Source organism: Sphingomonas sp. CFBP 8760, assembly GCF_014841615.1.
Lineage (GTDB): Bacteria > Pseudomonadota > Alphaproteobacteria > Sphingomonadales > Sphingomonadaceae > Sphingomonas.
Map to the genome: position 1 here is coordinate 1 of NZ_JACYUG010000015.1, position 57,671 is coordinate 57,671.

At 67.7% G+C, this 57,671-nt stretch carries 43 protein-coding genes and 1 pseudogene; 26 read left to right on the plus strand and 18 right to left on the minus strand.

Annotation, left to right across the window (positions count from 1 at the left end; all coding sequences use genetic code 11):
- Positions 1 to 204: 204 nt before the first annotated feature.
- Positions 205 to 896: pseudogene (locus IFT82_RS15820) on the plus strand (IS3 family transposase); the annotation flags it as partial.
- A 115-nt stretch (positions 897 to 1,011) separates the two neighbouring features.
- Positions 1,012 to 1,329 (plus strand): hypothetical protein, encoded by a 318-nt coding sequence (locus tag IFT82_RS15825; protein ID WP_199860541.1) that lies wholly within the window; start codon positions 1,012 to 1,014, stop codon positions 1,327 to 1,329.
- 114 nt (positions 1,330 to 1,443) lie between these two features.
- On the opposite strand, the gene IFT82_RS15830 is transcribed toward IFT82_RS15825, so the two are convergent.
- Positions 1,444 to 1,698, minus strand: coding sequence for a hypothetical protein (locus IFT82_RS15830; protein WP_192128574.1), 255 nt, complete (start codon positions 1,696 to 1,698; stop codon positions 1,444 to 1,446).
- A 127-nt stretch (positions 1,699 to 1,825) separates the two neighbouring features.
- On the opposite strand from IFT82_RS15830, the gene IFT82_RS15835 reads away from it, so the two are divergent.
- The 5 genes from IFT82_RS15835 (at position 1,826) to IFT82_RS15855 (ending at position 9,531) form a co-directional block, all read left to right on the plus strand.
- Positions 1,826 to 4,159 (plus strand): FdhF/YdeP family oxidoreductase, encoded by a 2,334-nt coding sequence (locus tag IFT82_RS15835; RefSeq protein WP_192128576.1) that lies wholly within the window; start codon positions 1,826 to 1,828, stop codon positions 4,157 to 4,159.
- A 120-nt stretch (positions 4,160 to 4,279) separates the two neighbouring features.
- Positions 4,280 to 4,537 carry a hypothetical protein gene (locus tag IFT82_RS15840; protein WP_199860542.1) on the plus strand — a complete coding sequence of 86 codons (258 nt, stop codon included), beginning with the start codon at positions 4,280 to 4,282 and terminating at the stop codon, positions 4,535 to 4,537.
- A 104-nt stretch (positions 4,538 to 4,641) separates the two neighbouring features.
- A complete protein-coding gene (glf, locus tag IFT82_RS15845; RefSeq protein ID WP_244646843.1) occupies positions 4,642 to 6,915 on the plus strand; it encodes a UDP-galactopyranose mutase in 2,274 nt (757 codons plus the stop codon).
- A gap of 43 nt (positions 6,916 to 6,958) precedes the next feature.
- Complete coding sequence (locus IFT82_RS15850; RefSeq protein WP_192128578.1) at positions 6,959 to 7,348, plus strand: hypothetical protein; 390 nt, start codon at positions 6,959 to 6,961, stop codon at positions 7,346 to 7,348.
- A 5-nt stretch (positions 7,349 to 7,353) separates the two neighbouring features.
- A complete protein-coding gene (locus IFT82_RS15855) occupies positions 7,354 to 9,531 on the plus strand; it encodes a family 1 glycosylhydrolase (RefSeq protein WP_342355134.1) in 2,178 nt (725 codons plus the stop codon).
- 68 nt (positions 9,532 to 9,599) lie between these two features.
- Here the strand turns inward: IFT82_RS15855 and IFT82_RS15860 are convergent, their stop codons facing one another.
- The 5 genes from IFT82_RS15860 to IFT82_RS15880 form a co-directional block, all read right to left on the minus strand.
- Positions 9,600 to 10,112, minus strand: a complete 513-nt coding sequence (locus IFT82_RS15860) for a ferritin-like domain-containing protein (protein ID WP_192128582.1) — start codon at positions 10,110 to 10,112, stop codon at positions 9,600 to 9,602.
- Positions 10,113 to 10,221: 109 nt separating this feature from the next.
- On the minus strand, positions 10,222 to 10,680 hold the full coding sequence (locus IFT82_RS15865; protein ID WP_192128584.1) for a DUF4383 domain-containing protein: 459 nt from the start codon (positions 10,678 to 10,680) through the stop codon (positions 10,222 to 10,224).
- Positions 10,681 to 10,717: 37 nt separating this feature from the next.
- A complete protein-coding gene (locus IFT82_RS15870) occupies positions 10,718 to 10,897 on the minus strand; it encodes a hypothetical protein (RefSeq protein ID WP_192128586.1) in 180 nt (59 codons plus the stop codon).
- A gap of 104 nt (positions 10,898 to 11,001) precedes the next feature.
- Positions 11,002 to 11,283 carry an NADH dehydrogenase ubiquinone Fe-S protein 4 gene (locus IFT82_RS15875; RefSeq protein WP_192128588.1) on the minus strand — a complete coding sequence of 94 codons (282 nt, stop codon included), beginning with the start codon at positions 11,281 to 11,283 and terminating at the stop codon, positions 11,002 to 11,004.
- Between the two features lies 1 nt (position 11,284).
- On the minus strand, positions 11,285 to 12,556 hold the full coding sequence (locus IFT82_RS15880) for an NADH-quinone oxidoreductase subunit D (protein WP_192128590.1): 1,272 nt from the start codon (positions 12,554 to 12,556) through the stop codon (positions 11,285 to 11,287).
- Between the two features lie 248 nt (positions 12,557 to 12,804).
- On the opposite strand from IFT82_RS15880, the gene IFT82_RS15885 reads away from it, so the two are divergent.
- Positions 12,805 to 13,743, plus strand: coding sequence for an ATP-grasp fold amidoligase family protein (locus IFT82_RS15885; RefSeq protein ID WP_192128592.1), 939 nt, complete (start codon positions 12,805 to 12,807; stop codon positions 13,741 to 13,743).
- A 24-nt stretch (positions 13,744 to 13,767) separates the two neighbouring features.
- Here the strand turns inward: IFT82_RS15885 and IFT82_RS15890 are convergent, their stop codons facing one another.
- The 3 genes from IFT82_RS15890 to IFT82_RS15900 all read right to left on the minus strand — a co-directional run bounded on the left by IFT82_RS15890 (position 13,768) and on the right by IFT82_RS15900 (position 16,321).
- Positions 13,768 to 14,751: a methyltransferase gene (locus IFT82_RS15890; RefSeq protein ID WP_192128594.1), complete on the minus strand. Its 984-nt coding sequence runs from the start codon at positions 14,749 to 14,751 to the stop codon at positions 13,768 to 13,770.
- Positions 14,752 to 14,770: 19 nt separating this feature from the next.
- On the minus strand, positions 14,771 to 15,637 hold the full coding sequence (locus IFT82_RS15895; protein ID WP_192128596.1) for a glucose 1-dehydrogenase: 867 nt from the start codon (positions 15,635 to 15,637) through the stop codon (positions 14,771 to 14,773).
- 108 nt (positions 15,638 to 15,745) lie between these two features.
- Complete coding sequence (locus IFT82_RS15900; protein ID WP_192128707.1) at positions 15,746 to 16,321, minus strand: hypothetical protein; 576 nt, start codon at positions 16,319 to 16,321, stop codon at positions 15,746 to 15,748.
- Between the two features lie 65 nt (positions 16,322 to 16,386).
- On the opposite strand from IFT82_RS15900, the gene IFT82_RS15905 reads away from it, so the two are divergent.
- Positions 16,387 to 17,709, plus strand: a complete 1,323-nt coding sequence (locus IFT82_RS15905; protein ID WP_342355135.1) for an MFS transporter — start codon at positions 16,387 to 16,389, stop codon at positions 17,707 to 17,709.
- Here IFT82_RS15905 and IFT82_RS15910 read toward each other — a convergent pair.
- Positions 17,696 to 19,984: a glycoside hydrolase family 3 N-terminal domain-containing protein gene (locus IFT82_RS15910; RefSeq protein WP_192128600.1), complete on the minus strand. Its 2,289-nt coding sequence runs from the start codon at positions 19,982 to 19,984 to the stop codon at positions 17,696 to 17,698. The two genes, IFT82_RS15905 and IFT82_RS15910, sit on opposite strands and share 14 nt — an antisense overlap.
- 165 nt (positions 19,985 to 20,149) lie before the next feature.
- Between IFT82_RS15910 and IFT82_RS15915 the strand changes: the two genes are divergently transcribed.
- The 4 genes from IFT82_RS15915 to IFT82_RS15930 all read left to right on the plus strand — a co-directional run bounded on the left by IFT82_RS15915 (position 20,150) and on the right by IFT82_RS15930 (position 28,772).
- Positions 20,150 to 21,172, plus strand: a complete 1,023-nt coding sequence (locus tag IFT82_RS15915) for a LacI family DNA-binding transcriptional regulator (RefSeq protein ID WP_192128602.1) — start codon at positions 20,150 to 20,152, stop codon at positions 21,170 to 21,172.
- Complete coding sequence (locus IFT82_RS15920; protein WP_244646845.1) at positions 21,172 to 24,237, plus strand: TonB-dependent receptor; 3,066 nt, start codon at positions 21,172 to 21,174, stop codon at positions 24,235 to 24,237. The genes IFT82_RS15915 and IFT82_RS15920 overlap by 1 nt, the downstream gene beginning before the upstream one ends.
- A 66-nt stretch (positions 24,238 to 24,303) precedes the next feature.
- The gene (locus tag IFT82_RS15925; protein ID WP_192128604.1) at positions 24,304 to 25,716 is read left to right on the plus strand and encodes a glucoamylase family protein; all 1,413 of its coding nucleotides are present in this window, start codon (positions 24,304 to 24,306) and stop codon (positions 25,714 to 25,716) included.
- Positions 25,704 to 28,772 carry a discoidin domain-containing protein gene (locus IFT82_RS15930; RefSeq protein WP_192128606.1) on the plus strand — a complete coding sequence of 1,023 codons (3,069 nt, stop codon included), beginning with the start codon at positions 25,704 to 25,706 and terminating at the stop codon, positions 28,770 to 28,772. Before IFT82_RS15925 ends, IFT82_RS15930 begins: the two co-directional genes overlap by 13 nt.
- 250 nt (positions 28,773 to 29,022) lie before the next feature.
- On the opposite strand, the gene IFT82_RS15935 is transcribed toward IFT82_RS15930, so the two are convergent.
- Positions 29,023 to 29,709 (minus strand): phosphatase PAP2 family protein, encoded by a 687-nt coding sequence (locus tag IFT82_RS15935; protein ID WP_244646847.1) that lies wholly within the window; start codon positions 29,707 to 29,709, stop codon positions 29,023 to 29,025.
- A gap of 119 nt (positions 29,710 to 29,828) precedes the next feature.
- Here IFT82_RS15935 and IFT82_RS15940 point away from each other — a divergent pair, with 119 nt between their 5' ends.
- The 6 genes from IFT82_RS15940 (at position 29,829) to IFT82_RS15965 (ending at position 36,818) form a co-directional block, all read left to right on the plus strand.
- A complete protein-coding gene (locus IFT82_RS15940; RefSeq protein ID WP_192128608.1) occupies positions 29,829 to 31,361 on the plus strand; it encodes a CoA-acylating methylmalonate-semialdehyde dehydrogenase in 1,533 nt (510 codons plus the stop codon).
- Between the two features lie 5 nt (positions 31,362 to 31,366).
- Positions 31,367 to 32,509, plus strand: a complete 1,143-nt coding sequence (locus tag IFT82_RS15945) for an acyl-CoA dehydrogenase family protein (protein WP_192128610.1) — start codon at positions 31,367 to 31,369, stop codon at positions 32,507 to 32,509.
- A 127-nt stretch (positions 32,510 to 32,636) separates the two neighbouring features.
- Positions 32,637 to 33,683 carry an enoyl-CoA hydratase/isomerase family protein gene (locus IFT82_RS15950; RefSeq protein ID WP_192128612.1) on the plus strand — a complete coding sequence of 349 codons (1,047 nt, stop codon included), beginning with the start codon at positions 32,637 to 32,639 and terminating at the stop codon, positions 33,681 to 33,683.
- Positions 33,684 to 33,695: 12 nt separating this feature from the next.
- Positions 33,696 to 34,472, plus strand: a complete 777-nt coding sequence (locus IFT82_RS15955) for an enoyl-CoA hydratase (protein WP_192128614.1) — start codon at positions 33,696 to 33,698, stop codon at positions 34,470 to 34,472.
- A 69-nt stretch (positions 34,473 to 34,541) separates the two neighbouring features.
- Entirely contained in the window at positions 34,542 to 35,426 is an 885-nt protein-coding gene (mmsB, locus tag IFT82_RS15960; RefSeq protein ID WP_192128616.1) for a 3-hydroxyisobutyrate dehydrogenase, read from the plus strand.
- 144 nt (positions 35,427 to 35,570) lie between these two features.
- Positions 35,571 to 36,818: an NAD(P)/FAD-dependent oxidoreductase gene (locus IFT82_RS15965; RefSeq protein WP_192128618.1), complete on the plus strand. Its 1,248-nt coding sequence runs from the start codon at positions 35,571 to 35,573 to the stop codon at positions 36,816 to 36,818.
- Between the two features lie 110 nt (positions 36,819 to 36,928).
- On the opposite strand, the gene IFT82_RS15970 is transcribed toward IFT82_RS15965, so the two are convergent.
- The 4 genes from IFT82_RS15970 to IFT82_RS15985 form a co-directional block, all read right to left on the minus strand.
- Positions 36,929 to 37,684 carry an SDR family NAD(P)-dependent oxidoreductase gene (locus IFT82_RS15970; protein WP_192128620.1) on the minus strand — a complete coding sequence of 252 codons (756 nt, stop codon included), beginning with the start codon at positions 37,682 to 37,684 and terminating at the stop codon, positions 36,929 to 36,931.
- A gap of 105 nt (positions 37,685 to 37,789) precedes the next feature.
- Positions 37,790 to 38,710 carry a LysR family transcriptional regulator gene (locus IFT82_RS15975; protein WP_192128622.1) on the minus strand — a complete coding sequence of 307 codons (921 nt, stop codon included), beginning with the start codon at positions 38,708 to 38,710 and terminating at the stop codon, positions 37,790 to 37,792.
- A gap of 270 nt (positions 38,711 to 38,980) precedes the next feature.
- Positions 38,981 to 40,267 (minus strand): Hsp70 family protein, encoded by a 1,287-nt coding sequence (locus IFT82_RS15980; protein WP_192128624.1) that lies wholly within the window; start codon positions 40,265 to 40,267, stop codon positions 38,981 to 38,983.
- On the minus strand, positions 40,264 to 41,835 hold the full coding sequence (locus tag IFT82_RS15985) for a carboxylesterase/lipase family protein (RefSeq protein WP_192128626.1): 1,572 nt from the start codon (positions 41,833 to 41,835) through the stop codon (positions 40,264 to 40,266). Before IFT82_RS15985 ends, IFT82_RS15980 begins: the two co-directional genes overlap by 4 nt.
- Before the next feature lie 326 nt (positions 41,836 to 42,161).
- Between IFT82_RS15985 and IFT82_RS15990 the strand changes: the two genes are divergently transcribed.
- Complete coding sequence (locus IFT82_RS15990; protein ID WP_207105808.1) at positions 42,162 to 45,218, plus strand: TonB-dependent receptor; 3,057 nt, start codon at positions 42,162 to 42,164, stop codon at positions 45,216 to 45,218.
- A 58-nt stretch (positions 45,219 to 45,276) separates the two neighbouring features.
- On the opposite strand, the gene clpB is transcribed toward IFT82_RS15990, so the two are convergent.
- Positions 45,277 to 47,856, minus strand: a complete 2,580-nt coding sequence (gene clpB / locus IFT82_RS15995) for an ATP-dependent chaperone ClpB (protein WP_192128630.1) — start codon at positions 47,854 to 47,856, stop codon at positions 45,277 to 45,279.
- Between the two features lie 160 nt (positions 47,857 to 48,016).
- On the opposite strand from clpB, the gene IFT82_RS16000 reads away from it, so the two are divergent.
- The 6 genes from IFT82_RS16000 to IFT82_RS16020 all read left to right on the plus strand — a co-directional run bounded on the left by IFT82_RS16000 (position 48,017) and on the right by IFT82_RS16020 (position 54,207).
- Positions 48,017 to 50,860, plus strand: a complete 2,844-nt coding sequence (locus IFT82_RS16000; protein WP_192128632.1) for a M16 family metallopeptidase — start codon at positions 48,017 to 48,019, stop codon at positions 50,858 to 50,860.
- 11 nt (positions 50,861 to 50,871) lie between these two features.
- Positions 50,872 to 51,171: a hypothetical protein gene (locus IFT82_RS16005; RefSeq protein ID WP_192128634.1), complete on the plus strand. Its 300-nt coding sequence runs from the start codon at positions 50,872 to 50,874 to the stop codon at positions 51,169 to 51,171.
- A gap of 260 nt (positions 51,172 to 51,431) precedes the next feature.
- Positions 51,432 to 51,848: a MarR family winged helix-turn-helix transcriptional regulator gene (locus IFT82_RS16010; protein ID WP_192128636.1), complete on the plus strand. Its 417-nt coding sequence runs from the start codon at positions 51,432 to 51,434 to the stop codon at positions 51,846 to 51,848.
- 37 nt (positions 51,849 to 51,885) lie between these two features.
- The gene (locus IFT82_RS16015) at positions 51,886 to 52,635 is read left to right on the plus strand and encodes an NADPH-dependent F420 reductase (protein WP_192128638.1); all 750 of its coding nucleotides are present in this window, start codon (positions 51,886 to 51,888) and stop codon (positions 52,633 to 52,635) included.
- Positions 52,636 to 52,872: 237 nt separating this feature from the next.
- Positions 52,873 to 53,061, plus strand: a complete 189-nt coding sequence (locus IFT82_RS20580; RefSeq protein WP_207105809.1) for a hypothetical protein — start codon at positions 52,873 to 52,875, stop codon at positions 53,059 to 53,061.
- A gap of 711 nt (positions 53,062 to 53,772) precedes the next feature.
- Positions 53,773 to 54,207, plus strand: coding sequence for a nuclear transport factor 2 family protein (locus tag IFT82_RS16020; RefSeq protein WP_192128640.1), 435 nt, complete (start codon positions 53,773 to 53,775; stop codon positions 54,205 to 54,207).
- A 201-nt stretch (positions 54,208 to 54,408) separates the two neighbouring features.
- On the opposite strand, the gene IFT82_RS16025 is transcribed toward IFT82_RS16020, so the two are convergent.
- Both IFT82_RS16025 and thiL read right to left on the minus strand, forming a co-directional pair.
- Entirely contained in the window at positions 54,409 to 56,574 is a 2,166-nt protein-coding gene (locus IFT82_RS16025; RefSeq protein WP_192128642.1) for a sodium-translocating pyrophosphatase, read from the minus strand.
- A gap of 89 nt (positions 56,575 to 56,663) precedes the next feature.
- Positions 56,664 to 57,584 carry a thiamine-phosphate kinase gene (gene thiL, locus IFT82_RS16030; protein ID WP_192128644.1) on the minus strand — a complete coding sequence of 307 codons (921 nt, stop codon included), beginning with the start codon at positions 57,582 to 57,584 and terminating at the stop codon, positions 56,664 to 56,666.
- Positions 57,585 to 57,671: the final 87 nt, after the last annotated feature.

Consider the following 57,671-nt stretch of genomic DNA (forward strand, 5'->3'; position numbering starts at 1 on the left):
CTCGTCAGGCTCATAACCTGAAGGTCACAGGTTCAAATCCTGTCCCCGCAACCACCACCATAGAACTACATACGCCGCCCTTCGGGGCGGCGTTGTCGTTTGTGGCCCACGTGATGAGGAGAGGTGGATCGGGGAATTTGAACAGCGGGGATAAGTGGATTGCCGATCTGCCAGCGGCCATGGTGGCCGCGAGGAGGAGGCAAGATGAGCAAGCGACCGCGTCGGAACCACAGCCCGGCGTTCAAAGCGAAAGTGGCGCTGGCTGCCGTGAAGGGCGAGAAGACGCTGGCCGAGCTGGCACAGCAATATGACGTGCACCCGAACCTCATCAACCAGTGGCGGGCACGGCTGCTGGAAGGGGCGGCTGACGTGTTCGGGTCGGAGCCGGCCGCAGTAGAACCGGCAGTCGACGTGACGGTGCTGCACGCCAAGATCGGTGAACTGACGCTGGCGAATGATTTTTTGGCCGGTGCGCTCGGGAAGGCAGGTCTGTTGCCGAGCGCAAAGCGATGATCGACCGCGATCATGCGCTGCCGCTGACCGCCCAGGCGCGGCAGCTCGGCATCAGCCGCGGTAGTATCTACTATCAGCCGCGGGTAGTATCCGCAGCCGACCTGGCGATCATGCGGCGGATTGACGAGTTGCACCTGCTCTACCCGTTTGCCGGTAGCCGGATGCTGCGCGATCTGCTTCGGCAGGAGGGCACGGCGGTGGGTCGGCTGCATGTCGCGACGCTGATGAAGTGCATGGGGCTAGAGGCACTGTACTGCCGGCCGAACACGTCGAAGCCGGTACCGGGCCACAAGATCTATCCATACCTGCTGCGCAAGCTGGCGGTGACCCGGCCGAACCAGGTATGGGCGACGGACATCACGTATGTGCCCATGGCGCGCGGGCCGGGCTGCCTGTCGGCACGACAGCCCGCCTTCGACAGCAGCAACGACACGGTCCCGAAGATCACGCGATAAAGCTCGACCCATCCCATGCCAGCCTCCATCGCCAGCACGAATCGTGAATCAGAAAACCGTCACAGTGTGTATCCCTGATGATTCAGTACGGCTGAAAACCGCTCTAACGGAATCGTGGCGGCAGCAGCCCGGCAGCCCCGCCTATTGCACCGAACTGACCGCACCCGAGTTGCGAGCGGCGCTCGGCCGCACGGCCAAGGGCAGGTCGCCCGGATTGCGGGAACTCTCGCACAAGCGGCTCGATGCGTTCGGCGACGGCTTTCTCGCGTCGCTGGGCGTGGGCGAATACACGCTTGGCTATACGAGCAAGGATGTCGTGCGGGTGTACCGTGAACTGGAATCGACCCGGGTCGGGGAATGAGCGACGCGTGATGCCGCGCGACGGCGAAAATTCACGCGACCGGGGCAGTGTCGGGGTCAGTGTCGGCTGCAGGCATCCGGGGCGTGTCCGCGATCATCGTCCGTGGAGCAGTCGTCAATCCGCGCGATGTGTCGCGTCGCCACCGCGTCGCCGGCGCCACGCACCGATGATGAGCAGCCCTACCCCACCGGCGGCGCCCGCCAGGATCAGGCTGGGCCGCAGGCCGGTGCGCGTCGCGGCGCGATCGAGCAGGACCTCGGCACCCCCGGCGGTATTGACGAGGCGGGGGACGATCCGGGTATCCAGGAAAAGCTTGGGCGCGGAGGGGCCCGTGGTCTTCCTGACCATGTAATCACGACCGACCGACATCTGTTTTCTCCATGTTTCGCCGTGGCTTAACCAGGGTGAAGGACGGCATGGGAGCGATGGTGGTCAACGTGGCGATGAGGCGAAGGGTTCCTGGCGAACCGCACCGTGCCTCGGCTGGAGGTTTTCAATGGACCCGACGTTCAAGCCCTATCGCCTTCCCTCGGGCGGATGGGGGTCGGCCCGGTCGGTCGGCAATATCCTGCGCCGCGAAGGGGTCGTCGGCAGCGTCGGCATGGCGCTGTCGCGTCACAACAAGGTCGACGGATATCAGTGCAACAGCTGCGCCTGGGTGAAGCCCGCATCGCCGCTGCCGTTCGAATTCTGCGAAAACGGCGTGAAGGCGGTGGCATGGGAACTGACCGCGCATCGCTGCACCCCGGCCTTCTTCGCCGAACACAGCGTCACCGAATTGCGCGAATGGGACGATTACCATCTGGAGCAGCCCGGCCGGCTGACGCACCCGCTGCGCTACGACGCGGACAGCGACCGGTACGTACCGGTGTCGTGGGGACACGCGATCGAGGAGATCGCACGCGAGCTGCGCGCGGTGGACGACAAGCTGAAGGGCACGGTGTTCTACAGTTCGGGTCGCCTGTCGAACGAAGGCAGCTATCTCTACCAGCTGTTCGCGCGGCTGTACGGCAACAACAACCTGCCCGATTCGTCGAACATGTGCCACGAGACCACGTCGGTGGCGTTGCCCGCCAGCATCGGGCAGGGGGTCGGCACGGTCGATCTGGGCGATTTCGCCCATACCGACTGCATCATGTTCTTCGGGCAGAACCCCGGCAGCAATTCGCCGCGCATGTTGCATCCGCTGCAGGAGGCGAGCCAGCGCGGGGTGCCGATCATCACCTACAACCCCTTGCGGGAGCGCGGGCTGGAACGCTTCGTCAACCCGCAATCCCCGACCGAGATGCTGACCGGCAAGGAAACCCGGATCAGTTCGCAATATCATCAGGTGAAGAACGGCGGCGATCTCGCCGCGCTGGCCGGCATCTGCAAGGCGGTGCTGACCGCGCATGACGAGGCGGTGGCCGCCGGGAACGCCGCGATCCTCGACGAGGCGTTCATCGCCGACCACACCCATGGCTTCGACACGTTCGCGCGCTGGCTGCGCGACCAGGACTGGGACGAGCTGGAGCGCCGCTCCGGCCTGCACCGTGCCGATATGGAGGCGACCGCGCGCGTCTATGCCGGCGCGCGATCGGCGATCGGCATCTACGGCATGGGTCTGACCCAGCACCGTGCCGGGGTGGAGACGGTGCAGATGCTGGTCAACCTGCTGCTGATGCGGGGCAATATGGGGCGTGCCGGCGCGGGTATCTGCCCGGTCCGCGGCCATTCCAACGTGCAGGGCCAGCGCACCATGGGGGTGACCGAAAAGCCCGAACTGTTCCCGCTCGACCGGCTGGGCGAGCAGTTCGGGTTCGCGCCGCCGCGCACGCCGGGGTACAATACGGTGGAGGCGTGCGAGGCGATCCTGAAGGGGGATGTCCGCGCCTTCTTCATGCTGGGCGGCAATTTCGTCCGCGCGATCCCCGATCACGGACAGATGGAGCCGGCGTGGCGACGGCTGCGCCTGACCGTCAACGTCATCACCAAGCTGAACCGCAGCGCGCTGTTGCCGGGCGAGGTGAGCTATATCCTGCCGGTGATCGGCCGGCTGGAGATCGACGAGACCGCGGCGGGCCATCAGGTGCTGTCGATCGAGGATACCTCGGCCTGCGTCCATGGCAGCCGCGGCGTGCGGACGCCGGCCTCGCCGCATCTCATCAGCGAGATCAGGCTGCTGTGCGAGATCGCCAAGCAGGTGTTCGATCCCGATTCCACCCCCCGCGTCCGCTGGGACGATTACATGACCGACTATGCCGAAATCCGGAAGGAGATCGGACGGACGCTGCCCGACAGTTTCTGGGACTATGAACGGCGGATGTGGGAGCCGGGCGGGTTCCAGCGCGACCTGCCGGTGAAGCGGCGCGAATGGCATACCGATACCGGCCGCGCCAATTTCGTGACACCGTCGGGGCTGGACGAGGATCTCGACATGTCCGCCGTCGGCCATGACGTGCTGCGGCTGATGACGTTGCGCAGCAACGACCAGTTCAACACCACCGTCTACGGCTATGACGACCGGTTCCGCGGCATCAACAACACCCGCAAGGTGGTGCTGATGAACCGGTCCGACATCGATCGCATGGGGCTGAAGGTGGGGCAGGCGGTGACGCTGCGGACCGTGGCCGATGACGGCGTCGACCGTCATCTGTCGGGCATGATCGTGGTCGCCTACGACATCCCGATCGGCTGCATCGGCGGCTATTATCCCGAATGCAACGTGCTGATGCCGGTATGGCACCATGCGGTCGGCAGCAAGACGCCCGCCGCCAAATCGATCCCGGTCAGCGTCCACAGCGATGGCGACGCGGTGCTGGCGCCGCAGATGGAATATGCCACCGGTTGACGGGCGCGGACGTGCGCTATCGGTGATCGCGTGTCGGATGCCCCCCGGTATTGGCCCATAGGCAAGGTCGGCGGGTCGGGTCCTTCCGGAATCATGGTTTTCGACAGTTGGGGAACACACATGATCGATCAGCCGGGCCTGGGTGGCCGCCACCGCAACCGGGATGGCGAGATCAGCCGCAAGCATGGTAACACCCGGGTCGCGACGTTGCGTCTGGTCTACGGCCGCCATTTCGCGCCGGGCTTCGCCGCCGACGCCGAACTCGCCGACGTACTCGAAGCACTCGACAAGTCCTCGCTTAGTCAACTCGTCCACGATCATGACTTCGGGCATCTCGGCGGCAAGATCGCCCGAGCTGTAGACACGGCCGGACATTAACCTGGCTCAGTCAGTTTTTTCCTTTTCTTCACGTGGGTTAGAGAGAGGTAGTCGGATCAGCCGCTAGCGACTGGAACAGGAGGGGGCCTGGTCTGGAGATATCGATGAACACCGCAGCCCCGCGCCACCCCGTATCGACGTCATCGCGGTCGGGACTGCTCCTGTGCTTCTCGCATCTGCGCTGGGACTTCGTGTTCCAGCGACCGCAGCATCTGATGACCCGCTTCGCCGGACGGATGGACGTCGTGTTCTGGGAAGAACCGGAACCGGGCGCCGCGACGCCCGGCCTCGTCATCCGCGAGGACCGGGGGGTGCGGATCGTGACGCCCCGGCTGCCGCACGGGCTCGATCCGGCGGCGACCGACCTCGCGCTGGCCGGCTTGTTGAAGGCTTTCCTGGCCGCCGAACCGCCGGTCGCGGTGCGCTGGTACTACACGCCGATGATGCTGGCCTTTTCGGACACGGTGGTCGCGGACTGCACCGTGTACGACTGCATGGACGACCTGTCGGCGTTCCGCTTCGCGCCGCCCGATCTGCTGACGCTGGAGACCCGGCTGTTCGCGGCGGCGGACCTCGTCTTCACCGGCGGCTACAGCCTCTACGAAGCCAAGCGCGTGCACCATGCCGATGTCCGCCCGTTTCCGTCGAGCGTCGATGTCGACCATTTCGCCCGTGCCCGCCAGGGCGGCACCGCCGCACGGGGCGACCGGCCACGGCTGGGCTTCTACGGCGTGATCGACGAGCGGATGGATCTGGACCTGCTCCGCGAACTGGCCGATGCCCGTCCGGACTGGTCGATCGAGATCGTCGGCCCGGTGGCGAAGATCGATCCCGCCGACCTGCCCCGGCGCGGCAACCTCCAGTATCCGGGGTCGCGGAGCTACGAGGAACTGCCCGATACGGTGGCGGGCTGGGACATCGCGATCATGCCGTTCGCCATCAACGAGGCGACCCGCTTCATCAGCCCGACCAAGACTCCCGAATATCTGGCGGCGGGCAAGCCGGTCGTCTCCACCCCGATCATCGATGTGGCGCGGCATTACGGCACGATGGCGGGCGTCCATATCGCCCCGGCGGGATCGCGCTTCGTCGAGGCGTGCGACCGGGCGATCGCGCTGGCCCAGGGCGACGACCTTCACTGGCGGGACGAGGCGGACGCCGCGCTGGCCGCCACCTCGTGGGACAGGACAGCCGCCGCCATGCTGGCCGCGATCACCGAGGTGAAGCCACGGGCGATGGTTCGCCCGCATTACGACTGCGTCGTCGTCGGCGCGGGGTTCGCGGGCAGCGTGATGGCGGAACGGCTGGCGGCGGACGGCGGCAAGCGCGTGCTGGTGGTCGATCGTCGCCCTCATATCGCCGGCAACGCCTATGACGAGGAGGATGCGGCCGGCATCCTGATCCACCGCTACGGCCCCCATATCTTCCACACCAATTCGGCCGACGTGTTCGCCTATCTGTCACGCTTCACCGACTGGCGCCCCTACCAGCATCGCGTCCTGGCCGAAGTGCGGGGCCGGCAGGTGCCGATCCCGATCAATCGCACGACGCTCAACATGCTGTTCGACGCGGGGCTGGAGACGGAGGCGGACGCGGCCGCCTTTCTGGCCGCGCGCGCGGAGCCGGTGGCGGCGGTCCGCACGTCGGAAGACGTGGTGGTGTCGGCGGTCGGGCGGGAACTCTACCGGCTGTTCTTCCGCGGCTACACCCGCAAGCAATGGGGACTCGACCCGTCGGAACTCGACAAGGCGGTGACGGCGCGCGTGCCGACCCGCACCGATACCGACGACCGCTATTTCAGCGACACGTATCAGGCGATGCCGGCGGAGGGGTATACCGCGATGTTCGCCCGGATGCTCGACCATCCGAACATCGACCTGCGCCTGGGTACCGATTTCGCCGAACTGGCGGACGGGATCGATTACGATCTCCTCGTCTACACCGGTCCGATCGACGAGTATTTCGGTCATCGCTACGGCAGGCTGCCCTATCGCTCGCTTCGCTTCGAGCATCGCAGCCTACCCGTCGCGCAGCATCAGGCGGTCGCCGTCGTCAACTATCCGGATGAGGCGGTGCCCTATACCCGGGTGACCGAATACAAGCACCTGACCGGGCAGATCGCGCCCGTCACCAGCGTCACCTACGAATATCCGGCGGCGGAGGGCGATCCCTATTATCCCATCCCCCGGCCCGAGAATCAGGCGTTGTTCAAGCGGTACGAGGCGCTGGCGCTGGCGGAGCCGCAGGTGCTGTTCGTCGGGCGTCTCGCCACCTATCGCTATTACAATATGGATCAGGTGGTCGGGCAAGCGCTCGCCGCGTATCGCAAGCTGAAATCACGCGCGCAAAGCGTGTTGTTCACCGCTGCGGCGGAATGAGGTGAGCCCGCATTCCATGGGTGGCACCCTGTGTGGCAGACGCGTGGCCCTCGTCCACGAGGATGCTTTCTTTGGCGCGTATCTGGCGGATGTGATCGCGGCGAACGGGGCGACGATCGTCGGGGTGGTCGCCCTCGCCAGCGAGGGCACCGCCTTGCTGGACCATGATCCACCTCCCTGCGTGCTGGTGCTGAGCACCGGCGTCCGCGATCATGATGCCGTCGCGCGCGTGGCGGTAGCGCGGCAGGTGGCGATGTTGGTCGTGCAGCCTGCTCGTCCCCGTGGCGGGTCGTCGCCACACCTCGCCGCTTGCCCACCCGTCCTGACGATGCCCTTCGCAGGCTTTCAGGTGGTGGATGCCCTGCTTCGGCTGCTTGCTTCCAGGGGCACTGACGCGGTGGCGTTGCGCGGTTCGCCGCTATGGAATCGTTGACGGCGGTGTCGGCGATCGAACTTTGGGGCGGGATCGAATGCACGGTCAATCGGGTGGGCGACCGTTATACCGATCAGGTCCGCCTGAGCGGCCATCACGATCGGCTCGACGATCTCGACCGGTTCGCCGACCTCGGCGTCAAGGCGTTGCGCTATCCCGTTCTGTGGGAGCGGACGATGGCCGGTGCGGCTGGAAACCCCGACTGGCATTGGCCGGATGCGCGCCTGGCCCGACTGCGCGCACTGGGGATCAGGCCCATCGTCGGCCTCGTCCATCACGGCAGCGGCCCGTATCACACCCATCTGCTCGACGACGGTTTCGCGGCAGGCGTGGGGCGCTATGCCGCCATGGCGGCGGCGCGGTATCCGTGGGTAACGGAATGGACACCGATCAACGAACCGCTGACCACCGCCCGTTTCTCCGCCTTGTACGGGCACTGGTATCCGCACGCCGCCGACGACCGCTCGTTCTGGACGGCGCTGCTCAATCAGGTCGACGCCACCCGCGCCGCCATGACGGCGATCCGCACGGTCATCCCGGACGCTCGCCTGATCCAGACCGACGATCTGGGGCGCACCTATGCGACCCGGCCGCTCATGCCGCAGGCCAGGCACGACAACCAGCGGCGCTGGGCCGGGTGGGACCTGTTGTTCGGGCATGTCGACCGGCACCATCCCCTGTTTGCGGAGCTCGACCGGATGGGGCTGGGCGCCCGCCTGCGCCGGATCGTCGATGATCCGGGCCCGCCCGATATCATCGGCGTGAATCACTATCTGACCAGCGACCGCTTCCTCGACCACCGGCTCGATCGCTATCCGGACCATCTCCACGGTGGTAACGACCGGCAGGCCTATGCCGATACCGAGGCGATCCGCGTGCTCGACCCGCCGCCCGCCGGTCTTGGTGGTGCCTTGCGCGAGGCATGGCAACGCTACCGCACCCCGATCGCGCTGACCGAGGTCCATAACGGATGCACGCGTGAGGAGCAGTTGCGCTGGGCGGCGGAGGCGTGGGAAACCGCCGCTGCCGTCGCGGCGGAGGGCGTGGATATCCGGGCGGTCATCGCCTGGTCGTTACTGGGCAGCTGGGGCTGGAACACGCTGCTGACCGGGGACGGCGTGTACGAACCGGGCGTCTACGACGTCGCATCGGGCCTGCCCCGGCCCACCGCGCTGGCATCGCTATGGCGGGGATTGCCCGATGGCGCGCCGCGTCATCCGGTTGCGGAGGCGCCCGGCTGGTGGCGTCGGTCCGGACGCCTGATCTACGGGTCGGCTGCGGCACCTTCGCCGAACGGACGGACGGCATCCACCACCCGGCCGCTCCTGATCTGCGGGGGTACCGGGACACTGGGCCGCGCCTTCGCGGATGCCTGTGTCGCCCGTGGCATCGCGCACCTGTCCGCCGGTCGCGAGACGATCGATCTCGACCGGATCGGCGACCTTGCCGCGACGCTCGATGCGATCCGCCCCTGGGGCGTCGTCAATGCCATGGGCTGGGTCCGCGTCGACGAGGCGGAGGCGAACGAAGCCGCCTGTCACCGCGTCAATGCGGATGGTGCGGGCGCCCTTGCCGAAGCCTGTGCGGACCGGGGGATCGCCTGTCTCAACATCTCAAGCGACCTGGTCTTCGCCGGTGACGGCGACCGTCCGCTGGTCGAAAGCGATGTGCCTCGCCCGCTTAATGCCTATGGGCGCAGCAAGGTGGCGATGGAGGCACGCTGCGCCGGGCTGGATGGCTCGCTGGTCATACGGACCGCCGCCTTCTTCTCCCCCCATGACCCCCATAATTTCGCCGTCGCGGCGCTGGCCGCGCTCGCCGGCGGTCGGCCGTTCGCCGCCGCGCACGATCACGTCGTGTCGCCGACGTTCGTGCCATGGCTGGTCAATACCGCGCTCGACCTGCTGATCGACGACGCGGACGGCCTGTGGCATCTGTCGGCGGGCGAGGCGGTGAGCTGGGCGGACTTCGCGCGCCGCATCGCCATGGCCTGCGGGTACGATCCCGACCTGATCCGGCCGGTCGACGGGGCGACGCTGGGGTGGCGGGCACCGCGGCCACGGCATGTCCCCCTCGGCAGCATCAGGCGGCCGCTGGCGCCATCGCTCGATGCACACATCGAACAATTCGCCAGACAGCATCGCATGATGTCCCGGGCATTCTCATCGGACGGCGTCAGATAAGGGGCTGGTCGCCCTGATGGCGTATGAAGAGCGCTACGCCCATATCCGGCGGACGTGCCCCACCGACGTCAGACCTTCGCGTTGAAGGCCCCCTCCTCGACATACAGCGCGGCATATTGGCGGGTGATCCGTGGCAGCGCGTCGTCGAGCCATTGCGCCATCGATTCCTCCTCGCGCAGCGATTGCTGCAACGATGTGGCTGCGCTGGCGAAGCCGCCATCCCCGGCCAGCGTGATGATCGATTTGTAGCTGGCGATCTCGAAATGCTCGAACGCATAATTGGCGAAGCTGTTCTTCAGGATCTCGTCGCCTGCCACGCTGTGGCCCAGCGCGGCCATGCCCCCGGACATGCTCAGCGCCGTATCTTTCAGGAACGATGCCGACGTGTCGAAACCCGTCAGTATCTCGTCGAGCCGGGCGATCTGGGCATCGGTTTCGTCGCGATGCAGGCGCAGACGGTCTGCCACCTCGGGATAATGCTCCAGCCGGGCGATCTGCGGCCCGATGATCGCGAGCGCCTGTTTCTCGACGGCATGCAGGTTCACCAGCCCGGTGACGAACAGGTCTTGCAGCGTTGCCATGAATTCTTCCTCCTGCGATGGCGTGATACTCCGCGTCAATAAACCCGCAACGCGAGGATAAGTCGTTGCGATAGCGTCTTATTCGCCCGGTTTATTGATGCAATCCAGGTTAGGTTCGATCCCGGTGGCGGCCGATCGTGCCGTTACGCGGTCGTGCCGCAGGCGTCGGCGCCGTCTCCCGGAGCACGAACCCGAAATACCCGGCGACGATCGCGAGCAGCGCGTGCAGCCAGATGTCGTTGCCATAGATGGGGACCAGCCCGAACGTCGTGTCGGTGGCGGGGAACAGCCCCATGATCGTCAGCACCGCATAGATCAGCGCCACCGATCTGGCATAGCCGACCGAGCCGGCAACGCTTCTGGCCGCCAGCACGCCCCACACGCCGAATGCCAGATGCACCAGATTATGCAGGACGTTCACCGGGAACAGCCCCAGCGCCAACCGCGACGACCCGGTGACGGCCAGGTCGGGATGGACATGCGCGGGGGACAGGCCGGGGATGAAGCCGGCGATGCTCGCCAGCAGGAACACGACCCCGAACAACGTTGCGAAATGCCTGATCGACATGGCCGTCTCCTGGCGGGTGCTGATGAAAGGGCGGGGATCAGGCGCCGTTGATCTTCTGCCCGGCATTGTCGCCCTCGTCGGGTGACTTCTTCGTCGCGGTCTTCTTGCCGCCGGCATCCGATCCGCCGCCCCGTCCGGTGCCGAGACTGCCGCGCGCACCGTCGCCGCCCTTGGTGGTGATCGCTCCGGGGTTACCGCCCGCGCCTTTCTGTGCCACGTCTGATCTCCATGTCCGATGTGCTGAAAACCCGATGTTCGGCTGTAGAGTTCCGAATAAACTCTGATACTTAGATCAATATCCGCGCTGGTTGGGCATGGCCGCTACCGGAAGTTGTCGGCATAGCTTTGCAGCAGCAATTTGCGCGGTGGTTCGTCCTGCACGGTGAAGGTGAAGCCCTGCCGCTCGCAATAATCGATCGCCGCCTCCCGGGTGGGAAAGCGCATCTGGACATAGGCCTGCGCCTCGCTGCCGCCGGACCAGCCGGTCAGCGGATCGGCGCGGGGCGGCCGGTGCGATGCCCATTCGACCACCCAGCCGGGGCGCCGACGCTGCAGCACGGGGCTGGCCAGACCGGGGTTCGGGAAGATGCGCGCCGTCGCCATCTCAGCGGTCCACCTCGCCGAACACGATGTCGAGCGAGCCGAGGATCGCGGTGACATCGGCCAGCATATGGCCCCGGCTCATGAAATCCATCGCCTGCAAGTGGCTGAAACCGGTCGGGCGGATCTTGCAGCGATAGGCGCGGTTGCTGCCGTCCGACACGAGGAACACGCCCAGTTCGCCCTTGGGGCTTTCGGTCGCGACATAGACCTCGCCGGCGGGGACGTGGAGGCCCTCGGTGTACAGCTTGAAGTGATGGATCAGCGCCTCCATCGATCGTTTCATCTCCGCGCGCGCGGGCGGCTTCACCTTCCGGTTATCCGTCGCGACGGGGCCGTCCGGCATCTGTTGCAGGCATTGCCGCATGATCCGCGCCGACTGGCGGACCTCCTCGACCCGCACCATGAACCGGTCGTAACAGTCGCCCCTCGTACCGACCGGCACATCGAACGCCATCTCGGCATAGACATCATAGGGCTGCGACTTGCGCAGATCCCACGGCACACCCGATCCCCGCAGCACCGGCCCGGAGAATCCCCAGGCGATCGCGTCCGCCTGCGTCACGACGCCGATCTCGACGTTGCGCTGCTTGAAGATTCGGTTGTCGGCGATCAGCGATACCGCATCCTCGAACAGGCGCGGCAGGCGGGTATCGAGCCAGTCGCCGATATCGGTGAGCAGCTTGAGCGGCACGTCCTGCCGGACACCGCCGGGGCGGAAATAATTGGCGTGCATCCTTGACCCCGATGCCCGCTCGTAGAAGTTCATCGTGTCTTCGCGCAATTCGAAGAACCACAGGTTCGGCGTCATCGCGCCGACATCCATCACATGGCTGCCCAGATTGAGCAGGTGGTTCATGATCCGTGTCAGTTCCGCGAAGAACACGCGCAGGAACTGCCCTCGCCGGGGTACCTCCAGATCGAGCAGCTTTTCGATCGCCAGCACATAGGTGTGCTCCATCGACATCGGCGAGCAGTAATCGAGCCGGTCGAAATAGGGGATGGTCTGGAGATACGGCTTGGTCTCAATGAATTTTTCGGTGCCGCGGTGGAGGAAGCCGACATGGGGGTCGATCCGCTCGATCACCTCACCGTCCAGTTCCAGCACCAGCCGCAACACGCCGTGCGCGGCGGGGTGCTGCGGGCCGAAATTGATCGTGTAGTTCTGGATCGCGGTTTCCACCGCGTCGCCATCCGGCGCGCCGGCAACGTCACCACCGCGCGGGTCGTTCGCCGGTGTCCGGCCGGTCGGGACGGGCGGGGGCGTTCCAGTCATGGCGTTGCCTCTGGCGATTGGCCTCGACCGCCAGGTTACCCTTTCCGCCAGCCCGGCTTCCTTAACCTGCTTGAACGCTTCGGGGGCGATGGTGCGTATTGCGGGACGATCATGGTAACATAGATGAGGATCAATGCCGTGGCGGTGTCGGTATTGGCTATACCACTGTATCCACCTGTCTTTCCTGCCCGGTTGAGTCGAGCGTCCGGCTGTCTCGACAAGGCCGGGCCAGACGGAATTCGGGGTGGATGATGAACCTGTCGGGAAACGGACGGCGCGAACCCGGGCGGACCGTGTCGATGGCGCGCGGCGTCAATCAGGCGATCGTCGGCCCCCGCTTCGAACAGAAGTTCGGGCGACGGCCGCTTGCCCCGGACGATCCCGCCGCGACGATCAACGACCTGATCTTCGCTCGGATGATCGAGCCGGACTGGTCGCCGCTGCACCGCGCATTTGTCGACAAGATCACCGCCAAGGCGCAGGCGCGACAGCTGTGTCCGGACCTGCGCGTGGCCGAAACCCTGTCGGTCATCCCGGTGGAGACGATCCGGTCGGTCGACCATCTGCACGACATGTTGCAGCCGTTCATCGGCACCGCGGCGATCGCCAAGCCCGCCCATGCCAGCGGCGCGCCGGTCTTCCTGCGCGACGTCACGTCGCCGGCCGACCTGATGGCGCTGCACGACCTGGCCGGGCGCGATTACGCGCTGGTGATGCGCGAAATGCAGTATCGGGGGCTGCCCCGCCGGATCGTCGTCGAAACATTGGTGCCCGCGCGCGGCGCGGCACCGCCCGACGATTACAAGTTCCACTGCATCCACGGCGAACCGCTGTTGTGTCAGGTCGATCACGGCCGTTTCGGGGAAGCGTGGAGCAGGTTGTTCCGGGTGCCGGGTTTCGCGCCGATGGACGCGGACGACGGGCTGTCCCCGCCCGATGGCTACCGGCTGCCCGATCCCGGTCGGCTCGTCGCGCTGACCGCGGCGGCGCGGGCGCTGGCGGCGCCGTTCGATATGGTGCGTGTCGATCTCTATGACGGGGCGGACGGCCTTTATTTCGGGGAGATGACCTTCACGCCGGCCGCGTCGCTGGGCATCGCGCCTTCCGCCGCCGGATGCCACCGCGAAACCCCGACGCACCGTGAGTACAGCCGCACCCTGATGGCGGCGTTCCGGCGGCGCGGTTGACCGGCACCTGTGCGGCGCGGCCCGTTACCGGTCCCCGCGCACCACGCAGGCACCGACCGCCGCGATCCGCTCGACATCGGCATAGGCGGGGGTCGCCAGTTCCTCGCCGAAGATGTCGGGGTCCAGTTCGTGATACCAGAGGCTGCACCCGGTCCCGGCCAGCGCCCCCTCCAGATGCGGGCGCAGCACGTCCTCGCCGTCGACGATCGCCACGCCGGTATGCAGGATCAGCCGACCGCCCGGCGCCAGTTTGCCGGCGCCGGCCACCACCCAGTCGAGCGACAGCCGTGCGCCGTGGAGATCGCCGCCGTCGCGATAGGCGCGGGCGCCGGGATCGATCATGAACGGGGGGTGCGTCACGATCAGGTCGAACGTTCCCGCCACGTCCGTCGGCGTGGCGGCGTGGACGACATCGGCGTCCAGCCCCGCCCGCGCGGCGTTGATCGCCGCGAGGAACAGCGCATCGGTGTTGATATCGGCCAGGGTCAGGCGGGCCTGCCGGTGCGCGATCGCCGCCGTGATCCCGCCGACCCCCGCCCCCGCCGCATAATCGAGGATGCGGGCGTCCGGCCCCGGCGGGGCCATGCGGGCAAGGATCAGGTCGGCGAAACGGTAGCTGTCCGGCCCCAGGAACACCGCGTCCCGTGCCGTGGTCGGATAGGCGGAATGCAGGAACAGCGCGTCATGCACGCTCGACACCCGCACGCGTGAGACGAAGCGGCCGTCATCCCGTTCGACGATGATCCCCGCCCGGCCCAGCGACGCGAACAGGGGCGGCGGCAGCTTGCCGGGATCGAACGGCAGGCTCCACCCGAAGATGTCGCGCAGCGATCCCGCCTGCCGCCGGTCCGGCCGCGCGACGACATGCGCGTGGCTGGCCGGCGTGACGGTCACGAACCGGTAAGCGGCCCGGTCCAGCCGATCGAGCAGGTCGTGAAATGCCGCGGGGTCGATATCGCGCAGCGGCGACGCGGTATCGATCGGGCGTTCGGCGAGAATCTGTGCCATCCGTGATGCTCCGGTCCGGTCAGATGACGGGCTTGCCGCCGGTCACGGCGACCGTCGCGCCGGAGACGTAGCTCGCTTCGTCGCTGGCCAGCATGACATAGACGGGGGCCAGTTCGCGCGGCTGGGCGGGACGGCCGATCGGGTAATCCTTTCCGAACGAGGCAACCTGTTCCGGGGGCATGGTGGAAGGGATCAGCGGGGTCCACACCGGCCCCGGCGCGACGCAGTTCACGCGGATGCCCTGTTCCGCCAGCAACTGCGCCAGCCCGCCGGTGAAGTTCTGGATCGCCCCCTTGGTGGTCGCATAGGGGAGCAGCGTCTGCTTGGGATTGTCGGCGTTGACCGAGGTGGTGTTGATGATCGCCCCGCCCGGCGCCATGTGCGGCACCGCCGCCTTCGCCAGAAAGAACATCGCGTGGATGTTGGTGCGGAAGGTCTGCTCCCATTCCGCGTCCGGTATGTCCGCCAGCGTCTCGAACGTCATCTGGTGCGCGGCGTTGTTGACGAGGATGTCGATTCCCCCGAACGCCGCCACCGCCCGGTCGACGATCGCCCGGCAATGATCGGCCGCGCCGATATCGCCGGGCACCAGCACCGCCTTGCGCCCCGCCTGTTCGACCAGCCGGGCGGTCGCCTGCGCATCCTCGTCCTCGTTCAGGTACGAGATCAGCACGTCCGCGCCTTCGCGGGCAAAGGCGATCGCGACGGCGCGGCCGATGCCGCTGTCGCCGCCGGTGATGATCGCGCGCTTGCCGGCCAGCCGGCCGGAGCCGCGATAGCTGTCCTCCCCGTGATCGGGTGCCGGGTCCATCTGTGCGGTCGTGCCCGGTACGTCCTGCTGCTGTTCGGGAAGGGGCGGGGTCGGGTTGTGGATGTCGTCCGTCATGACTGCTCCGGAAGAAACAGGGGGAATGAGCCGGGGTGTCCGGCAATAGATGACGGCATATCCTCCATCGCTGCCGGGATTTCATAACGCACATCAAATCACTGCTGATTATGTCCCTACATAGATCAGAGATTCGGAGAATAATCCGAACGATGATCGTGCATGGCCATCGATCAAGTGCTGCAGGGGCGACGCGTGCTGATCGTGCACGAGGATGATCTTCGGCGGATCAATCTCGGCAGGATCATCCGGAATGCGGGTGCTGTCATAGCCGGTCCGGTGGATGACTATACCGGTGGCATATCTCTGCTCGATGGCGGGCCACCTATCCATGCCATGGTCATAAGCCGTATGTTGCCCCGTCAGGACGCCGTCGCCTTGCTCGATGCCGCCACCGACAGGAATGTGCGTGCAGTCATCGTCCATCCGAAGCAGGTCGAGATGGAAAGCCCCTTCTCCGATTACACGTGCCTTGAGGCCCATGTCGCAGGCTTCCGGATCGTACAGGTAATCGCCGGCGTGCTTGCGATAACCCGTGGCTGCATTCATCAGGCGGCTGCTACACCTGCCTAGCTGTTGGGTCCCGGCATCCGGCCGGATCGATGGCTGCAATGCATGCACGCCGCCCGCCGTTTCAGGGACATCGACCACGGCGACCGATACGGGAGAGGCGAATTGCGGCATTTCCCGATAAGGGCATTGATCGTGACGACAGCGGAAACGATCCCGACCGCCGGCACCTGCGGGCGGTGACCATTCGGTCCCGGTTGATCCTGTTCGCGGCGGGTGACTTCGCGTTCAATCTCTACTGGCAGGCGGTCGGCCTGTATCTGCTGTTCTTCTACATCGATGTGCTGGCGCTGCCCCCCGCCGTCGCGGGCGCGGTCTTCACGATCGGCGCCCTGTGGGACGGTATCGCCGATCTGGCTGTGGGTGCCCTCGCGCAGCGACGCGGCGTGTCGTACCGGCGCTGGGTAGGGCGGGGCGCGGTGCCGCTGGGCGCCGGGTTCGTCGCGATGTTCGCCGCCGCCGGTCACGGCGCCGGGTGGCTGCTCGCCGCGCAACTGGCGTTTCGCACCGCCTATGCCTTCACCAACGTTCCCTATGCCGCATGGACGACGCGCCTGAGCGGGCGGAGCGAGGATCGAACGCTGCTCGCCGGGCTGCGGATGATGTTCGGCGCGCTGGCGGCGATCGCGGTGGCGGCGGCGTTGCCGGTGCTGGCCGCCCGACTCGGTGGCGGCGGCATGGCCGGCTTTCCCCTTGCCGCCGCCCTGCTGGCGATCCTCGCGACCCCGCTGCTGCTGCTCGTCGCGGTGATCGTACCCGAGCCGGTCGGGGGCGAGGATGTGGCCGACCCGGTCGGGGGTGGGGACGTGGTCGACCCGGTCGACAGGGGCCTGCGCGGACAGATGGCGGCGTTGCTCGCCAATCGCGCGTTCGTCACGCTCAATCTGGCGGCCGCCGCCGGCGGCGCGGCGGCGGCGCTGCTCGGGCAATCGGTGCTGTATTACTACCGCTATGGTCTGGGTGATTCAGGGGGCGGTCCGCGCACGCTGGCGGCGATGGCACTGGCGAGCGTGGTGTTCGTGCCGTTCTGGACCTGGCTGGCCACCCGGGTCGGCGCGCGGGCGACCTGGCTGATCGCGGGCGTGGGTGCAATGTCGTTGCTGTCGGTCGCGGCGCTGCTGCCGCTCGATACCGGCATGGCGACCGCGCTGTTCCTCGTCGCGATGCAGGCCGCGTTCGGCGGCTTTCAGCTCGCCGCCTGGGCGATGCTGCCCGACACCGTCGACTGGGGCGAACGGCAGCGCGGCGTGCGGGTGGAGGCGCTGGCATTCGGCACCTTCGCCTTTGCGCAGAAGGCGGCGCTGGCAGGCGCCGGCCTTATGATCGGGATGGTCTATGCCGCCAGCGGTTTCGTGGCGGGCGCCAGCCAGCCCGCCGGCGCGGTGGCGGCGATTCGCTGGCTGATGCTGGCGGGACCGGCGGTACTAATCGCGCTGTCGGTCGCCGCCATCCTGGCCAATCCGCTGCGGCCTGCCACGCCGCTGACGATCAGGCCAGCGTGAACTCCCCCGCGACACCCTCCGCCTGCGCGGACGGTGCGATCCACAGGCGGAACCGCCCCGGCTCCACGATCGGCTTCAGATCGCGGCCGATAAAGGTCAGGTCGGATCGGCGGAGCGTGAATTCCACCACCTGCGACGCGCCCGCCGGCACCCTGACCCGGCGGAACGCCTTCAACTCGCGCACCGGCCGGGTGATGCTGGCGGTCACGTCCTGCACATATAGTTGCACGACCTCGTCCGCGGCACGCGTACCGCTGTTCGTCACCGTCGCGCGGACCGTCAGCGTCCCGCCGGCCGCCAGGGTCCCGCCGCCCGTCTCCAGCCCGGCATAGGCGATCCGGCCATAGGTCAGCCCATGACCGAATGGGAACAGCGCGTCGTTCGGCACCTCCTGGTAATGCGTCTTGTATTCCTGCGGCGCACCCGGGGGATTGGGGCGGCCGGTGGTCTTGTGCGCGTAGTGATAGGGCTGCTGCCCGGTGGCATGGGGAAAGCTGACCGGCAGTCGCGCCGACGGGCTTTCGCGTCCGAACAGCACGTCGGCGATCGCTGGTCCCATCTGCGATCCCAGAAACCAGGTGACGAGGATCGCGGGGGCCGCCAGCACCGCTCCCTCCAATGCCAGCGCGCGACCGTTGCGGAGCAGCACGACGACGGGCTTGCCGGTGGCGGCGACCGCCTCCGCCAGTGCCATCTGCGCGGGCGGGACCACGATCGCCGTGCGGCTCTGCGCCTCGCCCGACATGCGCTGGGTCTCGCCGATCGCGAGGACGACGACATCGGCTGCCTGCGCCGCCGCCACTGCCGCCTGGATCCCGCCGGGCAGGGGGGCATCGATGCCCGATCCGTCCACGACGGTGATCGCCGTCCTGTCCGCTACCGCCGCCTGCATTCCCGTCAGCAGGTCGACCGCCTCCGCATCGGTGCCATAGACGTTCCATGGCCCGATCAGGTCATGCTGCCCCCGCGCGAACGGCCCGATCAGCGCGATGCGCTTGCCGGCACGGGGCAGGGGCAGCAGGCCGCCGTCGTTCTTCAGCATCACGATCGACCGGACACCCGCCTCCCGCGCCAGATCGAGATGCGCGCGGGTGCGGATCTGCGTCTTTTCCCGGCGCGGATCGATGCGACGGAACGGATCGTCGAACAGCCCCAGCGCGACCTTCAGCGCCAGCACGCGGCGAACCGCCTCGTCCACCCGCGCCATCGGCACTTCCCCCGCCGCGACCAGCGTGGGCAGGTGCTTGAGGTAGAAGCCGCTTTGCATGCTCATGTCGACCCCGGCCATGAACGCCAGCTTCGTGGCCTCGCGCGCATCGGCGGCGAAGCCGTGCGCGATCAGTTCCTCGTCACCGGTATAATCGGACACGACCAGGCCGCCGAACCCCCATTCGCGACGCAGGACCTGCGTCAGCAACCATTCGTTCGCGGTTGCGGGGATGCCCGACAATTCGTTGAACGACGCCATCGTCGTCGGCGATCCCGCTGCGAAGGCGGCCTCGAACGGCGGGAAATACACCTCGCGCAACGTCCGTTCGGACACGTCGACGGTGTTGTAGTCCAGCCCCGCCTCCGCCGCGCCATAGGCGGCGAAATGCTTGGCGCAGCTGGCGACGGCATCGGGGGCGGCAAGGCCGCGCGTGCCCTGGAAACCGCGCACCCGTGCGTCCGCCATGATCCGGCCGAGCAGCACATCCTCCCCCGCGCCCTCGACGCCACGGCCCCAGCGCTGGTCGCGGGCGATGTCGACCATCGGCGCGAAGGTCCAGTCGATCCCGGCCGCCGCCGCCTCGGTTCCCGCCGCGCGGGCCGTCCGGCGGGCAAGTTCGGGATCGAAACTGGCCGCTTCCGCGAGCGGCATGGGAAATACCGTGCGGAAGCCGTGGATGATGTCGGCCGCAAACAGGAGCGGGATCTTCAGTCGACCCTGTCGCATCGCGGCGGTCTGCATCGCCTTCGCCATCGCGGTGCCGTTGCCGTTGAACACGCCGGTCAGCCGCCCGGCGCGCACGTCCGCCAGCTGCTGGTCGAAACTGCCTGCCGCGCCCGCGGGGTTCAGCGATACCGCCGCGCCGCCTGCCCAGGCCGCCGCCATCAGCGTCAGCTGCCCCGCCTTTTCCTCCACCGTCATCCGGCCGGGCAGGGCGGCGACATCGGCGGGCAGGGGGATTTCGGCCACCTGTTGCAACAGCGCGCGAGCCGGCGAGGCGGCCCAGGCCGCCGTGGCCCCCGCGCCGATCAGCATCGCACGCCGCGAAATGTGTCTATCCTGCATCATTCCTCCCCTTTCGATCCGACCCGGCCGTAACCGGGCCATCATCGCCGATAAATCGTTTGACCGTCTTGTATGTTCATGTAACCGGTTACATCAAGAATAATGATCCGGCGACAGGCCGGGCGGCACCACCGGTGCCGACAGGAGAGGATGGTTCGGAAAAGGATGTCGCACGCCACGATCCGCGATGTCGCCCGCGAGGCGGAGGTATCCGTCGCGTCGGTGTCGCGCGTGCTGAACGGCCACGACAATGTACGCCCCGCACTCCGCCTGAAGGTGCAGGAGGTTGCCTCCCGCCTGGGTTATGTGCCGCATGCCGGCGCGCGCAGCCTCAGCCTGTCGCGCACGGGGACGATCGGCGTCGTCCTTCCCGACCTGCACGGCGAGTTCTATTCCGAACTGCTGCGCGGCATGGATCGCGAGGCGTCGGACCGGGGGCTGCATATGCTGTTGTCGGTCATGCATGACCGCGCCGGTGGCATCCAGGCGCTGCATGCGATGCGCGGCCGCGTCGACGGGCTGGTGGTGATGGCGCCGCAGGTCGATCCCGATCGCCTGCTGGCCCACCTGCCGCCCCTGACGCCCACGGTGCTGGTGAATTGCGCGCCCCATCACGAACGGCGGGCGGAACTGCGGATCGACAATGTCGCCGGCGCGGCGGCGATGGTCGACCACCTCATTGCCGTCGGCCGACGCCGCATCGTCCACATCGCCGGTCCCGAGGGGAATATCGACGCGGACGAGCGTCGTCAGGGTGCGGCGATGGCGGCGGCGCGGGCCGGCGCGACGTTTCGCGTGCTGTCCGGCGATTTCCGCGAGGCATCCGGCATCGCCGCCGCCGCCACGCTGCTGCCCGACATCGACGGCGTCGACGCGATCTTCGCGGCCAACGACATGATGGCGATCGGCGCGATGGTCACGCTGAAGCGCGCCGGTGTCGCCGTGCCGTCGCAGGTGGCGATCGCGGGCTTCGACGACGTGCCGCTCGCCCGCCTCGTCACGCCGGCCCTCACGACGCTCGGCATCGACATTGCCGGATTCGGCGCCCGTGCGGTCACGCGCCTGATCGGGCTGATCGCCGGGGGCGACGATGACGCGACCGAACATCGCGCGCCGATCCTGATCGTGCGCGACACCACACCAATCATCACAAGCCCGAACAATCGGGCGCAACAGGGGGAAATATAATGAACACCATGTTTCGTGCGGCCTTGATCGCCGCGACGACGCTGGCCGGCGGGTCGCTGCTGCTGCCGTCGCCCGTCACCGCCCAGGTCGGGCAGGCGTCGTTGCGCGGTACGATCACCGCGCCGTCCGGCAATCCCGTGACCGAAGTCTCTGCGGTGGAGGTCGCGACGGGGTATCGCCGTACCGTGCCCGCCAGCGCGGACGGTGCCTATAATTTCGCGTCGCTGCGGGCGGGCACCTACCGACTGGAAGTGAAGTTGCAGAACGGCACGCGCAACTCCGACGAATTCACGCTGCGGGTCGGGCAGAATGCCGGCCTCGACATCGACCTGACCGCCGCGACCGACGCACCCCCGGCCGGCGCCACGCCCGACGCGCCTGCCACCGGTGGCGGCACGCAGGAAGGCGGCGACGGTGAGATCATCGTCACGGGCAACCGCATCCGCTCGTTGCAGGGTGGTCAGGTCGGCATCAACATCACCCAGCGCCTGATCGAGCAACTGCCGCAGAATAACCGCAACTTTCTCGCCTTCGCCGATCTCGCGCCGGGTGTGCGGTTCGTCGAGGAGGCGGACGGGTCGTCGCGCATCCAGGGCGGCGCGCAGGCCAGCAATTCGGTCAACGTCTTCATCGATGGCGTCAGCCAGAAGGATTACGTGCTGAAGAACGGCATCACCGGTCAGGACACCAGCGCCGGCAATCCGTTCCCGCAGCTGGCGATCGGCGAATATCAGGTGCTGTCGTCCAACTACAAGGCGGAGTTCGACCAGGTCAGTTCCGTCGCGATCACCGCCCTGACCAAGTCGGGCACCAACGAATTCCACGGCGAGGGATTTTTCGACTATACCGATCAGAATCTGCGTGATCGCCGGCCGACGGAAATCTACCCGACCAAGATCGCCAAGGTCAATTCGCGCCAGAAGCAGTTCGGCGGGGCGCTCGGCGGGCCGATCATCAAGGACCGGATGCATTTCTTCGTCACCTACGAAGGCAAGCGGCTCGATACGCCGTATGACGTGCGCCCGAACAACGGCGTGCTGCCGACCGCGCTGCCGGCGCAATATCAGGATCGGTTCGGCACGTTCTCGCGCCGTTTCAATGAGGATCTGTTCTTCGGCAAGATCGACATCGTCCCGACCGATGCCGACCTGATTGAATTCACCGCCAAGTATCGCGACGAATCCGGATCGCTGATCGGCAACGGCTTCGCGGCGTCCGAAACCGATACCGCGAACAAGGTCGAGGAACTGCGCGGTGTCGCCCGCTGGCAGCATACCGCCGATCGCTGGATCAACGACCTGCGCGTGTCGTACGAGGATGTGACTTGGGGGCCGAAGCCGATCAACGGCGGCATCGGCCAGCAGTTCGACACCATCCTGCGCAACGGCACCAGCGCGACCCGCACCGAATTGCTGCGCATCGGCGGCGGCACGAATTCGCAGGACAAGGGGCAGAAGGGCTGGACCGTCCAGGACGATTTCACCTTCACCGGCTTCGAGGGGCACACGCTGAAGGTGGGTGCCAAAGCGAAGTGGGTGACGCTGAACACGCTGGAGCAGAATCTGCCCAACGCGCTGTACACCTACGACACCAGCCTGAACGGGGCGGGCCAGTTCAACACCACCATCCCCTACCGGCTGGAATTCGGTGCGGCGATCGGCACGGCGAACCCGGAGATCCGGTCGAAGAACTTCCAGTTCGGCATCTATGCGCAGGACGACTGGGACGTGACCGATCGCCTGACGCTGAACCTGGGCCTGCGCTGGGATTACGAACGCACGCCCGCCTATCTCGATTACGTCACCTCGCCCGCGCAGGCCGCCGCGGTGTCGCCGGCGAACTATCCCAATCTTACCCGCGCCGATTACGACATCAACGACTTCATCTCGAACGGGAACAACCGCAAGGCGTTCAAGGGCGCGTTCCAGCCGCGGCTCGGCTTCACCTATCGCTTCGACGAGGCGGGCCGGTTCTCGATGTTCGGCGGCTATGGTCGCTCCTATGACCGCACCCAGTTCGATTTCCTCCAGCAGGAATTGACGCAGGGCACCTACGCCGTGCGCCGGTTCGAGTTCGCCAACGCGAATTCCCTGTCCCCCTGCACGCCGAGCGCCACCTGCATCCAGTGGAACCCGATCTACCTGACGGAGGCGGGGCGCCAGCAATTGCTGACCGGCTCGGTTGGCGGCGGGCGCGAATTGCGCTTCATCGACAACGATCTGAAGGTGCCGTATTCGGACCAGTTCAGCCTCGGCCTGCGCGGCCGGTTCGCGCCCGTCGAGCTGGAGGTCGGCTATACGCATATCAACAGCAGGAACGGCTTCGCCTATCTGCTCGGCAATCGTCGCACGGACGGTTCGTTCTTCTTCAACGATCCGGCCAATCCCAACGACGCACCGGATTCGCCGTTCGGCTTCGCACCGCCGGGATTCGGCTCGGTCCTGATCGGCACCAACGGCCTGAAGACCAGTTCCGACGGCGCCTATGTCAAGCTGACCAAGAGCTGGTCGGCCGCCTCGCCGTGGAGCATCGACGCCACCTACAGCTATACGGAAGCGGAGGAGAACCGGCAGTTCGGCGAGTATTTCTCGCTCGATTTCCCGCAGATCAGCAATTACCCGACGCTGCGTTCCTCGGGCGTGCCACGGCACCGTTTCGTGACTGCGGGCAGCGTCGACACGCCGATCGGCGTCACCCTGTCGGGCAAGTTCCAGATTCAGTCGCCGAGCTTCCAGAAGGCGCTGGACAGCCGTTCGGCGCCGTTCGAACGCGTCATCATCGGCAGTCAGGTGGACTCGCTCGGGGATATCTGGGGGCGCCGTCAACTCGATCTGGCGATCACCAAATATGTCCCGTTCGGCTTCATCAACGACGTGTCCCGCCTGCGGCTGCGCGTCGACATCATCAACGTGATGAACGATCGCAACTATGTCGATTTCAATAACGCGCCGGGGGACAATGTGCGCGATACCAACTCGCCAACCGTCTACCGCGAGCGGGTGGGCTACAGCGTGGGCGGCAACCAGCCGCGCACGATCAAGCTGTCGGCCGGCTTCTCGTTCTGATCTCCCCGGGGAGCGGGCGTCGTCATGGCGCCTGCCCTCATTGCTGAATAATGGAAGGACCGCCCGATGATCGACCGCAGGCAGATGCTGGGCCGCGGCGGGCTGGCCCTTGCCGGATTGACGGCCGGCTGCGCGCCGGCGCTGTGGCCGCCGGCGCCCGCGGGGGTGCCGGACGATCTGGTCGCCGATCTGCAACGGCGCACCTTCCGCTTCTTCTGGGATACGACCGATCCCGCCACCGGGCTTGCCCCCGATCGCTGGCCGACGCCGTCCTTCGCCTCGATCGCGGCGATCGGCTTCGCGCTCACCGCCTATCCGGTCGGCGTGGTGCATGGCTGGATCACCCGCGAACAGGCCCGCGCCCGCACGCTGGTGACGCTGCGTTTTCTGGCGGCGGCGCCCCAGGGCGATGGCGAGACCGGGTTCAGCGGCTACCGGGGCTTCTTCTACCATTTCCTCGGCGTGACGAAGGGGTTGCGCTTCGCCCGCTGCGAATTGTCGACGGTCGATACCGCATTGCTGCTCGGCGGGGTGCTGTTCGCGCAAAGCTGGTACGACGGCGATCACCCTGACGAGGTCGCGATCCGCGATCTGGCGGAGCAACTCTACCGGGCGGTGGAATGGCCGTGGATCACCCCGCGCGCGCCGCTGCTGGCCATGGGCTGGCATCCGGAAAGCGGGTTCATCCCCCACGACTGGGCGATTTATAACGAGGGGATGCTGCTCTACATCCTCGCGCTGGGATCGCCGACGCAGCCGCTGTCCGAGGGGACATGGCAGGCATGGTCGAGCCGGTTCGACGCGTCGTGGAGCGACCGATGGGGCGAGCCGCACCTGCATTTCGCGCCGCTGTTCGGGCATCAGTACAGCCATGTCTGGATCGATTTCCGGGGCATCCGCGACGAATACATGAAGGGCAGGGGGATCGATTATTTCGAGAACAGCCGTCGCGCCGTTCATGCCCAGCGGGCCTATGCCATCGCCAATCCCGGCAACTGGCGCGGCTACGATGCCGAGATGTGGGGGCTGACCGCGTGCGACGGGCCGGGCGATTTTCCGCAGCGGATCGGCGGTGTCGACCGACAGTTCTTCAGCTATTCCGCGCGCGGCCCGGGTGAACGCGACGACGGCACCATCGCCCCCACCGCCGCCGCCGCCTCGATCGCCTTTGCCCCCGACCTCGCCGAACCGGCGATCCGGGCAATGCATCGCCGCTATGGGCAGGGCATCTACGGCGAATACGGCTTCCTCGACTCGTTCAATCCCACGCTGACCGCCGCCGGTGCGCCGTTGAAGCATGGCCGCATCGTTCCCGGCGTCGGTTGGGTCGACAAGGATTATCTGGGCATCGATCAGGGACCGATCGTCGCGATGATCGAGAATGCGCGGTCGGGCCTGATCTGGCAGACGATGCGCCGCAACCCGCATATCCGGCGCGGGCTTCGCCGGGCGGGCTTCGCCGGTGGATGGCTGTCGTGATCCTGCTGGCGGCGATGCTGGCCGCGCTGTCGCCGACACAGCCGCAGCCGCAGCCGCAACGGCTCGACGATTTCGATACCCTCGCCCCGTGGCAGGCATCGGCGTCCGATGGCGTCGATGCGCGCATCGGGGTGGCGGCGGGCGCCTTGCGGCTGGACTATGATTTCGGGCAGGTGTCGGGCTATGCCGTCGCGCGCCGGACGCTGCCGATCGAATGGCCGCCGCATTTCCTGATGACGGTGCGGGTACGGGGCACCGGTGGCGTCAACGACCTGCAGCTGAAGTTCACCGATGCTACCGGCACCAACGTCTGGTGGGTGCAGAAACGCAACTTCCGCCCCTCGGCGGCATGGCAGACGATCCGTATCCGTCCCCGCGACGTGGAGTTCGCCTGGGGGCCGGTGACCGACCGGACACTGCGGGCCACGCAGGCCATCGAACTGGTCGTGGTGCGGGGGCGTGACGGCGGCAAGGGCCGGATCGAGATGGACGACCTGACCTTCGAACGCCTGCCTGCCCCCGTGCCGCTGCCCCCCGCCCGCGCCAGCGACCCACGGGCGCTGGACGGTCGCCGCGATACGGCGGCGCGGCTGGCGCGACCGCTGACGATCGATTTCGGCGGCCGGCGGGAACTGGGCGGCCTGATGCTGCACTGGGCGGCTGGCGGGTCGCCGCCGGCCTATGCGATCGAGACATCCGACGATGGCGCACGCTGGGCCGAACGCACCCGGGTGACGCGCGGTGATGGCGGCAGCGACCCCGTCCGGCTGGCGGATACCGAGGCCCGCTATGTCCGCATCGTGCCCCTGCACGGCGCCCCGGCGCTGGAGGAGGTGGAGGTGATGCCGCTGGCCTGGGGGGCGACGCCCAATGCGATGATCGCCGCGCTGGCGGCAAAGGCACCACGCGGCAGCTATCCCCGTGGCTTTACCGAACAGACGTACTGGACGCTGGTCGCCGCGGACGGCGGCGCGGTAGCGGGCTTGATCGGCGAGGACGGCGCGATCGAGGTCGCCAAGGGCGGCTTCTCGGTCGAACCCTTCGTCATCGCCGATGGCCGCCGGTTCGGCTGGGCGGACGTGACGGCGCGGCAGCGGCTGGAGGACGGGTATCTGCCATTGCCGCATGTCGACTGGACCGGGCCGGGCTGGGCGCTGGATACCGCGCTGGTCGCGGATCAGGCCAGCCCGAGATTGCTGGCCCGCTGGCGGCTGACGAACACCGGCACCACGCCCCGCCACCTGCGGCTGGCGCTGGGCATCCGTCCGTTCCAGGTCAATCCTCCGGCGCAGTTTCTCAGCCAGCAGGGCGGCGTCAGTCCGATTTCGCGGATCGCATGGGATGGCACGGGGCTGGCGGTGACGAGCCCGCCCGCCATCGCCGGCGACCCCGCCGTCACGCGGATGCTCACGCCGTTGCGGCGTCCCGATACGGTCGGCGCCGTGCCGTTCGACACCGGCGCGCTGGTGCCGACGGCGGCGATCGCGGGCGGTGCCGTCGTCACCGATCCCGCGCTCCTCGCCACCGCGACGCTGGCGTGGGACGTGACGCTGGCACCGGGCGGCACGCTCGACGTGCCGATGGCGATCGGCGGCGATGCGCCTGCGGATTTCACCGCCGCGACCACCGCGACCGCCGATTACTGGCGCCGGATGCTCGGCACCGTCGCCATCAACGCGCCACCCGGACGGCAGGCGGTGGCGGATACGGTGAAGACCGCGCTGGCGCACGTGCTGATGAGCCGCGACGGGCCTGCGCTGAAGCCCGGCACCCGCTCCTACGATCGCAGCTGGATACGCGACGGGGCGATGATGGGAGATACGCTTCTCCGCCTCGGCCATCCCGCGCCGGTCCGCGCCTTCGCCGACTGGTACGGGACGAAGCTGTTCGCCAACGGCAAGGTGCCGTGTTGCGTCGATTCCCGTGGTCCCGATCCGGTGCCCGAGAATGACAGCCAGGGCGAATACATCCATCTGCTGACGCAGTTGTATCGCTACACCGGCGATCGCGCCGCCCTGTCCCGCGACTGGCCGAAACTGGATGCCGCCCGCCGTTATATGGAGGGGCAGCGCCAGTCCGAACGGACGCCGGCTAATCTGACGCCCGCGCGGCGGATGCGGTACGGCCTGATGCCGCCGTCGATCAGCCACGAGGGATATTCGGCGCAGGCGCAATACAGCCTGTGGGACGATTTCTGGGCGCTCGCCGGTTACAAGGACGCGGCGGCAGCGGCGACCGCGCTCGCCCGGCCCGAAGCGCCGACGATCGCCGCGCAGCGTGACGAATTCGCCACCGATCTTCACGCCGCGATTGCCGCATCGGTGAAGCATTTCGGCATCGACTTCATTCCCGGCGCCACCAGCATGGGCGATTTCGATGCGACATCGACAACGATGGCGCTAGATCCCGCGGGGGAGTCCAGGCGGCTGGACCGGACGCTGCTGGCCAACACCTTCGCCCGCCAATATGCCCGTGTGATGGCGCGGACCAGGCCGGGTGCCGACTGGTCGGACTATACGCCCTACGAACTGCGCAACGTATCCGCGCTCATCCGGCTCGGTCAGGCGGCACGGGCCGACGATCTGCTCGTCGCCTATATGGCCGATCGGCGGCCGGCGGCGTGGAACGGCTGGGCGGAGGTGGTCGGGCGGTTACCGCGCGAGATCCGCTTCATCGGCGACATGCCGCATGCCTGGGTCGCATCGGATTTCATCCGTGCCGCGCTCGACGTGTTCGCCTATGATCGCGGCGACGACGGCGTCGTGGTGCTGGGCGGCGGCCTGACGACGGCATGGCTGACCGGGAAGGGCGCGGCGATCCGGGGGCTGCGCACCCGTTATGGCGGTGTCGACCTTGCCGCGCAGCAAGAGAACGGGGCGCTGGTCTACGACATCGGTGGCGATGCCGCGCCGCCGGGGGGCTTCGCGGTCGCATGGCCGCTGACGGGGAGGCCGGGCACCGCGCTGGTCGACGGGCGTCCGGTGACGCCGATCGGGGGATCGCTGCCGCTCCCCCGCCTGCCGGCGCATATCGTTTGGCAGGCGGCGCGTGACTGACGTCGTCCGCGGCGGGTATCCACGGCTTCGAAGGCACCCCCACCGACCCCGCAGCCATCGCGCCCTCAGGCCAAGGGGCACCTCGCCACGCCCCCCATTCAGCTGCACGACGTAGATGAACCCGATCGTCGCCACCATGCGACGGCCCCTCGTCACGCTCCACGCCATGGTCGAAAACCGCACCGGTTATCGCAGTGCCTGAACACGGTTGCGCGATAGCTGCTCGGGACGAACGGCGTGTGCGGGTCGTCTACCGCTCGCCACCGATCGCGGCGCGGGTGCGGGCGGTCGCCCACCACCAGCCCAGCGCCCATAGCGTACCGAAACTCCACCCGGCCAGCACGTCCGACGGCCAGTGGACGCCCAGATATACGCGGCTGGTGCCGATCGCCCCGGTCAGCAGCACCGCCGCCCCGAACAGATAGCGCCGCGCCGCCCGTTCCGGCACCACTTGCGAGGCGAGCGCCGCGAGCGTCAGGTACACCACCGCGCTGCCCGCGGCATGGCCGCTGGGAAAGCTGGCATTGTGGACCGGCACCAGATGCTCGACCAGATCGGGCCGCGCGCGTGCGACGATGCGCTTGATGATCTCCACCATCTGACCGCCCGACCAGCTCGCCGCCGCCAGCATCAGCGCGGTCAGCCACAGCCGCTGCGCCAGCAGGAACCCCGCCACCAGCACCACCACCAGCGTCAGCACGGTCCCGCCGCCCAGCGCGGTCAGGTCCACCGCCACGCGCGGCAGCCAGCGCGGCCCGCCCCAGGCGCGCAGGCCCTCGACGATCGCGCGATCGGGCGCGAACGGCAGCCGCGCGACCAGCCAGCCGAGCAGCAGCACCGCCAGCGCGGCGATCGCCAGCAGGGCCAGCCCGGCCAGCGGGCGGGGCAGGGGGCGGACGGGGTCCGGGGCGGTATCGGCCATGGCAGGTACGGTCATCGCCGTGCCCTGCCAGAAAGCGTCGTCGCGATCCAACATCGTCCTGCCCCGCGTGCGGTAACTTACCCCTTGCCACCACGGGCGCGGCGGGCGAGATCACCGGCCATAGGAGAGAATAGATGCGCAACATCGATCACGTGATCGCTGGCGGCGGGGCGACGACACGCGCCCGCACCGGTGATGTCTACGACCCGAACACGGGCGAGGTGCAGGCATCCGTCGCGCTGGGCACCGTCGCCGATCTCGACCGCGCGGTCGCCGCCGCGCTGGCCGCGCAACCCGGCTGGGCCGCCACCAATCCGCAGCGCCGCGCGCGCGTGATGTTCCGGTTCAAGGAGCTGGTCGAACGCGAGATGGACGCGCTCGCCCACCTGCTGTCGTCCGAACACGGCAAGGTGATCGCCGACAGCAAGGGCGATATCCAGCGCGGGCTGGAGGTGATCGAGTTCTGCTGCGGCATCCCGCACGTGCTGAAGGGCGAATATACGCAAGGGGCCGGCCCCGGCATCGACGTCTATTCGATGCGCCAGCCGCTGGGCATCGGCGCGGGGATCACCCCGTTCAACTTCCCCGGCATGATCCCGATGTGGATGTTCGGCGTCGCGATCGCGACCGGCAACGCCTTCATCCTGAAACCGTCGGAGCGCGATCCTTCGGTGCCGGTGCGCCTCGCCGAACTGATGCTGGAGGCCGGTGCGCCGGAAGGTATCCTCCAAGTGGTGCACGGCGACAAGGAGATGGTCGACGCGATCCTCGATCATCCCGCCATCGCCGCGGTCAGCTTCGTCGGCTCGTCCGACATCGCGCATTACGTCTATCGCCGCGGGGTCGAGGCGGGCAAGCGCGTGCAGGCGATGGGCGGCGCCAAGAACCACGGCATCGTCATGCCCGACGCCGATCTGGATCAGGTCGTCGCCGATCTGGCCGGGGCCGCGTTCGGCTCGGCCGGGGAACGGTGCATGGCGCTGCCGGTGGTGGTGCCGGTCGGCGAGAAGACCGCCGATGCCCTGCGCGAGAAACTGATCCCCGCGATCGACGCGCTGCGCGTCGGCGTGTCGACCGATGCGCAGGCGCATTACGGCCCGGTGGTGAACGCGGCGCACAAGGCCCGCATCGAGCAATGGATCCAGACCGGCGTCGACGAAGGCGCGGAACTGGTCGTCGACGGGCGCGGCTTCGCGTTGCAGGGGCATGAGCGCGGCTTCTTCATCGGCCCCAGCCTGTTCGACCGGGTGACGCCCGACATGAGCGCGTACAGGGAGGAAATCTTCGGCCCCGTCCTCCAGATCGTCCGCGCCCCCGATTTCGAGACGGCGGTGCGCCTGCCGAGCGAGCATCAGTATGGCAACGGCGTCGCGATCTTCACCCGCAACGGCCATGCCGCGCGCGAATTCGCCGCGCGCGTCAATGTCGGCATGGTCGGGATCAACGTGCCGATCCCGGTGCCGGTCGCCTATCACAGCTTCGGCGGCTGGAAACGATCCGCGTTCGGCGACACCAACCAGCACGGCATGGAAGGCGTGAAGTTCTGGACCAAGGTGAAGACGATCACGCAACGCTGGCCCGACGGCACGGCCGAATTGCCACGCGGCAGCGAGGACGGCGGACCCTCGCGCGTGCAGGACGCGTTCGTCATTCCGACGATGGGCTGAAGGCGATGATGAACCAGTTCGACCTGACCGACGACCAGCGCGAGATTCAGGATCTCGCGCGCCGCTTCACCGCCGATCGCATCACGCCCCACGCGGCGGAATGGGACGAGCAGCACATCTTCCCGCGCGACACGATCAAGGCGGCGGCCGAACTCGGCTTCGCGGCGATCTACGTGTCCGAGGAATCGGGCGGCATCGCGCTCGGCCGGCTGGAAGCGGCGCTCATCATGGAGGCGATGGCCTATGGCTGTCCCTCCACATCCGCGTTCATCTCGATCCACAACATGGCGGCGTGGATGATCGACCGGTTCGGGTCGCAGACGGTGAAGGACAAGTACCTGCCCGATCTGGTCACGATGGACCGGCTGGCCAGCTATTGCCTGACCGAACCCGGCTCGGGTTCCGACGCCTCGGCGCTCAAGACCCGCGCCGTCCGCGACGGGGACGACTGGATCGTCACCGGCTCCAAGCAGTTCATCTCCGGCGCGGGCGAGAACGAGGTCTACGTCACCATGGTCCGCACCGGTGAGGAGGGGCCGAAGGGCATCTCCGCGCTGGTGATCGAGAAGGACATGCCCGGCGTGTCGTTCGGCGCCAACGAACGCAAGCTCGGCTGGCATTCGCAGCCCACCCGGCAGGTGACGTTCGACGGCGTGCGCGTGCCGGCCGAGAATCTGGTCGGCGAACTGGGCGAGGGGTTCCGCATCGCGATGACCGGGCTGGACGGCGGCCGGCTCAACATCGGCGCCTGTTCGCTGGGTGGCGCGCAACGCTGCCTCGACGAGGCGATCGGCTATACCCGCGACCGCCAACAGTTCGGCAAGGCGATCGCCGAGTTCCAGAACACGCAGTTCACGCTGGCCGACATGGCGACCGAGCTGGAGGCGGCGCGCGCGCTCCTCTACATGGCGGCGGGCAAGGTGACCGCGAACGCGCCCGACAAGACCCGCTTCGCCGCGATGGCCAAGCGGCTCGCCACCGACACCGGCTCGGCGGTCGCCGACCGCGCGTTGCAGTTGCATGGCGGCTATGGCTATCTGATGGACTATCCGATCGAACGCTTCTGGCGCGACCTGCGCGTCCATTCGATCCTGGAGGGCACCAATCAGGTGATGCGCATGATCGTCGGCCGGGACCTGACGAAGTGAGGCCGCGCTTCCCGCGAAGCGGTCTCACCCCTTCTTCTCTGCGTCCTCTGCGCCTCTGCGCGCCAAAAGTTCTTGGTTCGCGCAGAGGCGCAGAGGAAGCGGAGGGGGTTCGCCCGGAATGTCTGTCATGACCGAACAACTGATCGTCAGCGTTGATGGGCCTGTCGGCCGCATCAGCCTGAACCGGCCCAAGGCGCTCCACGCGCTGACGGCGGCGATGTGCGACGGCATCCTCGATGCGCTGGAGGCATGGCGCGGCGACGACGGCATCCGCGCCGTCATCCTCGACCATGCGGCGGGCACGCGCGGGTTCTGCGCGGGCGGCGACATCCGGATGCTGGCGGAAAGCGGCGCGGGCGACGGCGAGGCGGCGCGGCGGTTCTTCGCCACCGAATACCGGATGAACCACCGGCTGTTCACCTATGCGAAGCCGATCGTTGCGGTGATGGACGGGATCACGATGGGCGGCGGGGTCGGCGTGTCGCTGCCCTGCCGCTACCGGATCGCGACCGAGAACACGAAGTTCGCGATGCCCGAAACCGGGATCGGCCTGTTCCCCGATGTCGGCGCGGGCTGGTACCTGTCGCGCCTGCCCGGCCGCATCGGGCAATATCTGGCGCTGACCGGCCAGCGGCTGGACGGCGGCGAGGCGCACGCTCTTGGCCTCGCCACCCATTACCTCCCCGCCGACCGGGTGGAGGAGGCCAAGGCCCGCATCCTCGCCGATCCGGCCGCGATCGACACCGTGCTGGACGACCTGTCCACGCCGCCGCCCGCGGGCCGCATCCTCGCCGATCGCGCCACGATCGACCGGCTGTTCGCCGCCGACACGCTGGAGGATATCCTGGCCGCACTGGCGGCGGACGGCGGCGAATGGGCCACCCGCCAACGCGCCACGCTCGACACCAAGTCGCCGCAGGCGATGAAGGTGTCGCTGCGCCTGCTGAAGGACGGGGCCGGCATGGCCAGCTTCGCCGACGAGATGGCGCACGAATATGCCGTCGCCACCCGCGTCGTGCAGCGCCACGACTTTGCCGAGGGCGTGCGCGCAGTGATCGTCGACAAGGACAACGCCCCCCGCTGGAACCCCGCCACCCCGGACGGCGTCAGCGATCACGTGATCGACCAGATCTTTGCCCCCCTGCCGCCGGCAGAGGCGTGGACCCCGGAATAGAGGAAATACCGCATGGCCGACTACGAAACCCTGATCGTCGAACGGCGCGACCGCGTCACGCTCGTCACGCTCAACCGGCCGCAGGCGCTCAACGCGCTGAACGCGCAGGTGCTGGACGATCTGTTGAGCGTGATGGCCGCGCTCGATGCCGACCCGTCGCAGGGCTGCGCGGTCATCACCGGGTCGCCCAAGGCGTTCGCGGCCGGCGCCGACATCAAGGAGATGCAGGCCCAGGGCTTCGCCGACATGTACGGCCATGATTTCTTCGCCGGCTGGGACCGGTTCACCCGCACGCGCAAGCCGGTGATCGCGGCGGTGGCGGGCTATGCGCTGGGCGGCGGCTGCGAGCTGGCGATGATGTGCGACTTCATCCTGGCCGCCGACACCGCGAAGTTCGGTCAGCCGGAAATCAAGCTCGCCGTCTCCCCCGGCATGGGCGGGTCGCAGCGGCTGGCCCGCGCGGTCGGCAAGGCGAAGGCGATGGAGATGTGCCTGACCGGCCGGATGATGGACGCCGACGAGGCGGAACGCGCCGGGCTGGTCAGCCGCGTGATCCCCGCCGCCGATCTGGTCGAGGAGGCGGTGAAGACCGCCGCCGCCATCGCCGCCATGGCCCCGCTCGCGGTGCTGGCGAACAAGGAGATGGTCAACATGGCGTTCGAAACCGGGCTGGCGGCGGGCGTGCAGTTCGAACGTCGCCTGTTCCACGGCCTGTTCGGCACCGCCGACCAGAGCGAGGGCATGGCCGCCTTTGTCGAGAAGCGCGCCGGTGCGTGGACGGGGAAATAGCACGCGATGATCTGGCCGGCCTTCGTGCTGGCTGCGCCGGGACCATAAGAACAGGAAGAGGATGAACTGATGGTACGCATCGCCTTTATCGGGCTCGGCAACATGGGCAGCGGCATGGCCGCTAATCTGGCGAAGGCGGGTCACGCGGTCCACGCCTTCGACCTGTCCGCCGACGCGCTTGCCCGCGCCGAGGCCGCCGGCTGCACCGCCGCCGCCAGCGCGGTGGCGGCGGCGGACGGTGCCGAGGCGGTCGTCACCATGCTGCCCGCCGGCCGCCACGTCGCCGAGGTCTATGCGGCGCTGTTCCCGGTGCTGGCGGGCAACGCGCTGCTGATCGACTGTTCGACGATCGACGTCGCCACCGCGCGGGCGGTCGCCGGCGATGCCGCCGCGCGCGGGCTGGTCGCGGTCGATGCGCCGGTATCGGGCGGGATCGCGGCGGCGGCGGCGGGCACGCTCACCTTCATGGTCGGCGGCGACGACGACGGGTTCGCCCGCGCGGAGCCGATCCTGTCGCAGATGGGCAAGGCGGTGATCCGCGCCGGCGGCAACGGCGCGGGGCAGGCGGCCAAGATGTGCAACAACATGATCCTCGGCGCGACGATGGTCGCGACGTGCGAGGCGTTCGTGCTGGCGGAACGGCTGGGGCTCGACGCGCAGGCGTTCTACGACATCGCCAGCGTCTCGTCGGGGCAGAGCTGGTCGATGACCAGCTACTGCCCGGTGCCCGGCGTCGGCCCCGTCACCCCCGCCGACAACGACTATCGCGGCGGTTTCGCGACCGCGCTGATGCTGAAGGACCTGCGCCTCGCCACCGACGCCGCGGCGGACGCGGGCAGCCCCGTGCCGATGGGCGACCGCGCCCGCGACCTGTACGAGGCGCTGGCCGCCGCCGGCGAGGGCGACCGAGACTTCTCCGCGATGCGCCCGTTCCTGCGCAATGGCCGGCAATAAATCCGTCATGGCGAGCGCAGCGAAGCAATCCAGGGCGTCCTGGTCCGGCACTGGATTGCTTCGCTGCGCTCGCAATGACGAATCAAGCTATCGTCGTCCCGTGCTTTTCGGGCGGGTATAACGTCGAAGCCGGCACGATACCGCATGGAGGCCCCCTTGCCCAATCCCCATTACGACATCCTGATCGTCGGCGCCGGCCATGGCGGGGCGGGGGCGGCGATCGCGCTGCGCCAGCGGGGCTTCGACGGCACGATCGCGCTGCTCGGCGACGAGGATGCGCTGCCCTATGAACGCCCGCCGCTGTCGAAGGAGTATCTGGCCGGCGACAAGCCGTTCGAGCGCATCCTGCTCCGCCCCGCCGCCTTCTGGACGGACCGGGCGATCGCGCTGCTGCCCGGCCGCACCGTCGTGGCGGTCGATGCCGATGGCCACCGCGTCACCACCGCCGACGGCACCACCATCGGCTATCGCCACCTGATCTGGGCGACCGGCGGCGCGCCGCGCCGGCTGGCCTGTGCGGGCCACGATCTGTGCGGCGTCCACGGCGTGCGGACCCGCGCCGATGTCGACCGGATGATCGCCGAACTGCCCACCGTTACGCAGGTGGTGGTGATCGGCGGCGGCTATATCGGGCTGGAGGCGGCGGCGGTGCTGACCAAGCTGGGCAAGCCGGTGACGGTGCTGGAGGCGCTGCCCCGCGTGCTGGCGCGCGTCGCGGGCGAACCCCTGTCCCGCTTCTACGAGGCGGAGCACCGCGCCCACGGCGTCGACCTGCGCACCGGCGTCGCGGTGGCGTGTATCGAGGAACGCGACGGCGCGGCCTCCGGCGTCCGGCTGGCCGATGGCAGCGTGCTGGCGGCGGACATGGTGATCGTCGGCATCGGCATCGTCCCCGCGGTCGACCCGCTGATCGTGGCGGGTGCGGCGGGGCAGGCGGGTGGCGTGATGGTGGATGCGCAGTGCCGCACGACCCTGCCCGATATCGTTGCGATCGGGGATTGCGCCGCCCATGCCAACGCCTTTGCCGGCGGTGCCACGATCCGGCTGGAATCGGTGCAGAACGCCAGCGATCAGGCGATGGTGGTGGCCAGGACGCTGACCGGTACCCCCGAACCCTATCACGCGGTGCCGTGGTTCTGGTCGAACCAGTACGACCTGAAGCTGCAGACGGTCGGCCTCTCCACCGGCCACGACGCCACCGTCCTCCGCGGCGATCCGGCGACGCGCAGCTTCTCGCTGGTCTATTTCCGCGCCGGCCGCGTCATCGCCCTCGACTGCGTCAATCGCGTCCGCGACTATGTACAGGGTCGCGCGCTGGTGACCGGCGCCGTCATGGCGGATCCGGCGGCCGTCGCCGATCCCGCACGGGATTTGAAGACGCTGATCCAATAGACGGCCGGGTCAGCCGAAAATGCCGGCCGCAGTCGACATAGCGCGGCACCACCTCTCCCAAAAACGATCGGATTTCGAAAGAGCGGCAGCTTTCCCGACAAATGGTAACGTCAGAGAGACCATCCGCCATCGATGACGGTAGCAGCGCCCGTGACGAACCCGCCAAGGTCTGAGCACATCCACAGCACCGCCTCGGCGATCTCCTCGGGCTTGCCAAGCCGGCCGACGGGTTCGAGGTCGATCGCCTTCTGAATATCCCCGCCCGTGAAGCGGTCCATCATTGGCGTCTCGATATTGCCCGGCAGGATGGCATTCACGCGGATGCCTTGCGCAGCGTAATCGAGCGCGGCCGAGCGCGTCAGCCCGATGATAGCGTGCTTGGACGCTGCATAGGCCGCGCCGCCTGCGACACCGCGAATGCCCGCACCCGACGACGTATTCACCACCACGCCACTGCCCTGCGCGACCATCTGCGCCAATTCATGTTTCATGCAGGTGAAAGTACCGCGCAGGTTGATGTCGAGAATACGGTCCCATTCGTCCATGTGGATTTCGTGAACCGACGCTGCCTTGTTCTCGACTCCGGCATTGTTGAACGCACAGTCGAGCCGGCCGAACCGCTCAACGGTGCGGGCGATGGCCGTCTCGACTTGCCCTGGTTCGGCCACATCGCACGTCACCGCCAGCACCTCGCCACCGTTGCGTTCGATCTCGGCGCGTACTTGCTCCAGCGCGTCTTCTGACCGGTCGCTGATTGCGACCTTTGCGCCTTCGCGTGCGAAGGCAATGGCGGCGGCGCGGCCGATGCCGCTGGCGGCACCGGTGACAAAGGCAACCTTGCCGATGAAACGTTGAGCGTTGGTCATGTGACGGGTGTCCCGTATGCGGTTGATCCGTCATCGAGATAGGTGGAGGAGATGCATCGGTCAGGCCATCCAGGTTTCATCGAACCGATGAACCTCGTTCATCGCTCACGACCGCGTTCCGAGCGGGGCCACTTCGCGGATAAGGTCGATGAGCAGGCGCAGGCCAATCGGAAGCTGTCGGCGGCTGGGATAATAGACGTGAAAACCCGGTCCGCTCGGTGCCCAATCCGACAAGATGATCTGTAGCGCTCCTTGCGCCACTGCCGGCGCGACGCAGGCTTCGGGAAGATAGGCGCAGCCTTCCCCCGCCGCGGCAAGCATCAGGCCGAACTGGGTATTATCGATCGTCACCGGTCCCGGCACGTTGATCTCCACCCGATCGCCGCCCCGCTCGAATTCCCAATGGTAGAGCCGGTCATCGCCGAGCCGAACACGGATACAACGGTGGGCGCGCAAATCCTCCGGGTGCTCCGGAACCCCATACCGGTTGAGGTAGGCCGGGGCGGCGACCACCACCCAGCGAAGATCGGCGGACAGGCATTGCGCCACCATATCTTCGGGCACGGTACCGCCATAGCGGATGCCGGCGTCGGCACCGGCCGCAACCACGTCCAGCATGTCGTTGGTCACCCGGACATCCACCTCCACGCCCGGATGTCGTTCGGCGAAAATGGGCAGGACCGGGGCGATGAGAAGCGTGCTGGCATGTTCCAGCACGTTGAGGCGGATGCGCCCCATGATTTCGCCCATAACCCGATAACGGTTGAGACTGTCGTACGCGGAGCCGATCGCCGACACGGGCCCATCAAGCGCCGCGAATAACTCCTCGCCGGCCGCCGACAGGGTGACGCTCCGACTCGTACGGTTGAGCAGACGGACGCCAAGGCGCGCCTCCATCGCCTTCAGCGCGTGGCTGACCGCTGACGCGCTGACGCCCAGCTCGCGTCCGGCGCGCCGGAAGCTACGCTGTCGGGCAAGGGCCAGAAACGTGGCCGTATCAGCGAGATCGGCGCGACCGGCAGGCATTTTGGATTGCTCCAGCAATAGCTTCTACGAAGCGAATGATCCCGCACGGGCCACCGACTTTCTCACAAACGAACCCATTGCGGAACAGTCGCCCTGCTGATCCTGCTTGAGGGCGCTTGAGGCGTCGGCTTTCCCGAATTGTCGCTCGGAGACGCAGAGACGGGAATGGTCGCGGCGTGCGAATGACGGCTTTCAGGAATATAGATTTTCAGCCGCAATGTCCGGGTCCGGGCGCTTCCCGCCATTCACCCGCCCGCCCATGCCGCGCCGTCACCCGCTCGCCCAGGCCGCGATGTCGTTCTGCCGCCCGATCAGCGCCAGCCCGTGCGCGATCGATGTCAGTTCGCCACCGGTCGCGATCCGTTCTTCGCCGAACCGGTCCGCGGACAGCCGGCGGATGCGCGGGGTCAGCGAGGTGCCGCCGGTCAGGAACACGCGGGTGATCGCGGCGTCCCCGGTGCCCGCGGCGGCCAGCGCGCGGTCGACCGTCTGCTCGATGCGCATGATGTCGGGCGCGATCCATGCCTCGAACGCCGCGCGCGTCACCAGTGCCTCGATCGCCAGCCCCGCGCCCTCGAACCGGAACGTGGCCTCCTCCGCGGTCGACAGCGCGCGCTTCAGCCGGCCGACCGCGTCGTACAGCTGATAGCCCAGTTCCTGCTCGACCACCGCGATCATCCGCCCGATCGCCTCGGGATCGATCGCGGCGCGGCGCAGGGTGTCCAGCGCGGCCAGCGTGCGGCGGTTGCGCATCAGGGCAAGGCGCGACCAGTCGGAAAAATCGCTGAAATAGCCGCCCGGTATGTCCAGTATCTTGTCGAACGATCGATACTGTCCGCCCTTGCCCAGCATCGGCATCACCAGATGGTCGACGATGCGGGTATCGAACCGGTCGCCGGCGATGCCGATCCCGGCATGGCCCAGCGGGACGCAGCGCCGCGCCGCGCCCGGCGCCTCGACCCGCACCACCGAGAAATCGCTGGTGCCGCCGCCGAAATCGGCGACCAGGATCGTGGCGGGGTCGGTCAGCGTCGCGGCATGGCTGAACGCCGCGCCCAGCGGTTCGTAGACATAATGGACCTCCGCCCCCAGCGACCCGAACACCGCGTCGTAGCGCGCCTTGGCCAGCGCCTCGTCCGGGCGGCTGCCCGCGAACGCCACCGGCCGGCCGACCACGACGCGCGTGGCGCCCCCGTCCATCGCCCCGCCCGCATGTGCCGCCATCTTCGCGACGAACTGCCGCCCCAGATCCTCGAAGCGCATCCGCCGCTCGAAGATCGTGGCATGCTCGAAACTGGCGCTGGCGGCCACCGACTTGAACGACTGGATGAAGCGGCTGCCTTCCGGAAAGTCGAGATATTCGCGGATCGCCCATGGCCCGGCCGCCACGCCCAGTCCGCCGGCCTCGTCCCCGTCCTCCCAGAAGCACAAGGCCGACCGGAACACCGCCTCGCCGCCATCGGGGCCGGCGATGGTCACCAGCGCGGCGCCATCGCCCGAGGCGACGGCGGCGACGGAATTGGTCGTCCCGAAATCGAGGCCCAGCGTTCCGGTCATCGCCGCGGTGCCGCCATCAGTGGCGTCATCGCGACATGGCGATCCTGTTCGGGAAAGGGGCGGGCGGCGGTGTCGACGTCGATCACCTGCCGCATGATCGGCGATCCGTCCGCCGGGGCGACCGGCCAGCGGGGCAGGCCGGTGGCGTCGGGATCGCCCGTTCTGACGAAGGCGGTCCAGTATCCGCTCATCACCTGCGACACGCGGCGATCCTCGTCGGTCCAGGCATAGGCGGGGTTGGTGGTCAGGTTGGCCAGCGCATATTCGATCTCGGCGCTGTGCACCGCGCCCCATGGTGCGGGTCGGCCGCTGGTGTCGTCCACTGCCCGCGGCCGGACGCGACGATATTCGTAGAGCCAGGTCGGCGCGCCGCTGCGCCGGTGCAGGTCGAACCATCGCCAGGTCGGCCAGCCCAGGAACCGGTCGCTCGCCAGGGCGGTGGCGGCGGCCACGACCTGCGTGTCGTCGGCCACGGGATAGCGTGCCGCGACCGTCCCCGCCTGGTCACCATATAGCCGCACCAGCGCGGCGCGATAGTTTGCCACGGTCGGCGCCGCGTCGCCCAGCACCGCGCGATGGTCCGCCTCCTGCGAGTTGGTGCCGACCAGCAGCGGCACCCGCGCCTGCCGCCCGTTCGCGAAGGTCGCCTCCACCGGCTCGACCAGCATCGTGCCGTCGATCGTGGGCGAGAAGCGCGCCGGCGCGGTGCCTTGCGCCGCAAGCAGGCGATCCGCCGGGATCGCCCGCAATGCCGCCAGCGTTGGGGCCGCCAGCGCATCGCCGAACGCCTTGCCCTGCGCCTCGGCATCGACCAGCGGCATAGCCCCGACGCCGCCGATCAGCGCGCCGCTTTCCCCGATCGCGCCGGCGATATGGCGGCGGGTGAGGGGGGAGGCCATCAGCGCGCTGACCGACATCGATCCCGCGCTTTCGCCGCCGATCGTCACCCGCCGGGGGTCGCCCCCGAAGGCGGCGATGTTGCGACGCACCCATGCCAGCGCCGCCGCCTGATCCAGCAATCCGAAATTGCCGGCGCCCCGTCTGCGCCCCTGTGCCGTCAGCGCGGGGTGCGCCAGGAAGCCGAACACGCCCAGCCGGTGGTTGGCGGTCACCACCACCATGCCACGCGCCGCCAGCGCCGCGCCGTCATAGCGTTTCTCGGAGCCGTCACCCGCCTGGAACCCGCCGCCATGGATATAGAACAGCACCGGCAACCGCCCGCCGCCCTTCGGCCGCGTCGCCGGGGTCCAGACGTTCAGATAAAGGCAATCCTCGGCCGGCGGCGGCGACCGGAACGCCATGTCGCGATAGAGCGGCAGCTGCATGCACCGCGCCCCGAATGCCGCGGCGCTGCGTACCCCCGGCCAGCGTGACACTCGTTGCGGCGCCTGCCACCGCAATTCGCCGACCGGGGCGGCGGCGAAGCGGATGCCGAGATACCGCTCGGTCCCGTCGTCTCCCACCGACCCCGCGAGCATGCCACCCTCCACCCTGATACGCGGTGGCTCCTGTCCATGCGCCGCACCGGCACCCAGCGTCAGCAGCACCGCGATGATGGCCTTGCGCATCGATCCTCCCCTTGCCCGCGCCGGACGGTCCGGCAGCACGGCAGTTAAGTCGCGCTTCGCCGGACAGATCAAGGGCGATCAGTGCCGAGGCAGTATCGGGCCCATACTGACATACGTTGCAGAAAAGAGACAGTTTTTCGAAATGCGATGGCCTGAAGCGGCATCGCTTTACAAAAATCCGACAGCTATCCATCCCTTTGTCATTGGTCCGCAGCCTTTGATTGGCCGAGCGGCGACATATTTCGGGACCGTAACGTCAAATAGGCGGCGGTGGCGACACGGTAAGGGAAGCATCAGTGACTTACATGAGCATGGCACGTCGAGTATTGAGCGGCGGTTCGGCACTGTGTGCGTTGGCGACGCTCGGGGCGGGCATCGCTTTGGTCGGCGCGGCGGCCCCGGCGGCGGCGCAGGATTTCACCACCGGTTCGCTGTCAGGCGTCGTCGTCGATCAGGCCGGCCAGTCCGCGCCCGGTGGCACGGTGGTGCTCCGTTCCGATGCGCAGGGCTTCACCCGCAACGCGACGATCAACGACAGCGGCAACTTCCGCGTCCCGTCGCTGCCGGTCGGCACCTACACCGTCACCGTCACGTCCGCGAACGGCGACACCGCCGTCAGCCAGATCGCGATCAACGCCGGCGCCAGCAACAGCTACACCTTCCGCGTCGCCGCCGCCGGCGCCACCCCGCCGGCGGGCACCGCCCCGACCGAGGGCGGTGACGAGATCGTCGTCGTCGGCACTGCGGAGCGCGGCAACGATTTCGGCACCACCACGGGCGGTCTGAATCTCGGCAACGTCACCAACGTCCTCCAGACCGTGCCCGTCGCGCGCGACCTGACCTCGCTGATCCTGCTGGCGCCGGGCACCACCGCGGGCGACACGGCGTTCGGCAACCTTGCCTCGCTCAGCGGCGCGACGGTGGCGGAGAACGCTTATTATGTGAACGGTCTGAACGTCACCAATTTCCGCAACTTCGTCGGCAGCAACAATCCGCCGATCGAATTCTACCAGTCGCTCGACATCAAGACCTTCGGCCTGTCGGCGGAATATGGCCGCGTACTCGGCGGCTTCACCAGCGTCGTGACCAAGGCGGGGTCGAACACCTTCAAGGCCGGCGCGCTCGTCACCTATTCGCCCAACGCGCTGCGCGAAGACAGCCCCAACACCTATGCCGATTTCAACAAACGCGATTATGCCGAGAATGTGGAGGCCAATTTCTACCTCAGCGGCCCGATCATCAAGGACCGGCTGTTCTTCTATGGCCTGTACAACCCCAACTATTCCAAGTCGCAGAACACCAGCTTCCTGAACGCGCGGCGCGTGACGCAGGTCAACGATTCGCCCTTCTTCGGCGGCAAGATCGACGCGGTGATCGCCGACGGCCATCGGCTGGAAGGCACCTATTTCCGCAACGCCCAGACCTTCACCAGTTCCTATGACGCCTTCGATGCAGCGACGGGACAATATGGCGCGCGGACGGGCCGGGTGATCGAGAAGCAGGGTGGCGACAATTTCGTCGGCACCTACACCGGCCAGTTCACCAACTGGCTGACCCTGTCGGCCTCCTACGGCGAAAACCATGACAAGCGCTCGCTGACCCCGTCGCCGAACAATGCCTTCGTGCAGAGTTCGCTGACCGGCACCACCAGCCTGGTCGGTGGCATCGTCAGCCAGCAGACGCAGGACGACGATACCCGCAAGTTCTTCCGGGCGGATGGCGACGTCTATGTCAATGCGTTCGGCACCCATCACTTCCGCTTCGGTTACGAACAGGAAAAGCTGACCTCGTTCACCGACACGGTCTATACCGGCGGCAGCAACTACGTTTATCTGCTTACCCGCAGTGCGATCCAGCGTTCCTATTATGAGAATACGGGCACGTTCCGGTCCAAAAACGAGTCTTATTATCTACAGGATGCCTGGTCGTTGTTCGACGAGCGGTTGAATCTTCAGCTCGGCGTGCGCAACGATCGGTTTTCGAACGATGCGATCAGCGGTGAGACCTATTACAAGTCGGGCAGCAACTGGGCACCGCGTCTGGGTGCGCAGTTCGACGTGTTCGGCGATCGCCGCACGACGATCAATGCCACCTACGGCCGCTATTTCCTGCCGATCGCGACCAACACCAACATCCGGCTCGGCGGCGCGGAGAACTTCTACCGCCAGCGCTTCGCCTATCCGGCGGGCGTGACGCCCGGCAGTGCCGCGATCCCGGCGGGGCTGGTCTTCGACGATCGCGGCGCGCCCGCACTCGGGGCCAATCTCGGCGGCATCGCCTGTCCGGATGTCGGGCCGAATGCGGGCGAGCGGTGCAGTGCGGTGCTGTCCGATGGCCGCCCCGGTCCGACCGACACGCTGATCGCGCAGGGGCTGACGCCCAGTTCGACCGACGAATTCACCTTCGGCGTGCGCCAGCGGCTGAGCGACTGGTCGTTCGGCCTGACCTACATCAACCGTCGCCTGAAGGAGACGCTGGACGACGTGGCGATCGATCAGGCGGTCAACGCCTATTGCGCCGAGAACAACATCGCCGGCTGCGGCGACGTGTGGGACGGGTTCCACCAATATGTGCTGGCCAATCCGGGATCCGACATCACCGTGCGACTGGACGGCGACTGCACGATCGCGGGCCAGTGCGATGTCGTGACGCTGGATCGCGCCCGGCTCGGCTATCCGAAGGCGGTGCGCAAATATGACAGCATCCAGTTCGATTTCGCCAGGGCGTTCACGAACAACTGGGGTATCGGCGGTTCCTACACCTGGACCAAGCTGCGTGGTAACTACGAAGGGGCGGTCAAGTCCGACAATGGGCAGGACGATGCCGGTCTGACGCAGGATTTTGACCAGCCCGGGCTGCTCGAAGGTGCCTATGGTACGCTTGCCAACCAGCGCAAACATGCCTTCAAGCTGTTCGGCAGCTATGGCTTCACCGACAATTTCCGGGTCGGCGTGAACGCCACGTTCGAATCGCCGCGCAACTTCTCGTGCATCGGTACCTACTATAATGGCGCCGACCCTGCCGCCGATTATCAGGATGCCACCTTCTACTGCGCGCAGCCGGCCTTTGCCGACCGTCAGCAGTTCGTCGATCCGGCGACGGGGCGTCCGACGTTCCTCGTCAACCGCGGCTCGGCGTTCAAGAGCAACTGGCGCAAGGTGGTGAACGCCAACATCCAGTACGACATCGCCGATCTGCCGGGCAGCTTCGTCAGCGTCGATGTGTTCAACATCCTCAACTGGAAGTCGAAGGTCGATTACAACGAGTTCGGCGAGAATGCCGACGGCACGCTCAACTCGCAGTACCGCAACGTGACCGGCTACCAGCCGCCGCGCTCGGTGCGGGTCACCTTCGGCATCCGCCTCGGCGAACCGCGCCGCTGATCGGATCGATCGATAAACCAAAAAGGGGCGGCGCAGCGATGCGTCGCCCCTTTTCGTATCACCCGACGACCAGCGCCAGTTTGCCGTCGCCCTCGTCGACCGCCACGGTCGTGCCGTCCTTCACCTCGCCGCGCAGGATCATGTCCGCCAGCGGGTCCTGCAAATGCCGCTGCACCGCGCGCTTCAGCGGTCGCGCGCCGTATACCGGGTCGTAGCCCACCCGGCCCAGCCACGCGCGCGCCGCGTCGGTCAGGTCCAGCGTCACCTTGCGGTCCGCCAACAGCTTGCCGACGCGCCCCACCTGGATATCGACGATCGGGCCCATATGCGCCTGTCCCAGCCGGTGGAACAGGATCACCTCGTCCAGCCGGTTGAGGAATTCCGGGCGGAAATGCGCGCGGACGATGTCCATCACCTGCGGCTCCACCGCCTCCACGTCCTGCCCCTCGTCCAGATTGGCGAGATATTGCGCGCCCAGGTTCGAGGTCAGCACGATCAGCGTGTTGCTGAAATCCACCGTCCGCCCCTGGCCATCGGTCAGCCGCCCGTCGTCCAGCACCTGCAGCAGCACGTTGAACACGTCGCCATGCGCCTTCTCCACCTCGTCGAACAGCACCACCTGATAGGGGCGGCGGCGCACGGCTTCGGTCAGGACGCCGCCTTCCTCATAGCCGACATAGCCCGGCGGCGCCCCGATCAGCCGCGCCACCGCGTGCTTCTCCATGAATTCGCTCATGTCGATCCGCACCATCGCGTTGGGGTCGTCGAACAGGAATTCGGCCAGCGCCTTGGTCAGTTCGGTCTTGCCCACGCCGGTCGGCCCCAGGAACAGGAAGCTGCCCATCGGCCGGTTCGGGTCCTGCAACCCCGCCCGCGCGCGGCGCACGGCGGTGGAGACGGCGCGCACCGCCTCCGCCTGCCCGATCACGCGCTTGCCGATCGTCTCCTCCATGCGCAGCAGCTTCTCGCGCTCGCCCGCCAGCATCCGGTCGACGGGGATGCCGGTCCAGCGGCTGACCACGCCGGCGATATCGTCGGCGGTCACCTCCTCGCGCAGCATCGCGCCCTGGGTCTGGCCCTCGGCCGCCGCCAGCAGCTTCTGCAATTGCGGGATCGTGCCATAGGACAACTCGCCCGCACGGGCGAGGTCGCCGCCACGCTGCGCCTGTTCCAGCTCCAGCCGTGCGGCGTCCAGCTGCTCCTTCAGCTTCGCCTCCGCGCCGATCTTGTCCTTCTCCGCCTGCCAGCGCGTGGTCAGTTCGGCGGACTGCTGTTCCAGATTGGCCAGTTCGCCCTCCAGCGTCTCCAGCCGGTCGCGGCTCGCCTCGTCGCTTTCGCGGCGCAGCCCCTCGCGCTCGATCTTCAGGCGCAGGATACGGCGGTCCAGCCCCTCGATCTCCTCGGGCTTGCTCTCCACCTCCATGCGGATGCGGCTGGCGGCCTCGTCCATCAGGTCGATCGCCTTGTCGGGCAGGAAGCGGTCGGTGATGTAGCGGTTGCTCAGCGTCGCCGCCGCCACCAGCGATCCGTCGGTGATCCGCACGCCGTGGTGCAGTTCGTATTTCTCCTTCAATCCGCGCAGGATGCTGATCGTGTCCTCCACGGTCGGCTCGCCGACGAACACCGGCTGGAACCGCCGCTGCAGCGCGGGGTCCTTTTCGACATGCTTGCGATATTCGTCGAGCGTGGTCGCGCCGACGCAGTGGAGTTCGCCGCGGGCCAACGCCGGTTTCAGCAGGTTGCCCGCATCCATCGCGCCCTCGGATTTGCCCGCGCCGATCAGCTGGTGCATCTCGTCGATGAACAGCACGATGTCGCCCTCGGCGGCCTTCACCTCGTCGATCACGCCCTTCAGCCGCTCCTCGAACTCGCCGCGATATTTCGCGCCCGCGATCAGCGCGCCCATGTCGAGCGACATCAGCGTCTTGTCCTTCAGCCCGTCGGGCACGTCGCCATTGGCGATGCGCAGCGCCAGCCCCTCGACGATCGCGGTCTTGCCGACGCCGGGTTCGCCGATCAGGACGGGATTGTTCTTGGTGCGGCGCGCCAGCACCTGGATGGTGCGGCGGATTTCCTCGTCACGGCCGATCACCGGGTCCAGCTTGCCGTCGCGCGCCGCCTGCGTCAGGTCGCGCGCGAACTTCTTCAGCGCATCGTACCGGTCCTCGGCGCCCGCGGTATCGGCGGTGCGACCCTGGCGCAGCTGGTTGATCGCGGTGTTCAGCCCCTCCGGCGACACCCCCGCCGCCTTCAGCGCCTTGCCCGCCGCGGTCGTCGTCGCCAGCGCCAGCGCGACCAGCAGCCGCTCGACCGTGACGAAACTGTCGCCGGCCTTGCTGGCGATCTGCTCCGCCGAATCGAGCGCCCGCACCAAGTCGTTGTCGAGCCCGGGCGAGCCCTGCGCGCCCGATCCGCTCACCGCGGGTATCTTTGCGAGTGCCGCGTCGACGTCCGCCACCGCGCGTCGCGGCTCGCCGCCGGCCGCCTGGATCAGCCCGGCGGCCATGCCCTGCTCGTCTTCCAGCAACGCTTTCAACAGGTGTTCGGGCGCCATCCGCTGATGGTTCATGCGGATCGCAACGGTTTGCGCGGACTGTAGAAAGCCCTTGGCGCGGTCGGTGAATTTTTCGAGGTTCATGATCGGTCCTGTTGCCTTCATGCCAAGATAGTGTTGCCAATATAGCACACAAGTGGTCGCGGAAATAAACCGGCTCACCGGCGATGTAGTGGAGCGAAGCCCATTGCACAGGGGCGGTTTCGATGCTTACCACACGCCATCCAGCAGGAGCCCATGTCGCATGTCGTTCAAGTCCGCCGCCCTCGTCGGCGCCGCCGTGATTGCGTTCATCCCGTCCGTCCACGCCCAGACGAAGGTCGCCGCCGCCGCGCCGGTCGCCAGCCTCGTCAGCCAGGTCGACATCCCCTATCAGACCTTCACGCTGGCCAACGGCCTGCGCGTCGTCGTCCACACCGATCGCAAGGCGCCCGTCGTCGCGGTCAGCGTGTGGTACGATGTCGGCTCCAAGCACGAGCCCAAGGGCCGGACCGGCTTCGCGCATCTGTTCGAGCATCTGATGTTCAACGGGTCGGAGAATGCGCCCGGCGACTTCTTCGAACCGCTCAAGCAGGTCGGCGCCACCGACTATAACGGCACCACCTATTTCGATCGCACCAACTATTTCGAAACGGTGCCGACCGCCGCGCTGGAACGCGCGCTGTTCCTGGAATCGGACCGGATGGGCTATCTGCTCGGCGCGATCACGCAGGGCGTGCTGGATGAACAGCGCGGCGTCGTCCAGAACGAGAAGCGGCAGGGCGACAACCAGCCTTACGGCCTGCTCGGCTACAAGATCACCGAGGGGCTGTTCCCCGCCACCCACCCCTACGGCCATGACACGATCGGCTCGATGGCCGATCTCGATGCTGCCAGCGTGCAGACGGTGAAGGACTGGTTCCGCGATCATTACGGCCCCAACAACGCGGTGCTGGTGCTGGCGGGCGATGTCGACGTCGCCACCGCCCGGTCGCTGGCCGAGAAGTATTTCGGTAGCATCAAGGCGGGGCCGAAGAGCAATCTGCCCGCCGCCCCCGTCGTCACGCTGCCCGCACCCGTCAACGAGACGATCCGTGATCGCGTGGCCGCGACGCTCATCACCCGCAACTGGGCGACGCCGGGGCTCAACGATCCCGCTGCCGCCTCGCTCGATGTCGCGGCCGGCGTGCTGGGCGGGCTCGCCTCGTCGCGGCTGACCGACCAACTGGTCCGCAAGGAAAAGCTGTTCACGCAGGTATCCGCCGACAGCAACGCCTTCGCGCAGATCGGCACCTTCTCGATCGACGGGCTGGTGCGGCCGGGTGTCGACGTCGCGCTGGCGACGAAGCGGCTGGACGAGGTGACCGCGCAGTTCCTGAAGGACGGGCCGACCGCGGACGAGGTGTCGCGCTTCGTCACCTCCACGGTGGCGCGGCGTATCCGCGGGCTGGAATCGGTCGGCGGCTTCGGCGGCAAGGCGGTCGCGCTGGCCGAAGGCGCGCTCTATTCGAACGATCCGGGCTTCTACAAGAAGCAGCTGGCGGCGCTCGCCGCGCAGACCCCCGCCACGGTGAAGGCGGCGGCGAACAAGTGGCTGACCCGTCCGGTGCTGGCGATCAACGTCGTGCCGGGCGATCGCGACGCCTATCAGGAGGCGCAGGTCCCCGCCGCCGTGCCGGTCGCGGCCGCCCCCGAACAGCCCGCTAAGGGCACGCGCGGCGCGCTGCCCGCGGTCGGTGAGATCGCCGGGCTCAGCTTCCCCGCCGTCACCCGCACCCGTCTGCGCAACGGGATCGAGGTGGTCTATGCACAGCGTACCGCGGTGCCGGTCACGCAGGCGGTCGTCAGCTTCGATGCCGGCTATGCCGCCGATGTCGCCGGCAAGCTGGGCACCGAGCAGGTGACGCTCGACATGATGGACGAGGGGACGACGACGCTCGACTCCAACGCCCTTGCCCAGGCGCGCGAACGGCTGGGCGCGTCGATCGGCACCGGCCTGTCGCTCGACCGCACGGTGCTGACGATGGGCGTGCCCAGCGCCAACCTCAACCCCGCGCTCGACCTGCTCGCCGACATCGCCCGCAACCCCGCCTTCGCCGATGCGGAAGTCGCGCGGATCAAGAACCAGCGGCTGGCGGAGATCCAGCAGGAGCTGACCAACCCCGCCGGCATCGCCGGCCGCATCGTCCCGCGCATCGTCGCGGCGGGGACCCCGTATGAAAAGGCGCAGGGCGGCGGCGATCCTGCGGCGGTGGCGGCGCTGACCCGCGCCGATCTGGTCGCGTTCCAGCAGGCATGGCTGCGGCCGGAAAAGGCGAAGATCTTCGTCGTCTCCGATCGTCCGCTGGCCGAGGTGAAGGCCGCGCTCGACGCACGGTTCGGCGACTGGCGCGGCACCGGCGCGGTGCCTGCCAAGGCATCGTCCGCCACGCCGCCGGCCACGCGCCCGCGCATCCTGCTGTTCGACCGGCCCGGCAGCCCGCAGTCGCTCATCACCGGCGCGGTCAGCAACGGGCTGACCGGCACGCAGGAACTGCTGCCGGTGCAGACCGCCAACGATGCGCTGGGCGGCAGCTTCCTGGGCCGGATCAACATGGATCTGCGCGAGGGCAAGCACTGGTCCTACGGCGTCAACGGCGGGTTCCAGCGTGCCGAATTCGCCGCGCCCTATCTGATGCGGGCGCCGGTGCAGGCGGACAAGACGGGTCCGTCGATCGCCGCGCTGCAACAGGACGTGAAGGAGTTCCTCACCACCAAGCCGATGACCGATGCGGAGTTCGACCTGGCGATCAACGGCGCGATCCGGTCGTCGTCCGGCCAGTTCGAAACCTCGGGCGCGGTGCTGTCGGCGATGCAGCAGAACGATCTCTACAAGCGGCCCGACGATTATTACGCCACGATCGCACAGCGTTACCGCGCGCTGACGCTGCCTCAGCTGCGCACCACCATCAGCCAGGCGATCGATCCGTCGCGCATCACCTGGATCGTGGTGGGCGAGGCGACAAAGGTGAAGCCGCAGCTTGACACGCTGGGGATGCCGGTCGAGTTGGTGACGGCAAGTTCGCTGGGCCTCCCCGCCGCCGCCCCGGCGCCGGCGCCCGCGAAGTAAGGAGAGAGCCGATGGCCACCGTCGATGGCAGCTACGACTGCACCGTGAAATCGCCGCTGGGCGATCAGAAGATGACGCTCACCGTCCGCAGCGAAGGCGATGGCTTCACCGGCGACGTGTCGGGCGCGATGGGCAGCATGGACGTGACCGGCACCGTCGACGGCAACCGGATCGGCTGGAAGCAGAGCATGACCGTGCCGATGCCGATGACGCTCGACTGCGAGGCGACGATCGACGGCGACACGCTGGTCGGCACCGTCGGTGCGGGTGCGTTCGGCAGCTTCCCGATGTCGGGCACGCGTACCGCCTGAACCCCGTCTGCCCTGCAAGGGGATGTGAAACCCGCTCCCGCCGTCATGGCGGGGGCGGGTTTTTCGTGTGTGCGTGACCGGCACGGGGTCTGCGCCCGATCGCCCCGCTCGAACCTCGGTCATCGCGACGATCGTCACCGGCCGCCGCCCGGATGGCGCCGACCGGCATTTATCATCGCCATTCCGACCGGATCGGCCCTTGACAGACGCAGGGGACATTATTACCTATTGCACTAGACAATAGCGGACTAGATTACACCATGGATTCAGACGGGCATAATGTTGGAACGGAGATCTCGTTTGCGCTGTACAGCGCGGCCAATCGGGTCGCGCGGATGCACAAACCGATCCTCAAGCCACTCGGCCTGACGTTCCCGCAATATCTCGTCATTCTGGAATTGCTGGGTAAGTCGCCGCTCGTCGTCGGTGCGCTCGGCAGCCGGCTCGACATGGATACGGGAACGATCACGCCGCTGCTGAAGCGGCTGGACGCGGCCGGTCTGGTGACGCGCACGCGCGACCCGGCCGACGAACGCCGCGTGATGGTCGAACTGACGCCACGCGGTCGTGCACTCGGGCCTCAGGTTCTGGGCGTCACCGCCCAGATCAAGGCGGCCTGTCAACCAACAGCAAGCGATCTCGACGACCTTCGTCGCAGGCTGGACGCGATCCGTTAACCGGGCGCGGACTGAAACTTAAACAAGGAAACATGACATGAAAATCGGTATTCTCGGCACCGGCAACATCGGCAAGACCCTCGTTCAGAAGCTGAGCGCGGCCGGCCACGACGTGAAGGTCGCCAATTCACGCGGACCGGAGACGATCGACGCGGACATCCTGTCGTCGGGCGCCAAGGCCGTCACCGCAGCGGATGCCATCGTCGACATCGACGCACTGATCCTCTCCATTCCGCTCGACCGTATCCCGGGCCTCGCGCCGCTGATCGCCGATGTGTCCCCGGACACCGTCATCATCGACACGTCGAACTATTATCCGGGTCGCGACGGCGAGATCGCGCCCATCGTCGAGGGCCAGCCTGAAAGCGAGTGGGTCTCGGCGCAGCTGGGCCGCAAGGTGGTGAAGGCGTGGAACGCCATCAGCGCCGGATCGCTGGCGACCAAGGGCAAGCCGGCGGGCGAACCCGGCCGCATCGCCATCCCGGTCGCCGCCGACAGCGATTCGGACCGCGCCGTCGCCATGGCGCTGGTGGGAGACACTGGCCTCGACGCGGTGGATGCCGGCTCGCTGGCCGAATCGTGGCGCCAGCAGGGCGGCTCGCCCTCCTACTGCACGGATCTGACCCGTGACGAACTGCCGGCGGCGCTGGCGGCGGCAGATGCGTCGCGCTCGGGCGCCCGTCGCGACCTGGCGATCGCCGTCGTCATGGAGAAATTGATCGGCGACCAGTCAACGACGGTGGATTCGGAGCATTTCGTCCGCGTCGCCCGCGCGATCTTCATGTGATCCCGGCGATGTCGGAGGCGTCCGCCGCCATGGCGCGACGTCCCGACATCGACGAACGACCGGTGGCGATCCGCCGGGTCGCCCGCGACCGGAACGGTGCCAACGGCCCATGCCGATGAAGCGCCCCCCGTCACGGGAGTGACGATACGGACCCGCCTTCTCCCTCGGGAGGGGGCGGGTTCGTTCGTCAGGAGAGGGGAAAAGGCGCTGGGCCCCGGCGATATCATGCCGCGCACCATGGCGGCCGACCCGCCGATCCGTACCGCGACTTCCTGTTCCGCGAGGGAGATCGACGATCCCGTCCTCGCGCTCCTGATCGCGTCGGATCAGGTCGCGCCCATGATCGCTGGCGTTGCTGTACCGACCGGGTCCGGAGCGATCCGCCATCCCATCCTTGGGTCAACTGGTCCGATGACGGGTGGCTGATATGATCCGTCAACGCTGCTTGCGGAGAATGATGATGACATATCGTCGATGGCCACCACCGCAACCGACCAGTGACGATGTCGGAAGCAGACTGGAAAGTCTTTCTAGAGCGAGATGACATGAGGTCGATCCGGATGTTCGTCATGGCGAGCGGAGCGAAGCAATCCAGGGCGTCCTGGTCCGGCACTGGATTGCTTCGCTGCGCTCGCCATGACGGATCAATCTGACGTCATTTGACTCTGGACGGGATCGTCCGCCGCGCACCCCACCCGCTGGAGTTCTCCGAGGAGGCCAAACCCCTGATGGGGCCACGAGACGGAGGATGGAATCCGTAGGCTGCCAAGGGGCTGAAGACGCGGCAGGTCAATTGGCGTCGCAACGACAGCGAAGGGCTGAACATCGGTTTCGCGCCCACCGGTGACGGCACGGTCCGCGTCTTCCTGTTCTGGCACCAGACCTGATCCGGCGTCCCGAACCGAACCGATCGCTCGATTTGCCCCTGTCCTACACCCCGGCTTTGCGCCTACAACTGGATGACATCAGGTTGAACCGCCTGTTCGTCGTGGCGAGCGGAGCGAAGCGATCCAGGGCGTCCTGATCCGGCGCTGGGTTGCTTCGCGACGCTCCCCATGGTGGCTTGGGTCAGACTGACGGTATCCCGCGCGGGCGGATACGGGGCGGATACGGGGCGGGCAGGGGGGAACAGGGTTCATGCGGACAACATCACGGATCATCGCATCGGTCGCGATGCTGGCGGCGTCACCGGTCGCGGCGCAGGACAAGGCGGTGCAGGCGCTGGTCGACCGGTTCGAGGACGCGCGCACGCGGTTCGATCCGGTCGCGCTCGCCGCGACGCTGGCACCGGATTACGAGGAAATCTCGCCGGTCGGCACCGTCGATCCGCGCGCGGCGGTGCTGGGCTTCTACGCCCCCGCCGCGCGCCGGCCGGCACCGGCGATGACCGCCGACGATACGGTCGTGCGCGCCGGCGGCGACATGGCGCTGGTCACGCGCCGCCAATCCTTCATGCTGCCCGGCGGGATCACCCGGTCGATCCGCGTCCGCTATGTCGCGCGGCGGGCCGGCGGCCGCTGGCAATTGCTGTCCGCGCAATACACCCCGATCCCGCCCGCCCCGGCGCGATAGGGAAGGATGTCACCGCCCCGACCCGTCCCGCCCGCCTCCCGTCATGGCGGGCGCAGCGAAGCAATCCATCGCCCGGTGCGTGACGCCCCCGATTGCGTCGCCACGCTCGCAACAAGCCCGTCGTAACGGGGCGGACAACAGGGCGCCCGACCCCCTGTAGGATGCGACTTTCGTGACTTTCCGGTGTGACTTTCCGGCCCCCTACACCCCCGTCGACAGCACCGCCAGCAACAGCAACGCGACGATATTCGTGATCTTTATCATGGGGTTGACCGCCGGGCCGGCGGTGTCCTTGTACGGATCGCCCACCGTGTCGCCGGTCACCGCCGCCTTGTGCGCCGCCGATCCCTTGCCGCCGTGATTGCCGTCCTCGATATATTTCTTGGCATTGTCCCACGCGCCGCCGCCGCTGGTCATCGAAATCGCGACGAACAGCCCCGACACGATCACCCCCAGCAGCATCGCCCCCAGCGCCGCGAAGCCCGATGCCTGCCCCGCCACCGCGGTGATCACGAAGTACAACACGATCGGGGAGGCGACCGGCAACAGCGACGGCACGATCATCTCGCGGATCGCGGCGCGCGTCACCAGATCGACGGTGCGGCCGTAATCGGGGCGGCTGGTGCCCGCCATGATGCCGGGATTGTCGCGGAACTGCCCGCGCACCTCCTCCACCACCGCGCCCGCCGCGCGGCCGACCGCGGTCATCCCGAACGCCCCGAACAGATAGGGCAGCAGCGCACCCAGCAGCAGCCCGACGATCACATACGGGTTGGACAGGCTGAAATCGACCGTCACGTCGGGGAAATAGGTCTGCAGATCGGTGGTGTACGCCCCGAACAGCACCAGCGCGGCGAGCCCGGCCGATCCGATCGCATAGCCCTTGGTCACCGCCTTGGTGGTGTTGCCCACCGCGTCCAGCGCATCGGTGCGCGCCCGCACATCGTCGGGCAGGCCCGCCATCTCGGCGATGCCGCCCGCATTGTCGGTGACGGGGCCGTAGGCGTCCAGCGCCACCACCATCCCCGCCAGCGCCAGCATCGCGGTGGCGGCGAAGGCGATGCCGATGATCCCCGCCAGCTGATAGGTGGCGACCACCGCCACCACGATCACCAGCGTCGGCAATGCGGTCGATTCCAGCGAGATCGCCAGCCCCTGGATCACGTTGGTGCCGTGCCCCGTCTCTGATGCCTTGGCGATCGATCGGACCGGGCGGTAATTGGTGCCGGTGTAATATTCGGTGATCCACACGATCAGCCCGGTGACGGCCAGCCCGATCAACATGCACCAGAACAGGTCCATGCCCGTGAAGCGCGCGCCCACCGTCTGCGCCCCCACCGTCAGGTCGTCACCGCCCGCATCCAGGAAGCCCGCGCCGCCGATCACCGCGTTCATGTCGCCCAATGTCCACTGCGTCGCCCCGTAGATCGCCGGGATCGACAGCAGCGCCGTCGTCCAGAATCCCTTGTACAGCGCGCCCATGATGCTGCCCCCCTTTCCATTTTTTATGGGGCCCAGCCGCACCGCATAGGTGCCGATGATCGACGTGATGATGCACACGCCCCCCACCGCCAGCGGCAGCGTCATCAGCCGCATCAGGTCGGCGGCGTCGGTGCGGATCAGCAGCGCGATCGAGATCATCGTCACGCCCAGCGTCACCACATAGGTTTCGAACAGGTCGGCGGCCATGCCCGCGCAGTCGCCGACATTGTCGCCGACGTTATCGGCGATCACCGCGGGGTTGCGGGGATCGTCCTCGGGGATGCCCGCCTCCACCTTGCCGACCAGATCGGCGCCGACATCGGCCGCCTTGGTGAAGATGCCGCCGCCCAGCCGCGCGAAGATCGAGATCAGGGACGCGCCGAACGCCAGCGCGGTCAGCGCCTCCACGATCACCCGGTCGCCCGGTGCCAGTCCCGATGGCCCGGTCAGATACCAGAAGAAGGATGCGATCGACAGCAGCCCCAGCCCCGCCACCAGCATCCCCGTCACCGCGCCGGACCGGAACGCGGTGGTCAGGCCGCCCTGCAGCGAGGTCCGCGCCGCCTCCGCCGTCCGCACGTTGGCGCGTACCGAGATGTTCATCCCGACATAGCCCGCCACGCCCGACAGCATCGCGCCGATCACGAAGCCGATCGTCGAAATCCACCCCAGCGTCACCGCCAGGATCGCGGCGACCACGCAGCCGACGATCGCGATGGTGGTGTATTGCCGGCCCAGATACGCCTTGGCGCCTTCCTGGATCGCGGCGGCGATGTCCTGCATCCGGGCATCGCCCGCGGGCTGGCGCAGGATCTGCGCGCTGGTGAAGATACCGTAGACCACGGCGATGACACCGCAGATCATGGCGAGATAGACCGTCGTCATCCGCTGCTCCTTCTCCTGCCCGCGATCCGCCATCGTGGGCGAGTCCGTCGGGATCGCGGAAGGTTATCCCTTTCGAAGGTCTGCGCAAGTCAAACGGCGGCGCCATGTTCCCAGCCGATCCGCGCCGGCAGCGGAACGGGTTCGCCGCCATGATGCAGCGTCAGCCCGGCCCCCGCCGCCAGCGTGCCGATGCGCGTGACGGGCAGGGCATCGGGCAGGGGCGGCGGCATCCAGTCGGGATCGGCGGCGAACAGCAGTTCGTAATCGTCCCCCGCGGTCGCCGCCGCCAGCCGGTCGTCGCGGTCCCCGCCCTGCCACCCGACATAGGCCGCCGACAGCGGCACCGCACCCAGATCGACCGTCACCGCCAGCCCGCTGGCCGCCGCGATCCGCGCCGCATCGATCAGCAGTCCGTCAGACACGTCCGCCATTGCGTGGACATAGGGCGCGATCACCCGCCCCGCCGCCAGTCGCGGCTGCGGCCGGCGATACGCATCGCGCAAGGTCGCCGGCCCGTCCGCCCCTTGCGCGATGGCCAGCCCCGCGCCGGCATCGCCGATCGTCCCCGTCACCCACAGCGCATCGCCCGCCCGTGCCCCGGTGCGGGACGGGGCGGGCGCATCGCGGCCGATCGCGGTGCAGCTCAGCACCCGCGCCGCGCCCGGCGGCAGCGACACGGTGTCGCCCCCGATCAGCGGCACCGCGAACGCCGCCAGCACCGCGCGCAGCCCGTCGAGGAACCCGCGATCCCAGCCATCCTCCGACAGCGGCACGTTGAGCATCACCCCCTCGACCGCCGCACCCTTGGCGGCCAGATCGGACAGGTTCACCGCCACCAGTTTCCACGCCACATCGGCGGCGGGATCGGTGGCGAGGAAATGCACCCCCTCCACCAGCGTATCGGTGGTCAGCACGAAGCCACCGACCACCGCCGCATCGTCCCGCAATCCCCGCGCACCGGGATGCAGGGGCAGGGTACGGAGCGCGGCCAGGAATTCGGGTTCGTTCACTCGCTTCCCCCTTTCCGCCACCCGCACACGAAAAGCGTCCGCCAACCATCATACGCCCTCCCGGCGGAGGCCGGGGTGATGGCAAGG

Excerpts from the sequence above, each read along its gene's own strand:
- IFT82_RS15830 (WP_192128574.1), bottom strand. The coding sequence starts at position 1,698 with ATGTCGGTCGGTCGTGATTACATGGTCAGGAAGACCACGGGCCCCTCC.
- IFT82_RS15835 (WP_192128576.1), top strand. The coding sequence starts at position 1,826 with ATGGACCCGACGTTCAAGCCCTATCGCCTTCCCTCGGGCGGATGGGGG.
- IFT82_RS15840 (WP_199860542.1), top strand. The coding sequence starts at position 4,280 with ATGATCGATCAGCCGGGCCTGGGTGGCCGCCACCGCAACCGGGATGGC.
- glf (WP_244646843.1), top strand. The coding sequence starts at position 4,642 with ATGAACACCGCAGCCCCGCGCCACCCCGTATCGACGTCATCGCGGTCG.
- IFT82_RS15860 (WP_192128582.1), bottom strand. The coding sequence starts at position 10,112 with ATGGCAACGCTGCAAGACCTGTTCGTCACCGGGCTGGTGAACCTGCAT.
- IFT82_RS15865 (WP_192128584.1), bottom strand. The coding sequence starts at position 10,680 with ATGTCGATCAGGCATTTCGCAACGTTGTTCGGGGTCGTGTTCCTGCTG.
- IFT82_RS15875 (WP_192128588.1), bottom strand. The coding sequence starts at position 11,283 with ATGGCGACGGCGCGCATCTTCCCGAACCCCGGTCTGGCCAGCCCCGTG.
- IFT82_RS15880 (WP_192128590.1), bottom strand. The coding sequence starts at position 12,556 with ATGACTGGAACGCCCCCGCCCGTCCCGACCGGCCGGACACCGGCGAAC.
- IFT82_RS15885 (WP_192128592.1), top strand. The coding sequence starts at position 12,805 with ATGATGAACCTGTCGGGAAACGGACGGCGCGAACCCGGGCGGACCGTG.
- IFT82_RS15890 (WP_192128594.1), bottom strand. The coding sequence starts at position 14,751 with ATGGCACAGATTCTCGCCGAACGCCCGATCGATACCGCGTCGCCGCTG.
- IFT82_RS15895 (WP_192128596.1), bottom strand. The coding sequence starts at position 15,637 with ATGACGGACGACATCCACAACCCGACCCCGCCCCTTCCCGAACAGCAG.
- IFT82_RS15900 (WP_192128707.1), bottom strand. The coding sequence starts at position 16,321 with ATGCCGCAATTCGCCTCTCCCGTATCGGTCGCCGTGGTCGATGTCCCT.
- IFT82_RS15910 (WP_192128600.1), bottom strand. The coding sequence starts at position 19,984 with ATGCAGGATAGACACATTTCGCGGCGTGCGATGCTGATCGGCGCGGGG.
- IFT82_RS15915 (WP_192128602.1), top strand. The coding sequence starts at position 20,150 with ATGTCGCACGCCACGATCCGCGATGTCGCCCGCGAGGCGGAGGTATCC.
- IFT82_RS15920 (WP_244646845.1), top strand. The coding sequence starts at position 21,172 with ATGAACACCATGTTTCGTGCGGCCTTGATCGCCGCGACGACGCTGGCC.
- IFT82_RS15925 (WP_192128604.1), top strand. The coding sequence starts at position 24,304 with ATGATCGACCGCAGGCAGATGCTGGGCCGCGGCGGGCTGGCCCTTGCC.
- IFT82_RS15930 (WP_192128606.1), top strand. The coding sequence starts at position 25,704 with ATGGCTGTCGTGATCCTGCTGGCGGCGATGCTGGCCGCGCTGTCGCCG.
- IFT82_RS15935 (WP_244646847.1), bottom strand. The coding sequence starts at position 29,709 with ATGACCGTACCTGCCATGGCCGATACCGCCCCGGACCCCGTCCGCCCC.
- IFT82_RS15940 (WP_192128608.1), top strand. The coding sequence starts at position 29,829 with ATGCGCAACATCGATCACGTGATCGCTGGCGGCGGGGCGACGACACGC.
- IFT82_RS15945 (WP_192128610.1), top strand. The coding sequence starts at position 31,367 with ATGATGAACCAGTTCGACCTGACCGACGACCAGCGCGAGATTCAGGAT.
- IFT82_RS15950 (WP_192128612.1), top strand. The coding sequence starts at position 32,637 with ATGACCGAACAACTGATCGTCAGCGTTGATGGGCCTGTCGGCCGCATC.
- IFT82_RS15955 (WP_192128614.1), top strand. The coding sequence starts at position 33,696 with ATGGCCGACTACGAAACCCTGATCGTCGAACGGCGCGACCGCGTCACG.
- mmsB (WP_192128616.1), top strand. The coding sequence starts at position 34,542 with ATGGTACGCATCGCCTTTATCGGGCTCGGCAACATGGGCAGCGGCATG.
- IFT82_RS15965 (WP_192128618.1), top strand. The coding sequence starts at position 35,571 with ATGGAGGCCCCCTTGCCCAATCCCCATTACGACATCCTGATCGTCGGC.
- IFT82_RS15970 (WP_192128620.1), bottom strand. The coding sequence starts at position 37,684 with ATGACCAACGCTCAACGTTTCATCGGCAAGGTTGCCTTTGTCACCGGT.
- IFT82_RS15975 (WP_192128622.1), bottom strand. The coding sequence starts at position 38,710 with ATGCCTGCCGGTCGCGCCGATCTCGCTGATACGGCCACGTTTCTGGCC.
- IFT82_RS15980 (WP_192128624.1), bottom strand. The coding sequence starts at position 40,267 with ATGACCGGAACGCTGGGCCTCGATTTCGGGACGACCAATTCCGTCGCC.
- IFT82_RS15985 (WP_192128626.1), bottom strand. The coding sequence starts at position 41,835 with ATGCGCAAGGCCATCATCGCGGTGCTGCTGACGCTGGGTGCCGGTGCG.
- clpB (WP_192128630.1), bottom strand. The coding sequence starts at position 47,856 with ATGAACCTCGAAAAATTCACCGACCGCGCCAAGGGCTTTCTACAGTCC.
- IFT82_RS16000 (WP_192128632.1), top strand. The coding sequence starts at position 48,017 with ATGTCGTTCAAGTCCGCCGCCCTCGTCGGCGCCGCCGTGATTGCGTTC.
- IFT82_RS16005 (WP_192128634.1), top strand. The coding sequence starts at position 50,872 with ATGGCCACCGTCGATGGCAGCTACGACTGCACCGTGAAATCGCCGCTG.
- IFT82_RS16010 (WP_192128636.1), top strand. The coding sequence starts at position 51,432 with ATGGATTCAGACGGGCATAATGTTGGAACGGAGATCTCGTTTGCGCTG.
- IFT82_RS16015 (WP_192128638.1), top strand. The coding sequence starts at position 51,886 with ATGAAAATCGGTATTCTCGGCACCGGCAACATCGGCAAGACCCTCGTT.
- IFT82_RS20580 (WP_207105809.1), top strand. The coding sequence starts at position 52,873 with ATGGCGGCCGACCCGCCGATCCGTACCGCGACTTCCTGTTCCGCGAGG.
- IFT82_RS16020 (WP_192128640.1), top strand. The coding sequence starts at position 53,773 with ATGCGGACAACATCACGGATCATCGCATCGGTCGCGATGCTGGCGGCG.
- IFT82_RS16025 (WP_192128642.1), bottom strand. The coding sequence starts at position 56,574 with ATGACGACGGTCTATCTCGCCATGATCTGCGGTGTCATCGCCGTGGTC.